Origin of the sequence: Polynucleobacter sp. UK-Mo-2m-Kol15, from assembly GCF_018881505.1 — a bacterium.
Lineage (GTDB): Bacteria > Pseudomonadota > Gammaproteobacteria > Burkholderiales > Burkholderiaceae > Polynucleobacter.
This window is the reverse complement of sequence record NZ_JACVQC010000001.1, coordinates 887,089-944,759: the sequence shown is the minus strand read 5'-3', so window position 1 is coordinate 944,759 and position 57,671 is coordinate 887,089. Positions and strand designations below refer to the sequence as shown.

General features: G+C 46.4%; 58 protein-coding genes and 1 pseudogene (2 of these 59 only partly in view). 18 read left to right on the top strand and 41 right to left on the bottom strand.

What is annotated here, in order from left to right; genetic code table 11:
• From lepA to ICN43_RS04930, 10 genes are all read right to left on the bottom strand, one after another.
• A protein-coding gene (lepA, locus tag ICN43_RS04975; RefSeq protein WP_216197496.1) for a translation elongation factor 4 crosses the window boundary here: on the bottom strand, positions 1-1,618 show its 5' portion. The gene continues 188 nt to the left of window position 1, outside the view; 1,618 of the gene's 1,806 nt are visible here — the first part of the coding sequence; its start codon is at positions 1,616-1,618; the stop codon falls past the left edge of the window.
• A gap of 143 nt (positions 1,619-1,761) precedes the next feature.
• Entirely contained in the window at positions 1,762-3,210 is a 1,449-nt protein-coding gene (locus ICN43_RS04970) for a DegQ family serine endoprotease (RefSeq protein ID WP_216197495.1), read from the bottom strand.
• Between the two features lie 70 nt (positions 3,211-3,280).
• A complete protein-coding gene (gene fabF, locus ICN43_RS04965; RefSeq protein ID WP_216197494.1) occupies positions 3,281-4,528 on the bottom strand; it encodes a beta-ketoacyl-ACP synthase II in 1,248 nt (415 codons plus the stop codon).
• A gap of 28 nt (positions 4,529-4,556) precedes the next feature.
• On the bottom strand, positions 4,557-4,796 hold the full coding sequence (acpP, locus tag ICN43_RS04960; protein ID WP_216197493.1) for an acyl carrier protein: 240 nt from the start codon (positions 4,794-4,796) through the stop codon (positions 4,557-4,559).
• Between the two features lie 102 nt (positions 4,797-4,898).
• Positions 4,899-5,642, bottom strand: coding sequence for a 3-oxoacyl-ACP reductase FabG (fabG, locus tag ICN43_RS04955; protein ID WP_216197492.1), 744 nt, complete (start codon positions 5,640-5,642; stop codon positions 4,899-4,901).
• A 52-nt stretch (positions 5,643-5,694) separates the two neighbouring features.
• Positions 5,695-6,630, bottom strand: coding sequence for an ACP S-malonyltransferase (gene fabD / locus ICN43_RS04950; protein WP_216197491.1), 936 nt, complete (start codon positions 6,628-6,630; stop codon positions 5,695-5,697).
• 44 nt (positions 6,631-6,674) lie between these two features.
• Positions 6,675-7,661, bottom strand: a complete 987-nt coding sequence (locus tag ICN43_RS04945; protein WP_216197490.1) for a beta-ketoacyl-ACP synthase III — start codon at positions 7,659-7,661, stop codon at positions 6,675-6,677.
• Between the two features lie 2 nt (positions 7,662-7,663).
• Complete coding sequence (gene plsX / locus ICN43_RS04940; protein ID WP_216197489.1) at positions 7,664-8,674, bottom strand: phosphate acyltransferase PlsX; 1,011 nt, start codon at positions 8,672-8,674, stop codon at positions 7,664-7,666.
• 84 nt (positions 8,675-8,758) lie between these two features.
• Positions 8,759-8,938, bottom strand: a complete 180-nt coding sequence (gene rpmF / locus ICN43_RS04935; protein WP_011902241.1) for a 50S ribosomal protein L32 — start codon at positions 8,936-8,938, stop codon at positions 8,759-8,761.
• 105 nt (positions 8,939-9,043) lie between these two features.
• Positions 9,044-9,622 (bottom strand): YceD family protein, encoded by a 579-nt coding sequence (locus ICN43_RS04930; RefSeq protein ID WP_216197488.1) that lies wholly within the window; start codon positions 9,620-9,622, stop codon positions 9,044-9,046.
• 13 nt (positions 9,623-9,635) lie between these two features.
• Between ICN43_RS04930 and ICN43_RS04925 the strand changes: the two genes are divergently transcribed.
• A complete protein-coding gene (locus tag ICN43_RS04925) occupies positions 9,636-10,268 on the top strand; it encodes a Maf family nucleotide pyrophosphatase (RefSeq protein WP_370623154.1) in 633 nt (210 codons plus the stop codon).
• A gap of 27 nt (positions 10,269-10,295) precedes the next feature.
• Positions 10,296-11,060, top strand: coding sequence for an SAM-dependent methyltransferase (locus tag ICN43_RS04920; RefSeq protein ID WP_216199904.1), 765 nt, complete (start codon positions 10,296-10,298; stop codon positions 11,058-11,060).
• A gap of 27 nt (positions 11,061-11,087) precedes the next feature.
• On the opposite strand, the gene ICN43_RS04915 is transcribed toward ICN43_RS04920, so the two are convergent.
• The 3 genes from ICN43_RS04915 to ICN43_RS04905 are packed head-to-tail and all read right to left on the bottom strand — an operon-like array spanning position 11,088 to position 13,768.
• Positions 11,088-12,047, bottom strand: coding sequence for a S49 family peptidase (locus tag ICN43_RS04915; RefSeq protein WP_216197487.1), 960 nt, complete (start codon positions 12,045-12,047; stop codon positions 11,088-11,090).
• Between the two features lie 4 nt (positions 12,048-12,051).
• The gene (locus tag ICN43_RS04910; protein ID WP_216197486.1) at positions 12,052-12,756 is read right to left on the bottom strand and encodes an HAD-IIIA family hydrolase; all 705 of its coding nucleotides are present in this window, start codon (positions 12,754-12,756) and stop codon (positions 12,052-12,054) included.
• Positions 12,749-13,768, bottom strand: coding sequence for an RluA family pseudouridine synthase (locus ICN43_RS04905; RefSeq protein ID WP_216197485.1), 1,020 nt, complete (start codon positions 13,766-13,768; stop codon positions 12,749-12,751). Before ICN43_RS04905 ends, ICN43_RS04910 begins: the two co-directional genes overlap by 8 nt.
• A gap of 460 nt (positions 13,769-14,228) precedes the next feature.
• Between ICN43_RS04905 and ICN43_RS04900 the strand changes: the two genes are divergently transcribed.
• The 5 genes from ICN43_RS04900 (at position 14,229) to ICN43_RS04880 (ending at position 20,292) form a co-directional block, all read left to right on the top strand.
• Positions 14,229-16,868: an Rne/Rng family ribonuclease gene (locus ICN43_RS04900; protein WP_216197484.1), complete on the top strand. Its 2,640-nt coding sequence runs from the start codon at positions 14,229-14,231 to the stop codon at positions 16,866-16,868.
• An 82-nt stretch (positions 16,869-16,950) separates the two neighbouring features.
• Positions 16,951-18,063, top strand: a complete 1,113-nt coding sequence (gene moaA, locus ICN43_RS04895; RefSeq protein ID WP_216197483.1) for a GTP 3',8-cyclase MoaA — start codon at positions 16,951-16,953, stop codon at positions 18,061-18,063.
• Positions 18,063-18,668, top strand: a complete 606-nt coding sequence (gene mobA / locus ICN43_RS04890; RefSeq protein WP_216197482.1) for a molybdenum cofactor guanylyltransferase MobA — start codon at positions 18,063-18,065, stop codon at positions 18,666-18,668. The genes moaA and mobA overlap by 1 nt, the downstream gene beginning before the upstream one ends.
• Positions 18,665-19,987: a gephyrin-like molybdotransferase Glp gene (gene glp, locus ICN43_RS04885; protein WP_216197481.1), complete on the top strand. Its 1,323-nt coding sequence runs from the start codon at positions 18,665-18,667 to the stop codon at positions 19,985-19,987. Before mobA ends, glp begins: the two co-directional genes overlap by 4 nt.
• 11 nt (positions 19,988-19,998) lie before the next feature.
• Entirely contained in the window at positions 19,999-20,292 is a 294-nt protein-coding gene (locus ICN43_RS04880; protein ID WP_216197480.1) for a hypothetical protein, read from the top strand.
• A 27-nt stretch (positions 20,293-20,319) separates the two neighbouring features.
• On the opposite strand, the gene ICN43_RS04875 is transcribed toward ICN43_RS04880, so the two are convergent.
• Positions 20,320-21,333: a D-glycerate dehydrogenase gene (locus tag ICN43_RS04875; RefSeq protein ID WP_216197479.1), complete on the bottom strand. Its 1,014-nt coding sequence runs from the start codon at positions 21,331-21,333 to the stop codon at positions 20,320-20,322.
• 118 nt (positions 21,334-21,451) lie between these two features.
• Between ICN43_RS04875 and fdxA the strand changes: the two genes are divergently transcribed.
• The 5 genes from fdxA to ICN43_RS04850 are packed head-to-tail and all read left to right on the top strand — an operon-like array spanning position 21,452 to position 25,924.
• On the top strand, positions 21,452-21,775 hold the full coding sequence (gene fdxA / locus ICN43_RS04870; protein ID WP_216197478.1) for a ferredoxin FdxA: 324 nt from the start codon (positions 21,452-21,454) through the stop codon (positions 21,773-21,775).
• Position 21,776: 1 nt separating this feature from the next.
• Entirely contained in the window at positions 21,777-22,820 is a 1,044-nt protein-coding gene (locus tag ICN43_RS04865) for an NAD(P)/FAD-dependent oxidoreductase (RefSeq protein ID WP_216197477.1), read from the top strand.
• 36 nt (positions 22,821-22,856) lie between these two features.
• Positions 22,857-23,651, top strand: a complete 795-nt coding sequence (locus tag ICN43_RS04860) for a thymidylate synthase (protein ID WP_216197476.1) — start codon at positions 22,857-22,859, stop codon at positions 23,649-23,651.
• Positions 23,652-23,666: 15 nt separating this feature from the next.
• Positions 23,667-24,164 (top strand): dihydrofolate reductase, encoded by a 498-nt coding sequence (locus ICN43_RS04855; protein ID WP_216197475.1) that lies wholly within the window; start codon positions 23,667-23,669, stop codon positions 24,162-24,164.
• 59 nt (positions 24,165-24,223) lie between these two features.
• Positions 24,224-25,924: an amidohydrolase gene (locus ICN43_RS04850; RefSeq protein ID WP_216197474.1), complete on the top strand. Its 1,701-nt coding sequence runs from the start codon at positions 24,224-24,226 to the stop codon at positions 25,922-25,924.
• 89 nt (positions 25,925-26,013) lie between these two features.
• Here ICN43_RS04850 and ICN43_RS04845 read toward each other — a convergent pair whose 3' ends face one another.
• Together ICN43_RS04845 and pmbA are read right to left on the bottom strand one after the other, a co-directional pair.
• The gene (locus ICN43_RS04845; RefSeq protein WP_216197473.1) at positions 26,014-27,096 is read right to left on the bottom strand and encodes a TRAP transporter substrate-binding protein; all 1,083 of its coding nucleotides are present in this window, start codon (positions 27,094-27,096) and stop codon (positions 26,014-26,016) included.
• A 42-nt stretch (positions 27,097-27,138) separates the two neighbouring features.
• Positions 27,139-28,485, bottom strand: coding sequence for a metalloprotease PmbA (pmbA, locus tag ICN43_RS04840; protein ID WP_216197472.1), 1,347 nt, complete (start codon positions 28,483-28,485; stop codon positions 27,139-27,141).
• Positions 28,486-28,511: 26 nt separating this feature from the next.
• On the opposite strand from pmbA, the gene mog reads away from it, so the two are divergent.
• The gene (gene mog, locus ICN43_RS04835) at positions 28,512-29,135 is read left to right on the top strand and encodes a molybdopterin adenylyltransferase (RefSeq protein ID WP_216197471.1); all 624 of its coding nucleotides are present in this window, start codon (positions 28,512-28,514) and stop codon (positions 29,133-29,135) included.
• Positions 29,136-29,207: 72 nt separating this feature from the next.
• On the opposite strand, the gene orn is transcribed toward mog, so the two are convergent.
• Positions 29,208-29,795 carry an oligoribonuclease gene (gene orn / locus ICN43_RS04830; RefSeq protein WP_216197470.1) on the bottom strand — a complete coding sequence of 196 codons (588 nt, stop codon included), beginning with the start codon at positions 29,793-29,795 and terminating at the stop codon, positions 29,208-29,210.
• Positions 29,796-29,810: 15 nt separating this feature from the next.
• On the opposite strand from orn, the gene ICN43_RS04825 reads away from it, so the two are divergent.
• Together ICN43_RS04825 and rsgA are read left to right on the top strand one after the other, a co-directional pair.
• On the top strand, positions 29,811-31,061 hold the full coding sequence (locus ICN43_RS04825) for a M48 family metallopeptidase (protein WP_216197469.1): 1,251 nt from the start codon (positions 29,811-29,813) through the stop codon (positions 31,059-31,061).
• A gap of 22 nt (positions 31,062-31,083) precedes the next feature.
• The gene (gene rsgA, locus ICN43_RS04820; RefSeq protein ID WP_216197468.1) at positions 31,084-32,097 is read left to right on the top strand and encodes a ribosome small subunit-dependent GTPase A; all 1,014 of its coding nucleotides are present in this window, start codon (positions 31,084-31,086) and stop codon (positions 32,095-32,097) included.
• Here rsgA and ICN43_RS04815 read toward each other — a convergent pair.
• The 6 genes from ICN43_RS04815 to rpsP all read right to left on the bottom strand — a co-directional run bounded on the left by ICN43_RS04815 (position 32,042) and on the right by rpsP (position 35,998).
• Positions 32,042-33,001 carry a CobD/CbiB family protein gene (locus ICN43_RS04815; protein ID WP_216197467.1) on the bottom strand — a complete coding sequence of 320 codons (960 nt, stop codon included), beginning with the start codon at positions 32,999-33,001 and terminating at the stop codon, positions 32,042-32,044. The two genes, rsgA and ICN43_RS04815, sit on opposite strands and share 56 nt — an antisense overlap.
• Positions 32,998-33,735: a CoA pyrophosphatase gene (locus ICN43_RS04810; RefSeq protein WP_216197466.1), complete on the bottom strand. Its 738-nt coding sequence runs from the start codon at positions 33,733-33,735 to the stop codon at positions 32,998-33,000. The genes ICN43_RS04815 and ICN43_RS04810 overlap by 4 nt, the downstream gene beginning before the upstream one ends.
• Before the next feature lie 64 nt (positions 33,736-33,799).
• Positions 33,800-34,198 (bottom strand): 50S ribosomal protein L19, encoded by a 399-nt coding sequence (rplS, locus tag ICN43_RS04805; RefSeq protein ID WP_216197465.1) that lies wholly within the window; start codon positions 34,196-34,198, stop codon positions 33,800-33,802.
• A gap of 126 nt (positions 34,199-34,324) precedes the next feature.
• Entirely contained in the window at positions 34,325-35,071 is a 747-nt protein-coding gene (gene trmD / locus ICN43_RS04800) for a tRNA (guanosine(37)-N1)-methyltransferase TrmD (protein ID WP_216197464.1), read from the bottom strand.
• Positions 35,072-35,095: 24 nt separating this feature from the next.
• The gene (gene rimM / locus ICN43_RS04795; RefSeq protein ID WP_216197463.1) at positions 35,096-35,659 is read right to left on the bottom strand and encodes a ribosome maturation factor RimM; all 564 of its coding nucleotides are present in this window, start codon (positions 35,657-35,659) and stop codon (positions 35,096-35,098) included.
• A 93-nt stretch (positions 35,660-35,752) separates the two neighbouring features.
• Entirely contained in the window at positions 35,753-35,998 is a 246-nt protein-coding gene (rpsP, locus tag ICN43_RS04790) for a 30S ribosomal protein S16 (protein WP_216197462.1), read from the bottom strand.
• Positions 35,999-36,331: 333 nt separating this feature from the next.
• Between rpsP and ICN43_RS04785 the strand changes: the two genes are divergently transcribed.
• Entirely contained in the window at positions 36,332-36,775 is a 444-nt protein-coding gene (locus ICN43_RS04785; protein WP_255533421.1) for an META domain-containing protein, read from the top strand.
• 25 nt (positions 36,776-36,800) lie between these two features.
• Entirely contained in the window at positions 36,801-37,247 is a 447-nt protein-coding gene (locus ICN43_RS04780; protein WP_216197460.1) for a hypothetical protein, read from the top strand.
• Between the two features lie 53 nt (positions 37,248-37,300).
• Here ICN43_RS04780 and ICN43_RS04775 read toward each other — a convergent pair whose 3' ends face one another.
• The 3 genes from ICN43_RS04775 to ICN43_RS04765 all read right to left on the bottom strand — a co-directional run bounded on the left by ICN43_RS04775 (position 37,301) and on the right by ICN43_RS04765 (position 40,040).
• The gene (locus ICN43_RS04775; protein ID WP_216197459.1) at positions 37,301-38,236 is read right to left on the bottom strand and encodes an electron transfer flavoprotein subunit alpha/FixB family protein; all 936 of its coding nucleotides are present in this window, start codon (positions 38,234-38,236) and stop codon (positions 37,301-37,303) included.
• A complete protein-coding gene (locus ICN43_RS04770) occupies positions 38,237-38,986 on the bottom strand; it encodes an electron transfer flavoprotein subunit beta/FixA family protein (RefSeq protein WP_216197458.1) in 750 nt (249 codons plus the stop codon).
• Between the two features lie 133 nt (positions 38,987-39,119).
• Positions 39,120-40,040: a histone deacetylase family protein gene (locus tag ICN43_RS04765; protein ID WP_216197457.1), complete on the bottom strand. Its 921-nt coding sequence runs from the start codon at positions 40,038-40,040 to the stop codon at positions 39,120-39,122.
• 84 nt (positions 40,041-40,124) lie between these two features.
• Here ICN43_RS04765 and ICN43_RS04760 point away from each other — a divergent pair, with 84 nt between their 5' ends.
• Entirely contained in the window at positions 40,125-41,390 is a 1,266-nt protein-coding gene (locus ICN43_RS04760) for a lytic transglycosylase domain-containing protein (RefSeq protein ID WP_216197456.1), read from the top strand.
• A gap of 26 nt (positions 41,391-41,416) precedes the next feature.
• On the opposite strand, the gene cysM is transcribed toward ICN43_RS04760, so the two are convergent.
• The 15 genes and pseudogenes from cysM to gyrA all read right to left on the bottom strand — a co-directional run.
• A complete protein-coding gene (gene cysM / locus ICN43_RS04755; RefSeq protein WP_216197455.1) occupies positions 41,417-42,328 on the bottom strand; it encodes a cysteine synthase CysM in 912 nt (303 codons plus the stop codon).
• A gap of 41 nt (positions 42,329-42,369) precedes the next feature.
• Positions 42,370-42,765 carry a helix-hairpin-helix domain-containing protein gene (locus tag ICN43_RS04750; protein ID WP_216197454.1) on the bottom strand — a complete coding sequence of 132 codons (396 nt, stop codon included), beginning with the start codon at positions 42,763-42,765 and terminating at the stop codon, positions 42,370-42,372.
• Positions 42,766-42,861: 96 nt separating this feature from the next.
• A complete protein-coding gene (rfaD, locus tag ICN43_RS04745) occupies positions 42,862-43,881 on the bottom strand; it encodes an ADP-glyceromanno-heptose 6-epimerase (RefSeq protein WP_216197453.1) in 1,020 nt (339 codons plus the stop codon).
• Positions 43,878-44,807 carry a D-glycero-beta-D-manno-heptose-7-phosphate kinase gene (gene rfaE1, locus ICN43_RS04740; protein ID WP_216197452.1) on the bottom strand — a complete coding sequence of 310 codons (930 nt, stop codon included), beginning with the start codon at positions 44,805-44,807 and terminating at the stop codon, positions 43,878-43,880. Before rfaE1 ends, rfaD begins: the two co-directional genes overlap by 4 nt.
• Before the next feature lie 41 nt (positions 44,808-44,848).
• Positions 44,849-46,213: a UDP-glucose/GDP-mannose dehydrogenase family protein gene (locus tag ICN43_RS04735; RefSeq protein ID WP_216197451.1), complete on the bottom strand. Its 1,365-nt coding sequence runs from the start codon at positions 46,211-46,213 to the stop codon at positions 44,849-44,851.
• Positions 46,214-46,285: 72 nt separating this feature from the next.
• The gene (lapB, locus tag ICN43_RS04730; RefSeq protein ID WP_216197450.1) at positions 46,286-47,497 is read right to left on the bottom strand and encodes a lipopolysaccharide assembly protein LapB; all 1,212 of its coding nucleotides are present in this window, start codon (positions 47,495-47,497) and stop codon (positions 46,286-46,288) included.
• Positions 47,498-47,605: 108 nt separating this feature from the next.
• Positions 47,606-47,902: pseudogene (locus ICN43_RS04725) on the bottom strand (integration host factor subunit beta); the annotation flags it as partial.
• 52 nt (positions 47,903-47,954) lie between these two features.
• The gene (rpsA, locus tag ICN43_RS04720) at positions 47,955-49,628 is read right to left on the bottom strand and encodes a 30S ribosomal protein S1 (RefSeq protein ID WP_216197448.1); all 1,674 of its coding nucleotides are present in this window, start codon (positions 49,626-49,628) and stop codon (positions 47,955-47,957) included.
• Between the two features lie 143 nt (positions 49,629-49,771).
• Positions 49,772-50,437, bottom strand: a complete 666-nt coding sequence (cmk, locus tag ICN43_RS04715) for a (d)CMP kinase (protein WP_216197447.1) — start codon at positions 50,435-50,437, stop codon at positions 49,772-49,774.
• Between the two features lie 9 nt (positions 50,438-50,446).
• A complete protein-coding gene (gene aroA / locus ICN43_RS04710) occupies positions 50,447-51,775 on the bottom strand; it encodes a 3-phosphoshikimate 1-carboxyvinyltransferase (protein ID WP_216197446.1) in 1,329 nt (442 codons plus the stop codon).
• Positions 51,775-52,656, bottom strand: a complete 882-nt coding sequence (locus tag ICN43_RS04705; protein ID WP_216197445.1) for a prephenate dehydrogenase/arogenate dehydrogenase family protein — start codon at positions 52,654-52,656, stop codon at positions 51,775-51,777. The genes aroA and ICN43_RS04705 overlap by 1 nt, the downstream gene beginning before the upstream one ends.
• Positions 52,657-52,688: 32 nt before the next feature.
• Positions 52,689-53,819 (bottom strand): histidinol-phosphate transaminase, encoded by a 1,131-nt coding sequence (gene hisC / locus ICN43_RS04700; protein WP_216197444.1) that lies wholly within the window; start codon positions 53,817-53,819, stop codon positions 52,689-52,691.
• Positions 53,816-54,910 carry a prephenate dehydratase gene (gene pheA / locus ICN43_RS04695; RefSeq protein WP_216197443.1) on the bottom strand — a complete coding sequence of 365 codons (1,095 nt, stop codon included), beginning with the start codon at positions 54,908-54,910 and terminating at the stop codon, positions 53,816-53,818. Before pheA ends, hisC begins: the two co-directional genes overlap by 4 nt.
• Entirely contained in the window at positions 54,910-56,007 is a 1,098-nt protein-coding gene (gene serC / locus ICN43_RS04690) for a 3-phosphoserine/phosphohydroxythreonine transaminase (protein WP_216197442.1), read from the bottom strand. The genes pheA and serC overlap by 1 nt, the downstream gene beginning before the upstream one ends.
• Before the next feature lie 31 nt (positions 56,008-56,038).
• Positions 56,039-57,671 carry the 3' portion of a DNA gyrase subunit A gene (gene gyrA, locus ICN43_RS04685; RefSeq protein ID WP_216197441.1) on the bottom strand. Its footprint extends 1,082 nt past the window's final position, so only the last 1,633 of its 2,715 coding nucleotides appear in the window; its start codon lies off the right edge, out of view — the gene reads right to left on this strand; the stop codon is at positions 56,039-56,041.

Here is a 57,671-nt window from a genome sequence, read left to right as displayed (position 1 = left end):
TGCTACCAATTGCCGCCTGAATAGCCACATCAAACATTTGGCGTGGAATGATGCCACGCATCTTAGCGACTACTTCACGTCCACGATGCTGACTATTGCTACGGTGAACAATCACGGATAGAGCGTCAACTCGCTCACTATTAATCAAGATATCAACCTTAACTACATCAGCTGGACGGTACTCTTTGAATTCGTAATCCATAGATGCATAGCCACGAGAAATAGATTTCATTTTGTCGAAGAAATCCAAAACAATCTCAGCCATTGGGAGTTCGTATGTCAGTTTTACTTGACGACCAAGGTAATTCATATCCATCTGAATACCCCGCTTACCAACGCACAGGGTAATGATCGAGCCCACATACTCTTGAGGCATATACAGATTAACTGTCACGATCGGCTCAAGAATCGTATTAATCTTGCTCGCCTCTGGCATTTTCGATGGATTATCTACCGACAAAATGGTTCCGTCAGATTGCTCCACCTGATACACAACGGTTGGCGCAGTAGTAATGAGGTTCATGCCGTACTGTCGCTCTAAGCGCTCCTGTACGATCTCCATGTGCAGAAGCCCCAAGAAGCCACAACGGAATCCAAAACCAAGCGCCTGTGAAACCTCAGGCTCGTACAGGAGTGAAGCATCATTTAACTGTAACTTCTCTAAAGACTCACGGAGTTGATCGTATTCACTAGACTCCACTGGATACAGACCAGCAAAGACCTGGGGCTTAACCTCTTTAAAACCAGGGAGTGGTGCTGTCGCAGGAGTTCGGCCTTGCTGTCCAGGGGTATGCGTAACTGTGTCACCCACTTTGGCAGCTTTGAGTTCCTTAATACCAGCAATCACAAAGCCTACTTGACCAGCAGACAACTCTGGGCGGTCTACAGACTTTGGACTAAAGACGCCAACATGCTCCACTAAATGACTTGAGCCATTCGCCATCAAGCTAATTTTTTCTTTTGGCTTAAGAGTGCCATTGACGACGCGCACTAGCATCACTACGCCAACATAGTTATCAAACCAAGAATCAATGATCAATGCTTGCAAAGGATCCGCCGCATTACCCTTTGGCGGCGGTACACGAGCAATCATTTCTTCAATGACCTCTTGCACTCCTAATCCAGTTTTAGCCGAACAGGTCACCGCTTCCGATGCATCAATACCAATGACATCTTCAATTTCTTTTTTGGCGCGCTCAGGATCAGCCTGCGGCAAATCAATCTTATTGAGTACCGGCACCACTTCAACCCCTAACTCCAGCGCCATGTAGCAGTTGGCGACTGTCTGGGCTTCAACCCCCTGACTGGCATCAACTACTAACAATGCGCCTTCACATGCCGATAAAGAACGGCTTACTTCATAGGAGAAGTCGACATGCCCTGGCGTATCAATCAAATTGATGTTGTAGGTTTTACCGTCTTTAGATTTATAAGTCAGCGCTGCTGTTTGCGCCTTAATAGTGATACCACGCTCACGTTCGATATCCATCGAATCCAGAACTTGAGCTTCCATTTCACGATCAGTGAGGCCACCACAGAGTTGAATAATGCGATCAGCAAGAGTTGATTTGCCGTGATCAATGTGGGCGATGATAGAGAAATTGCGGATTAAATCCATAGCGTAATATGTGGTCTTCAAAAAACGCCTTGTCAGAACGCACCACAATGATGCGCTGCAAAAAGTCGTCTTAAGGCAATTGTAATGGGTGGCGCTAAATTAGCGCCAAACCCGTTTATTTGACCAAAAACCCTAGTTTTGGCTTATTTTGGCCTTACTGGAATAATCAATGTGCTGTCAGCCCGACGAACAAAAATCGGAACTGCTTTATTCGTATCTAGGCCTTTAATCAGGCTCTCAAACTGCTTAACCCCAGTAATATCAACGTCTGCAATCCGAATAATGACATCCCCTTGACGCAGGCCAGCACGCGCCAAAGGACCATCTCCCAAACCAGTAACCTCTACTCCGCTGCGGATATTGAGCTCCTTCTTCTTGCCGTCTGAGAGCTCAGAAACCGCTACCCCAAGAGAATTCATATTTCCGCTCGATGAACCCGAGCTATCTGGCTTCTTCGCGGCAGCTTGACCCGCTTCGGTATCGACTACAGAAACCATCAAATCTCTAGTAGAGCCTTTACGCCAAACTTGTACGCTAGCACTAGTTCCTGGCTTAGTTTCCCCAACCACTCTTGGTAAATCGGTAGATTTGCCAATATCACGGCCATTAAAGCTGAGAATCACGTCCCCTGACTCAATTCCGCCTGCCGCTGCTGGACCGCCTGGCTCGACATTACGAACATAAGCGCCGCGAGGCCTACCTAAACCCAAGCTTTCAGCAACCTCTTTTGTCATTTCACCTAAAGCAACACCAATACGTCCGCGAGTCATTTTTCCATTTGTGCGCAATTGATCTGCAACACGCATCGCCTCATCAATCGGAATAGCAAAAGAGATGCCCATATACCCACCAGAGCGGCTAAAAATTTGGGAGTTAATTCCAATCACCTGTCCTGCAGTATTCAATAAAGGGCCGCCAGAATTACCAGGATTAACCGCTACATCTGTCTGAATGAAGGGTAGGTAGTCACCAGTATCACGACTCTTGGCAGACACAATACCTGCTGTGACTGTATTTTCCAGGCCGAATGGGGAGCCAATTGCTAATACCCATTCACCGACCCTCACTCGAGAAGAGTCGCCCAGTGGCAACCTAGGCAAATCACGTGCATCGATTTTGACAACCGCCATATCAGTACGCTTATCCATACCCAATAACTTAGCCTTGTACTCACGCTTATCAGTCAAAGTAACGTAAATCGTATTGGCGCCCTCAACCACGTGAGCATTAGTCAAAATTAGGCCGTTAGATTCAATAATGAAGCCAGAGCCTACGCCACGATCAGCCTCTTGAGGCTTGCCAGAGTTAGGTTGAGCTTGCTTGGGTCCGCCCGGCAATCCTGGAACAGGCACACCAAAGAAGCGGCGAAAGAACTCAGCCTGATCCTCTGGCATACCAGGAAAGCCGCCTTGGGCTTGTTGTTGCATCACTTTTTCGGTAGTGCGAATGTTCACAACGGCAGGACTTGCTCGCTCAACTAAATCAGCAAAGTCAGGAATAGAGACACGTGGGGTCTGAGCACACGCCTGCGGAATAAATGCAATCTGCCCCAAGCTAAAGACAGCTAAGAGCGCAATAAGGTACTTTTTCATAATGCTATAGACCTGCTTGGTAAAAACCAATGATTAAAAAACGAAGAAAGGAAATAACCTGATATGAATATTAGGTCAGTTTGCCAAAAATCAAGGTACCGTTAGTACCCCCAAAGCCAAAGTTGTTTTTGATGGCATGGTCAATCTTCACATCCCGAGCAGTATTGGCGCAGTAGTCCAAATCACACTCTGGATCTTGATTGAAAATATTGATTGTTGGTGGAGACTTCTGGTTATGTAAGGCCAGAATAGTAAAGACAGACTCCAGGCCGCCAGCGCCGCCTAAAAGGTGGCCTGTCATCGATTTAGTAGAGTTAATCAAAGTCTTCTTAGCGTGATCGCCTAGAGCAGCCTTGATGGCGCCAGTTTCATTCTTATCACCCAAAGGTGTAGAAGTGCCGTGCGCATTAATATATTGAATCTGGTCAGTATTTAAGCCTGCATCGCGCATTGCATTGACCATGCAACGACGTGGACCATCCATATTTGGAGCTGTCATATGGTAGGCATCACCACTCATACCAAAGCCTAAGAGCTCACAATAGATTTTTGCACCACGCGCTTTAGCATGCTCATACTCTTCAAGCACTACAACACCAGCACCCTCTCCAAGCACGAAGCCATCTCGGTCTTTATCCCATGGGCGTGAAGCAGTGGCTGGATCATCATTGCGAGTAGACAGTGCACGAGCTGATGCAAAACCACCAACACCTAGGGCTGAAATCGTAGATTCAGCACCACCAGCAACCATCACATCGGCATCACCATACTGAATTAAGCGTGCTGCCAATCCAATGCTGTGCAAGCCAGTAGTACAAGCTGTCACAGCAGCAACGTTTGGACCCTTGAGGCCAAACAAGATGCTGAGGTGACCAGAAATCATATTAATGATTGATCCTGGCACAAAGAACGGGGAGATGCGACGAGGGCCGCGAGCCAACAACTCAGCTCCGGTCTCTTCAATCATTGGCAAACCGCCAATACCTGAGCCAACCATAACGCCAATGCGCTCGGCATTCTCTTCGGTTACCTGTAAACCGCTGTCGCGAATAGCTTGCGTACCAGCAGCAATGCCGTAATGGATAAAAGTATCCATATGTCGCGCCTCTTTGGCGGAGACATATTCTTCGACATTAAAGTCCTTCACCTCGCCAGCGAAATGGACACTTAGCGGAGTATGGTCAAACTTCGTGATGGTAGCAATGCCTGATTTACCCTCGAGTAAATTAGACCAAGCTACATCAACCGTGTTACCAACTGGTGAAATAAGGCCTAGGCCAGTTACGACAACCCGGCGACGGCCATTTGTTACTGACACAGTAATCGCTTTTGACTAAGCTAGGGAATTAACCCTGAGCTTTAGACTGAGCAAAATCGATAGCGAGCTGAACAGTAGTGATTTTTTCAGCTTCCTCATCCGGAATTTCAATCCCGAATTCGTCTTCCAAAGCCATTACTAACTCAACAGTGTCAAGAGAGTCTGCGCCTAAGTCGTTCACAAAAGAAGATTCATTTTTGATATCTGCTTCTGAGACGCCTAATTGCTCAGCGACGATCTTCTTAACGCGTTGTTCGATGTTATCCATTAATTCCCCCAAGGGTTGTAAAAAAACGATGAAAAAGATTTTATCAGCTTGGCGGGCTAAATTAGTAAATCCGCCAAAAAATGATCAATTCCTGCTTTGTTATTAGGCTAAATAGAGCCCGCCATTGACATGTAAGGTATTTCCAGTGATATATCCGGCCGCTGGAGAGGCTAAAAATGCTACCGCCTGCGCCACATCTTCCGGACTGCCTAGGCGAGCCAAAGGAATATTCGCTTTCAGAGCATTTTGTTGCTCATCGCTTAAAGCACGGGTCATATCGGTATCAATAAATCCAGGCGCTACACAGTTCACGGTGATATTACGGCTGCCGATTTCACGGGCCAAGGCGCGAGTCATGCCAGATACCCCTGATTTAGCAGCAGCGTAATTTGCCTGTCCAGCATTGCCCATATGTCCAACAATCGACGTGATATTGATAATGCGACCAGCACGCGCCTTCATCATTGGGCGCATCACAGCCTGCGAAAGACGAAAAACTGCACTCAAATTAGTATCGATCACATCAGACCACTCATCTGTTTTCATGCGCATCGCTAGGTTATCGCGGGTAATGCCGGCGTTATTCACCAAAATATTGATCCCACCAAAATCTTTAACAATCAGATCAATGATGTCTTCGCAAGCCTTTGGATCGGTGACATTTAACACCTCGCCACGACCACCGCTAGCTTGTAAACGTGCATTGATGGACTTTGCACCATCCTCAGATGTAGCAGTACCAATCACCTTGGCACCACATTTCACAAGCTCATCCGCAATTGCTTGACCAATACCCCGCGATGCGCCAGTGACTAATGCAATTTGTCCACTTAAGTCGAGATTCATATTTGTCTTCCGTCTTTTCTTTTTGTTTCTTTGATATTTCTTGTTCGTATTTTTACTTTACCGCAGCCAATGCCTCGTTCAGGCTGACCTCATCAAATATAGGTAGTCCAACGACATGCTCATTAATACGCTTAGTCAGCCCAGCCAAAACCTTACCGGGACCGCACTCTACAACCTGAGTAATGCCATGCTGCGCCATTGCATTAATAGTCTCTTGCCAACGAACTGGCTTGGCAGCTTGACGCACTAAGGCATCCTTAATCGCCGCCGGATCATTCAGCACATTGACATCAACGTTATTGACTACAGAAATAGTGGGCACCTTAAATTCAATATCAGCCAAATAGCCTTTGAGTTTTTCAGAGGCAGGCTGGAGTAATGAGGAGTGGAATGGTGCTGAAACTGGCAACGGTAAAGCGCGTTTCGCGCCAGCTGCCTTAAGCAATTCACAGGCCTTAGTTACTGCATCGCTACCACCAGCAATCACCACTTGTCCTGGCGCATTGAAGTTCACCGCCTCCACTACGCCACCAGATGCAGCAGCAGCTTCGGCGCAAACGGTTTTCACAAGCGCATCATCTAAACCCAAGATTGCAGCCATTCCACCAGTACCTACTGGCACTGCTGTCTGCATCGCCTCAGCACGAAAACGCACCAAGGGCACAGCATCTTTAAATGAGATCACGCCAGCAGCAACTAAGGCGGAGTACTCCCCCAAACTATGCCCAGCCATCATCTGAGGAACGGCGCCTCCAGAGGCCAACCAAGCGCGGTAGAACGAGATCGCCGCAGTCAACATCACAGGCTGCGTATTGGTTGTTAAAGATAAGGCTTCAGAAGGGCCTTCTGCAATCAGTTTTGCAACATCCTCACCCAAAGCTTCCGAAGCTTCCTGTAAGGTCGCGCGGACTTCAGGGCGATTGGCAATAGTGTTGAGCATCCCAACAGATTGGGAACCTTGGCCGGGGAATACGAATGCAAATGTCATAGAAATAATCGTTGAGTGATGGTTATTAATGTATTGCTTATGACTTAGTACTTGATTGCTGCCGCACCCCAAGCAAAGCCACCGCCTACACCCTCTAGCAAAAGGTATTGGCCGCGTTGAATTTGACCAGAGCGAACACCGACATCTAAAGCAAGTGGGATAGATGCAGCAGAGGTATTGCCATGCTCATGGACGGTCACAATGACTTTATCCATTGACATACCCATCTTGCGAGCCGTGCTTTCCATAATGCGGATATTGGCTTGATGTGGCACCAACCAATCGATTTGTTCTGGTTTTAGGTTGGCCTTCTCTAAAGCCTCGTGCGCAACTTGCTCAAGCACTTTGACGGCCAACTTAAATACTGCGGGACCATCCATGGTTAAGTAAGCAGATCCTTCAACACCACCCTGCTTGGCCCGACCCGGAACACACAGAATGTCGCGTTGACTTCCGTCAGCATGCAAAGCTGTTGCCAGAATGCCTGGATCTGTGGAAGCCTCTAAGACTACTGCTCCAGCACCATCACCAAACAAAACGGACGTGGTGCGATCTTGGAAATCCAAAATACGGGAGAAAGTTTCTGCACCGAGAACCAATACTTTTTTATGGGTACCCGTACGAATAAATGCATCCGCAATTGCGAGAGCATAAGTAAAGCCAGCACATACCGCCTGAACATCAAATGCTGCGCAATTGGTATGGGCGCCCAACTTATCCTGAACTACGCATGCGGTACTTGGAAAACCGCCCAAATGATCTGGTGTTGATGTCGCCAAGATAATTAAATCAAGATCTTCAGAAGTACAACCGGCCGCCTCTAATGCTGCTAGGGCTGCATTGACTGCCAAGTCACTAGTGAGTTGATTTTCTGAGGCAAAGTGACGAGCAGAAATTCCGCTACGAGTCACAATCCACTCATCACTAGTTTCAAGACCAATCTTCGCCAAACGCTCAACGAGGTCTTGATTGCTTAAACGCTGCTCCGGAAGATAACTTCCAGTCCCCGCTATCCGTGAATAGGTACCCATGATTATGTTGTCTCCGCCACAAAAGCCTGAGCGATGCGCTCTACCATGCGATTTTTTGCTGCTTCATATGCACGATCGAGCGCAAAACCAAATGCAAAGCGATCCGCTGATCCATGACTCTTAATTACGCAACCGCGCAAACCCAAGAGTACTGCACCGTTATAACGACGATGGTCAACACGTTTTCGGACACGTAATAATGGCACCATAGCGCAGATTGCCATTAGCTTAGTAAGCCATGATCGATTGAATTCTTCTTTAATTAAGCCACTCATCATCTTGGCCAAGCCTTCGCTTGCCTTAAGAACGACGTTACCCACAAAACCATCGCACACCACGATATCCGTAGTGCCCTTAAAAATATCATTACCCTCTACGTTGCCGTAAAAGTTAAGGTTTGTTTGACGTAGCAACTCACCCGTCTGCTTCACCACTTCATTACCCTTAATCACCTCCTCCCCAATATTGAGAAGTCCGATTGAGGGGTTTTGCGTGCCATCAACAACCTGCACCATCACGTTAGCCATTTGTGCAAACTGTACTAAATGCATAGGCTCACAATCTGCGTTAGCGCCAAGATCGAGCATAGTTGTACCGCGCCCTTTTTCATTGGGGATCGCAGTAGCAATTGCAGGACGATCAACACCTTCCAGGGTTTTAAGAATATAGCGCGAGATTGCCATCAAGGCGCCAGTATTACCCGAGGAAATAATTGCATCAGCCAAGCCTTCTTTGACCTGCTCAATAGCAACTCGCATAGAGGAGTCTTTTTTACGACGCAACGCCACCTCAATAGGGTCATCCATGAGGACAACTTCACTAGCAGGAATAATTTGAATGCGCTCGATTGGCGCTTTTGGAAATTGACTCAAGGCTTGCTTGAGCGCTTCTGGATTGCCAACTAAGGCAATGTTCACATCTGCATGTTTTTCGAGGAAATCGCAACAAGCAGGGACAGTGACAGTTACCCCGTGATCTCCGCCCATAGCATCGATAGCAAGAGTGACACTCATAAAATCATGTATTGCTGCAAGTAGTTTTTTTCAAAGAAAAAAGCGGCTTTTATTGGAGCCGCTTCTATCTTTTAGACTAAAGAATCAGTCGTTTTTTGTTTTAACAACTTTACGACCACGGTAGTAGCCGTTTGGTGAAATGTGGTGGCGCAAGTGTGCCTCACCAGTTGTGGCTTCAACAGCCGTAGCAGGTGCGGTCAAAAAGTCGTGCGCACGATGCATGCCACGTTTGGATGGGGATTTTTTATTCTGTTGGACGGCCATATTGAACTCCTAAGCAAGGCGATATTCTAACATGTAAATTGAGCTAAATGCTTGATTAATTGATAAAACGACTTTGAAATACAAGCTTCTTAATGCGGGATAGAATCAATTTTTCTTCATATTTTTCAATATGTTAAAGGGATTTTGAGGTTTTTCAGAGGCATCTTCGGCACTCTTACCACCCCCAAATGAGGCGGTACGTGCCTGACAAGCGCCTTCTAGATGCTTTGGAATTAAGGGTAGGGAAAGGAGGATTTCATCCTCAATTAGCCCCAAGAGATCAAAATGTTGACTTGCCACCAACGGCTCTAGTTGATCGTCCTCCATTGGAAAGGCGTCTGCCTCGTCCTCGGTAGCAACCATGACAAATCGACTTTCTTGGGCCAAATCCAGGCCACAATCCTGCAGGCAGCCCTGACAAACTAGGTGAAGACGCCCTTTTATAACCAATTCTAAAATTTGTTGGGGCTGAGTGCCCGGAGAATCCGCAAAATGGGTCATTACCTGCCAATGAAAGCCATCACCTGGTTCGATAATAGAGACTTCGTCAGCTACCCTTGGCAAGACTGAAATCTCCAAAAATCCAGCCCCTTGATAGGACTGAGGAGCGCAAAAATCGATCCGACTCAGGGCCTTGGGATCACTGGATAACTCAACTTGAGGTAAAACTTGATTACGATTCATGACATCAGTCTAAATGAAGGCTTCAACGAAAGTACAAGTTGCGATGAGTAATTCTGCAAAAAAACTAATCCTGGCATCCACATCGGTCTATCGCAGGGAGCTCTTAGATCGCTTACGCATCCCTTTTGAAGTCATCTCACCTCAGGTTGATGAAGCGCCACTCCCCGGTGAAAGCACCCTAGACTTAGCTTTGCGCTTAGCCAAAGCAAAAGCTGCAGCTGTTGCCAAAGATCACCCCGAAGCCTGGGTTATTGGCTCGGATCAAGTAGCTGACCTGTGTGGTGCCGCTATTGGTAAGCCAGGAAATTTTGAGCGTGCGATGGCGCAACTACAACTCATGCGTGGTGCCACTGTGACTTTTCAAACGGCACTATGTCTGATGCATGGCGATGTCGAGACAACCGTCAATACTCCTACAGAAGTTACCTTCCGAAAACTATCTGACGATGTTCTAGAGGCATATCTCCATGCCGAAGAACCCTACGACTGTGCTGGTAGCGCCAAGTCTGAAGGCCTGGGAATTTCACTCCTAGAATCCATCAAAAGTGATGACCCCACTGCATTGATAGGCCTACCTTTAATTGCATTGAGCGGCCTCTTGCGTGAAGCCGGCTTTCTCATTCCAAATAAAACATCAATTAACTGAATGAAAAAGAATTAAATCATGAGTTCAATACTAGGCACCCTCTTTTTGGTTCCCAATACCTTGGGAGATGATTCGCGTGCTGAGCAATTGCCTTGGGTTTTACCAAGCGAAACCATGACCCAAACTGCCAAGCTTACCCACTGGATTGTGGAAGATGCAAAAACTGCACGCGCCTTTTTAAAAACAGTCGATAGTGTTTCGCCCTTGGCCTGTACCATTCAAGAAATGCAAATGAGTGAATGGCGTGGCCTTGCACGCAATGCTAAGTATGGTGATGCGGTCAAACCAATGGATTTACTCAAGCCGCTGATCGCCGGAAAAGATATGGGCCTCATGTCAGAGGCGGGCGTTCCAGGTGTTGCAGATCCCGGCGCAGAGCTGGTACTAGCAGCTCACAAACTAGGCGCCAAAGTAAAACCACTGGTCGGGCCAAGCTCTATTTTATTGGGTCTGATGGCCAGCGGTTTAAATGGTCAACGCTTTGCATTTCAGGGTTATATTCCGCATGATGTACAAGATCGCATCTCACGACTGAAACAGCTAGAAGTAGAGTCTAGAAAATTACAGCAGACACAAATCTGGATTGAGACGCCATATCGCAATACTGCAATGTTGATGGCTTGTCTTAATACACTATCACCGCAATCATTATTATGTCTTGGTATGGATCTCAGCCTGCCAAGTGAAGCTATTACTACCTTATCTATTGCAGACTGGCGTAAGCGCTTCCCAAATGAAGCCGCCTGCTCGTCATTACAAAATAGGCCAGCAGTATTTCTATTGCTGGCCTAAGTGTTTTTCACCTTGTGAAGCTATGATTTACTTTAAATCAGGTGCCTTAATTAAGGCTTTACCTGCCGCAGCGCCAACCTCAGCACCAAAGCGTTTGGCAACACGCTCTGCGAAATTCTCTTTCATGGTGTAGTCCAAAATATCCGGCGCTTTAAAGATATCGCGTGCAACAGACTCTACCGATCCATAGCCGTCTACTAAGCCAATTTTGATTGCTTGTTCACCATTCCAAACACGACCCGAGAACATCTCCGGAGTTTCTTTTAGGCGATCACCACGACCTGCCTTTACTACCGTTATAAATTGTTGATGGATCTCATCGATCATGGTTTTAATCATCTCCACTTGCTGTGGATTTTCTTTGGAGAATGGATCCATCATCCCCTTATTGGAACCTGCAGCAATCATGCGACGAGTTACGCCCAACTTATCCATCAAGCCAGTGAAACCAAAGCCTTCCATGATTACACCAATAGATCCCACCAAACTGGCCTTATCAACCAAAATTTGGTCACCAGCAACAGCCACATAGTAACCACCTGAGGCGCAAATATCTTCTACAACAACATAAAATGGCTTGCTTGGATAAAGCTTGCGTAAGCGATGAATTTCGTCATTCATCATGCCAGCCTGAACTGGTGAACCGCCAGGACTATTAATACGCAAAACTACGCCAGCACTATTTTCATTTTCAAATGCAGCGCTCAGCGATGAATTAATATCTAACGCGTTAGCCATTGAGCTCGAGGAAATCTCCCCCTCCAGAGTAACTAAGGCGGTATGCTTCTCCATTCCCATGCCCCGCCCTGGTAGATGAAAATCAAATACCGCGAGCACTACGCCAACAAAGACAATGAGCGTAAGAATACGAAATACCGCTCTCCAGCGGCGCGCCTTTCGAGTCTCTTTTAAATTCTCTAGTAATAAATGCTCCAGAGCTTGACGCTCCCAATTTTGATTTGCGTTCTCGGATTGATTCTGATCCATCTTGTTAATCCTTAATTACTAACTCGTTTTTAATAGTGAGATTGTCGCTAAACCATTTACCTAACTGCGAGACATCATCCACATGCGCAAGTGACGGCGCCTCTTTTAAAGTACTTGGGGGATGTGCGCCATACGTTACCGCTACTGCATCCACACCTGCATTTGCTGCCATATCCAAATCATGGGTGGTATCCCCAATCATCAACATACGGCGCATCGGTACTTGCATGACATCTGACAACTCTAAGAGCATTCCAGGATGGGGCTTAGAGAAGGACTCATCTGCAGTGCGGGTTTCATGGAACATCTGCTCTAACTGATGATGCCTTAAGGATCGATCCAATCCAACGCGTGACTTACCTGTCGCAACGCCTAATAAGTAACCCTCTTCACGCAAGCTGTGTAGCAATTCACGAATACCCGGAAACAAATCAAGCTCGTGATCTTTAGCTAGGTAGTGATAACGAAAACGCTCTGTTAACTTGGGGAAATGGACTGGCTCAATCCACGGTACCGCTCTTCTGAGTGAATCGTGAATGCCTAAGCCAATAACCGAGCTGGCTAAAGCATCATCCGGCACCTTAAAATCCAAATCACGGCAAGCTTGCTGAATGCAGTGCACGATCGTTGGCGTGGAATCCATGATAGTTCCATCCCAGTCCCACACGATCAGGTCGTAACGTCTATCGGGTTTTTGCTCTTCAGGCATTTTTAGTCACTTCAAAAGTGTTCATCATCGCGGTAAATTCAGCTGGAAGTGGTGATTCAATACGCATTTTCTCGCCAGAACGGGGATGAGTAAAGCCAGCCAAGTGGGCATGCAGATACAAACGCTTGGACTTCACTATCTTATCTTGATCTTCAAAGCCATATTTATCGTCACCCAAAATCGAGTGGCCTAATTTTTGGAGATGCACACGAATTTGGTGAGTACGCCCGGTTTTTAATTGGGCTTCGGCGAGGGTAATAGCCACTTCGCCACGCTTCATTATTTTGGTAACACGCAAAGCGGTATGGCTTGGTAGGCCATCCGGGTCAACACGAACACGACGCTCACCATTAGCCAATAGGTATTTATGTAATGCAAACTTCAACTGCATCGTGCCAGCACCTTGCGCAACTTCACCATGAGCTAGCAAGTAATAGCGCTTATCTGTCTGCCCTTCGCGGATCTGCCGATGCAGTTCTACTAAAGCACTACGCTTTTTAGCCAAGAGCAAGACACCGGAAGTATCTCGATCTAAACGATGGACCAATTCTAGAAATTTGAGTTCCGGACGTGTAATACGGAGAGTCTCAATAACACCTAGGGCAATGCCTGAGCCTCCATGAACTGCCAAACCTGCGGGCTTATTCACGATTAGTAGAGCCTCATCCTCGAACAAAATGGGCATTTTGTCGGAATATCCCTGAGCCCGAGACTTGGTTTGAGCAGTATTGACTGCCGCCATTTGGGCGGGCTCGGCAATACGAACCGGCGGAACCCTGACTATATCCCCCTCAACCAAACGGGTAGTCGGCTCAGCCCTTTTCTTATTTACTCGGACCTCTCCGGAACGAATAATTCGATAAACGTGACTTTTGGGAACCCCTTTAGCCCAGCGCAAAAGGTAATTATCTAGGCGCTGACCAGCCTCCTCTGAGCCAATGGTCTGAAGATGAACGGCAGCCGGAGCGCTAGTTTTTACCTGTAAAGGCTTAGATATGGGTTCGGATTTCATGATTTATCTCTCTTGCCACCCCGACGAGGGTCGACAAGGGACTTAACAATACCCCATTGTCGTTCAACATGTGCCGTATAATCAACGCTCTAGCCAATTTATTGGCCCGAGAATGACCTGGTTTAGGTTTGAATCGTGGAGCTTGGAGTCGCCCTTAATAGACTCCCGGGGTTGCCCCTCCCCCGTTGTAATGAGGCGCAGGGTTGGTGTGCCGTATGCCGCGACCCGCGATTAGAAGACAGTTTTCAGGCGCGCGCCTGCATAGATGACCTAAAGGAGGTCTCTGCGGCGATCGTCAAGTGTGGCGCCGGTTTAACAATATTGAACCTGGTGTTCTAGGCAATAAATGCCTAGATTGGTTTGACCCACACTACAAAGCCGCCAATGGGCTATGCCCCTAGCGGTATCTAACTTGTCCCTAACGCAGCGCGCAACGACGCACTCCCAATAGGAGAGTGTTATGAAACGCATGTTATTTAATGCAACTCAACAAGAAGAGTTGCGAGTTGCCATCGTCGATGGTCAAAAACTCATCGATATCGATATCGAAGCTGCCGGTCGTGAACAACGCAAAGGCAATATTTACAAAGGCGTTATTACCCGCATTGAGCCTTCGCTCGAAGCTTGCTTTGTAAATTACGGTGAAGAACGCCATGGCTTCTTGCCATTCAAAGAAGTTGCCCGCACCTACTTTAAAGAAGGTATTGATGTCCGAAATGCTTCTATTAAAGATGCCTTACGCGAAGGCCAAGAAATCATTGTTCAGGTAGAAAAAGAAGAGCGCGGCCAAAAAGGCGCCGCCCTGACCTCTTTTATCTCCCTGGCGGGTCGCTATTTAGTATTGATGCCAAACAATCCTCGTGGAGGTGGTGTTTCTCGTCGTATTGAAGGTGAAGACCGTCAAGAGCTCCGTGAAGCAATGTCCCAGTTAGAAGTGCCAGATGGGATGAGCATCATTGCTCGTACAGCAGGTATTGGTCGTGACGCTACCGAATTGCAATGGGATTTAAGCTATCTCATGCAGTTGTGGACAGCGATTGATGAAGCGGCCAAGGGCAATTCAGCGCCACTATTGATCTATCTCGAATCTAGCTTAGTAATTCGTGCGATTCGTGATTATTTCCAGCCAGATATTGGTGAGATCCTCATCGATACGGATGACATTTATGAGCAAGCTGCGGCATTTATGTCAGTAGTGATGCCAGATAACCTGCCGAGAGTGAAACGTTACCAGGACGATGTTCCATTGTTCTCCCGCTTCCAAATCGAGCATCAAATTGAAACTGCTTACTCACGAACAGTGCCATTGCCTTCAGGTGGTGCGATTGTGATTGACCATACTGAAGCCCTAGTTTCAGTAGACGTCAACTCTGCACGCGCAACCCGCGGCTCTGACATTGAAGAGACTGCCACTCGCACAAACTTAGAAGCAGCTGATGAAATCGCTCGTCAAGCACGTTTACGTGACTTAGGTGGCTTGATCGTGATTGACTTCATTGATATGGAATCAAGCAAAGCACAAAAAGATGTAGAGAATCGCTTACGCGATGCTCTACGCCATGACCGTGCTCGCGTTCAGATGGGTAAGATCTCTAAGTTTGGTTTGATGGAAATGTCACGCCAGCGTTTACGCCCTGCCCTTTCTGAAGGTAGCCACGTAACCTGCCCACGTTGTAATGGTACTGGTCATATTCGCGATACCGAATCTTCTGCATTGCAAGTCTTGCGCATCATTCAAGAAGAAGCAATGAAAGAAAACACAGCCGCTATTCACTCCCAAGTTCCAGTCGAAGTGGCTGCATTCTTACTCAATGAGAAGCGCGCTGAAGTCATCAAGATTGAGACTCGTTTCAAAGTGAACGTCTTGATGATTCCAAATAAGCATTTAGAAACACCGCATTACAAGCTCGAGCGTTTACGCCATGACGATCCCCGTCTTGATGACCAAAAAGCCAGCTACGTGATGGCTGAAGAAGCTGCAGCTGAACTTGAAACTGATACTGCAGTAAGTCGAAAGGATGCAGACGTTAAAGTTCGCCCTGAAGCTGCTGTCAAAGGGATTACACCAAATGCACCAGCACCAGTAAGTCAGCCGCGTCCTGCGCGCACTGAAAAAGTCAACTTGGAAACAGCTAGTACTGGTGGATTCTTCGGATTCATTAAGAGTTTATTCTCTTCTGCGCCTGCACCAGAAGCAAAGCCTACCCCTAGTGCACCACGAGGCCGTAATCAAAATAATCGTAACGGTAGCAATCGTAATCGTGGTCGTCGTGGCGAGCGTAATGATCGTGCTGAGCGTCCAGCTGATGGTGCAGTAAGTGCTGAAGGTACAAATGCTCCACGCGAAGCGGGTTCAGGTAGAGGTCGTCAAGATGGTCGCGGTCGCAACGGTAATCGCAACCAGAACAGTCAAAATCCAAAGCCAGAAAATCAAGCTGCAGTGACTCCAGCTACTGAGGCAGCCCCTGGCACTGATGCAGCACCGAGTGCTGATGGTGAAGAGCGTCGTGGTCGTGGTCGCAACCGTCGCAGTCGCAGTCGAGGTCAACGAAGTGAACGCACTGAGTCCGCTGGTGATGAGGCTATTGCCTCTATTGTTGCAGTGGCAACTTCTTTCTCTGGCCCCCCAGTAGGAATGGCCGGAGCATCTGCCTCAATGCCAATTCAGAATATTACTCAAAGCTTTGGAAATACGGTCACACCTATAGCTTCAAACGAAGTGAAAGCACGTGCACCACGCGCGCCTAGAGAGCCAAGAGAGCAACGTGCTCCGCGTCAAAGCAATCGCACTGATCACACTGCTACTGTAGTCACTCCAGTAGCCACAGTAGCTCCAGCAATTGAAATAATCGTTAAACCGATGCCTGAGCTACCTAAGGTTGCATTCCAAGCACTCGAAGAAACGCCATTGCATAGCGTAGTTCAGTCTGCTGGCATGGTCTGGGTTGCAACAGATGCTAGTAAACATCAAGAAGTGCAATCGCAAATCAAAGCAGAGCCAGAAATTTTGCCAATAGGCAGAACTCCAAAGGCACCTGTTAGCTTGCAAAATGGTCCAATGGTTTTAGTTGAAACCGGCGGCCAAGAAAAAACGGTTTAATCCAATTTCTCCAGACTGCTATTTATCTCACAAGGATATTTGGCAGTTTGGCAGAAACACCGTTTCACAGCCATAATTAGGCATGGTTGAAAAAGTAATTCCTATACGTTTAGATGAGGGTAAAGGTCTCAAGCCGTCCATTCCTGGACAGCTCATGGCTATGAATACCTCAACTCAAGATACTCGTGGGCGTCCGCTTCGTGATTTACGTATCTCTGTCACAGATCGATGTAACTTCCGCTGCACCTATTGCATGCCTAAGGAAATCTTCGACAAAGATTATCCTTATCTATCTCATGATGAATTACTCAGCTTTGAAGAAATCACCCGTTTAACGACTATCTTTGCTTCATTGGGTGTAGAAAAAATTCGCCTCACTGGTGGCGAGCCTTTACTACGCAAAAACCTCGAAGTGCTGATTGAGATGCTAGCGAAGATTCGCACCACAGCAGATCAGCCTCTTGACCTGACCTTGACTACGAATGGCAGTATTTTGCGTAAGAAGGCAGTTTCGTTAAAAGCCGCAGGCTTGCATCGCCTCACCATTAGCCTTGATGGTCTGAATGATGACATCTTCAAAAAAATGAATGATGTCGACTTTCCAGTTGCGGATGTACTAGATGGGATCGCCGCAGCGAAAGAAGCAGGCTTTGCTAATCTCAAGGTGAATATGGTTGTAAAAAAGGGTACCAATGATCAAGAGATTATTGGTATGGCTAAGCACTTCAAAGGCAGTGGTGTCACGTTGCGCTTTATTGAATTTATGGATGTGGGTAGCTCTAATGGCTGGGATATGACTCAAGTACTTCCCTCACAAGAGGTTGCCGATCGCATTAATGCCATCTTCCCAATAGAACCTATGGAGGCTAACTATCCTGGTGAGGTAGCTCAGCGCTGGCGCTATCTTGATGGCTCTGGTGAAATTGGTTTTATATCTAGCGTCACACAAACTTTCTGTCATGAGTGCACACGCGCGCGTATCTCTACAGATGGTCAACTCTATCTTTGCCTGTTTGCAAACGAAGGTTTTGATTTCAAAACACTATTGCGTTCTGGTAGATCTGATTTAGAAATTGCCAATGCCATTATGTCTACATGGGCTGGACGCAGTGATCACTATTCAGAGATTCGGGGATCTAATACCATTGGCTCGAATTCTTCTCGAAAAGTAGAGATGTCTTACATCGGCGGCTAATGATTACCTCAGAACACATAACCGGACTTATTTTGGCCGGTGGCCGCGCGCAGAGAATGGGCGGCATTGATAAGGGCTTAATCCCCTTTCACGGTAAAGCTATGATTGAATCTGCAATCAGCCGACTCAGGCCACAAGTCAGTACGATTCTAATTAATGCTAACCGCAGTATTACGAAGTATTCACACTATGGGTATCCAGTACTCATGGATTCAACCCCAGATTTCTCCGGCCCATTAGCGGGATTCTCAGTCGGACTGCAGCATTGCAAAACACCCTACTTACTAACGTCACCTTGCGACTCACCTTTATTGCCAGTTGATCTTGCCAAAGAGATGGCATCTCAACTGGAAAATAACGATTTAGAGCTCGTCTTTGCCTCCTCAAAAGAAGATGATGGCAAAGTTTGGTCTCAGCCTGTTTTCTGTTTAATGAAAAGTGATTTACAAGATTCTTTGGATACCTTTTTAAGTAAAGGAGATCTGAAGATTGATCACTGGTTTAAAGAATTGCGATCTGGCACAGTAGTTTTTGAAAACCCACTAGCATTTGCTAATGTAAATACACCAGAAGAGTTGGCCGCCCTAGAAAAAGTATCGTTATGACAGATTCAATCAAGCACTCGCCAAATAGCCCTATTCTCCTAACCGCATCTCTTCATGTGGATGACGCACGCAAGGCTATCTCAGGTCTAGTTAATGAATTACTTCAAGAGTCTCGTAAGCTCAATAAGGCAAGTGATATTGAGTCAGTCACTTTAGATCAAGCGATCAACCGCATTCTAGCGAAAGACTTACTCTCCCCGATCGACGTCCCTGCCGCCGATAACTCCGCTATGGATGGTTTTGCCTTTCATGGTGATTGCCTGGGAAATAGCGAAACGATAGTCACCTTAAAGATTGTTGGCACAGCCTATGCTGGCAAACCTTATGAAGGCGCTATTGGTTCGGGTGAATGCCTCAAGATCATGACTGGTGCACTCATGCCCAATGACTGCGATACCGTCATCCCACAAGAATTTACTGAATCTGCAAATGAATCTGTTGTCGAGTTCAAACAAAACCAAGTGAGGCGTGGAGATAACCGTCGCTTACGTGGCGAGGATTTACAAAGTGGCAAAGCCGCTATTACGGCTGGTCGCTTATTACGACCATCTGATCTTGGTCTAGCCGCATCTCTGGGCATTGCCAACCTCACAGTACATCGCAAACTGAAGGTGGCCATCCTTTCTTCCGGAGATGAGTTACGACCCTTAGAACAAGCCCTTGATGCGGGTAGCATTTATGACAGCAATCGCTATAGCCTGACCGGCCTACTCAATCGTCTGAATGTAGAGATCGTTGACTGTGGGATTGTCCGCGACGATCCCACTTCACTTAAAGCCGCCTTCGTGGATGCCGCCTCAAAAGCGGATGTTTTGATTTCCTCTGGTGGAGTCTCTGTCGGCGAAGCAGACTTTACTAAGCAAATCATGCAAGAGCTTGGCGATGTGGGATTTTGGAAAATTGCCATGCGGCCGGGTCGCCCCATGGCCTTTGGCATGCTCAAGCAAGTTGAGGGGTCTAGCCATAAAACCCTCTTCTTTGGCCTGCCTGGCAATCCGGTTGCGGTGATGGTGACCTTCTACCAATTTGTACGCTCCGCTTTATTGCAATTGAATGGTGCAAGCCAAACTGAGCCACCAATGACTCAAGCGATTGCCAAGGCACCAATTCGGAAAAAACCTGGTAGAACAGAATTTCAGCGTGCAATTGTGGGCCGCGGCCCAGATGGAAAGCCTACGGTGAAACTTACCGGCAGCCAAGGAGCGGGAATTTTGCGATCGATGAGTGAGGCAAATTGCTTTGTCATCCTGTCTCACGACCATGGAAATGTAGCTGCTGGTGAGTGGGTTGATGTGGCGCTTTTCGACGGACTGCTTTAAAATTGCATCTCATGAAACTCACCAAAAAAGAAATTGCCTTCGTAGACCCAATGCATACCGCTAAAACCTTAGTTTTAGTTTATCTCTGCTTCTCCGTGCCAATCGTGTTACTAGCCCTGTTTGTAGCCTTCATTCGTGATGGTGCCATTCCTGGATTTACGGTTCTCTCTGCATTGATCCTCAATGCTTTACTTGGCTTTGCTTTGCTATGGATTGCCTGCAAGGTCTACAACTGGGTAGCAGGCAAGTTTGGTGGAATTGAACTTGCGCTGAGAGATCTTCCGGAAGAAGTTGAAGCGGATTAATTTATCAGTCAACTTCGTATCATTCCATTAGCCACCAAATACTTCAGCGTTAATTAAGCTTGGCGGTTTTTTTCCATCAAGTGCTGCTCGTAGATTTTCTACTGCAAGATCCACCATTGCTCTACGTGTTTTTTCTGTAGCACTCGCAATGTGCGGAGCCAACACAATATTGCTACACTTGAGCAACTCTGGATGCACTTGAGGCTCACCTTCAAAAACATCTAAGCCAGCCGCAAAGATCTTGCCACTTTGCAACGCTTGCGCCAAAGCAAGATCATCCACAATGCCGCCGCGAGCAATATTGACTAGGGTTGCAGTCGGTTTCATCATCGCAATTTCTGCGGCAGCAATCATGTGGTGATTTTGAGTGGTGTAAGGTAGCACCAATACCACATGATCGGCAGTACGTAGCAACTCCTCTTTAGAAGCATAAGTAGCTCCACAGGCTTTTTCATCTGCGCTAGAGAGACGACTGCGGTTGTGATAAATCACTTTCATACCGAAACCTAAGGCACGCTTAGCAATGCCTTGGCCAATGCGACCCATACCAATAATACCAATGGTACTGTGATGCAAATCCATACCCAAGGGGTTATTCACGATTGACCATTGATCCCACTGACCCGCCCTCACCCAATGTTCAGACTCGGTAATCCGTCGTGCAGTTGCCATTAACAAAGCAAAGCCAAAATCAGCGGTTGTATCCGTAAGCACATCAGGGGTATTGGTGGCCATAACACCAGCAGCAGTAATCGCCGGAACATCAAAGTTGTTATAGCCAACCGAAATATTGGCCACTACTTTCAAATTTTTTGCCTGAGAAAGGGCAGCAGCATCAATCCTCTCACTACCAGCAACCAAAGCCCCTGCCACCTCTGAAAGTGCATTTTTCAGCTCCGCTGGGCTCAATATTTTGTCGGACTGGTTCGAGCGAACCTCGTAGGATTCCTCTAATTTGGCTAGTGCCTCTGGAAATATGGCCCTTGCGACCAAAATCTTCGGTTTAAGGGGGTGTTTGGAGGTATTGGCTGGGATGTTCATACCGAGACTTTACCTCAAGTAAATTGAGGCTTTTGTCTGAAAAAAAGCTGATTCGGCTAAAATCAAGTTTCTTTAACCTGACGGTTCATTAACCTGAACTCCTTACCTGTAAAACATCATGACTTACGTTGTTACTGAAGCCTGTATCCGCTGCAAATATACTGATTGCGTTGATGTCTGCCCAGTCGATTGTTTTCGTGAAGGCCCTAACTTTTTAGTTATCGATCCAGATGAATGTATTGATTGCGCAGTGTGTGTCCCTGAATGCCCTGTCAATGCAATTTATGCAGAAGATGATGTACCAGGAGATCAACAAGCGTTCATTAAACTAAATGCTGACTTATCGCCATCATGGACATCCATCACTAAATCTAAAGCCCCCCTTCCCGACGCGGAAGAATGGAAAGACGTTAAAAATAAACTTGACCAACTGGTAAAGTAAATTGCATCACCCCATTGAAACCGATGCAGTCATTATTGGCGCCGGTCCAGTGGGGCTCTTCCAAGTCTTCGAGCTTGGACTCCTAGAAATTAAAGCTCACGTCATTGATTCTCTGCCCGAAGTGGGCGGTCAATGTATCGAGCTCTATCCAGATAAACCGATTTATGACATTCCGGCAATTCCGGTTTGCACTGGTCGAGAGCTGGTTAGTAGTCTCCTGAAACAAATTGAGCCATTTGCACCGGAGTTTCATTTAAATCAAGAGGTCTCGACCATTGAGAAGCAAGCCGATGGTCGCTTTCTTATTCGCACATCCCAAGATCAGTATTTTTTGAGTAAGTCGATTTTTGTTGCCGCTGGCGTTGGCGCATTTCAGCCGCGCACACTCAATCTAGAAGGTATCGAAGCTTTTATCGATAAGCAAGTTTTCTATCGCGTCAGAAATCCCCAGCAATTTGCAGGTAAACGTATGGTGATTTGCGGTGGCGGAGACTCCGCACTAGATTGGGTGCTATATTTTGCTGATCAAGCAGCAAGCGTGACACTCATTCATCGCCGAGATGAATTTAAGGCCGCGCCTCAATCCGTTGCGAAGATGCGCGCCCTTTGTACCGCCGGCAAGATGCAACTCATCATCGGGCAAATAACAGGTCTTGAATCCTCAAATGGCAAACTCACAGAAATTGCCGTCACCAATATTGATGGCGAAGTTCAACATCTTGCCTTAGATGCGCTCTTATTGTTTTATGGACTCTCCCCTAAATTGGGACCCATAGCTGACTGGGGTCTAGACATTGATCGCAAGCAAATTGCTGTAGACACCGCATGCTTTCAGACTAGTACGCCTGGTATTTATGCCGTTGGGGATATTAATATCTACCCAGGCAAGAAAAAACTGATTTTGTCAGGTTTTCATGAGGCAGCCTTGGCAGCCTTTGCTGCTGCCGCTTATCTAGCCCCTGAAAAACAGATTCAGCTCCAATACACCACCACCTCCCCCAAGCTTCATAAGGCGCTTGGGGTAAGTCCACCAACATTCGAGTAAGCTCTTAATATCACCAGTCACCTAGCTGAAAAAAATATGCATCAATATCACAATCTCATGAAGGAAGTCCTTGAAAAAGGCGTCCAAAAATCCGATAGAACCGGCACTGGAACCATCTCTATCTTTGGCCATCAGATGCGCTTTAATTTGGCCGAAGGCTTTCCGATGGTCACCACTAAGAAACTCCACCTCAAGTCCATCATTCTGGAATTGCTCTGGTTTCTCAAAGGCAGTACCGATAACAATTGGCTTAAAGAGCGTGGTGTCTCCATTTGGAACGAGTGGGCGGCTCCAGATGGCGACCTAGGGCCGATTTATGGCTACCAGTGGCGTTCATGGCCCGCACCCAATGGTCAGCATATTGACCAGATTGCAGAAGTTGTAGAGACTCTGAAAAAGAATCCTGATTCACGCCGCATTATTGTTTCAGCATGGAATGTGGCTGACATTCCTCGCATGGCTTTGGCACCTTGCCATGCTTTCTTCCAGTTTTATGTTGCCGATGGGAAATTATCTTGCCAGCTCTATCAACGTAGCGCGGATATTTTCTTGGGCGTACCATTTAACATTGCCAGCTATGCCCTTCTCACCCACATGATGGCGCAACAATGCAATTTAGAGGTAGGCGACTTTGTGTGGACCGGTGGCGATTGCCATCTTTATAGCAATCATTTAGAGCAGGTTGATCTTCAACTCTCGCGAGACTTCCTCCCATTACCCAAACTCAATATTTTGCGTAAGCCTGATTCCATCTTTGATTATGAATTCGAGGATTTTGAAATCGCTGGCTATGAATCCCATCCCGCCATTAAAGCTCCTGTAGCAGTTTAAGAAGTTAAATCCCCCATGACCACAAATCAGCATCCCGCCATCTCAATGATTGTTGCCCGCTCTCGTAATCATGTCATTGGCCGCGATAATCAAATGCCTTGGAAAATTTCTGCTGATTTGCAGTTCTTCAAAAAAGTAACTATGGGTCACCCCGTCATCATGGGTCGCAAGACTTGGGAATCGATTGGTCGCCCGCTTCCTGGGCGGCGTAATATTGTGGTGAGTCGCAATACTGAGCTACAACTCACAGGTGCAGAGGTAGTTAACTCCCTCGATGCAGCACTAACTACTTTGAGTGAATTCCCGCGCGTATTTGTGATTGGTGGAGAACAGCTTTTTACGCAAGCTTTTTCAAAAGCAGATCGCCTTTATATCACCGAGATTGATATCGATGTAGATGGTGGGGACACCTTCTTTAGAGTACCCAATCCATCCGAATGGAAAGAAGTAGAGCGCACTCCAGCTTCTGAGGGTGATATCACTTTTAACTTTATTACCTTAGAGCGAAATTAGAGATACCGCTACCATCCGCTATTTGTTTGTATAGAAATGTTTTTACAAAGGAAGTATCCATGAAATTCTCATCAAAATTACTTTCCACCCTGCTCATAGCGCAATGTACATTTGTCTTTGCTAAAGGGAATGCAGACATGATTTTTTATGGTGGCGATATTGTCACGATGAATAAATCCCAGCCTACCGCTGAAGCCGTAGCAGTTCAAGACGGAAAAATCATTCAGGTTGGCTCATTGGCTAAGCTCAAAGCTTTGCAAGGGCAAGATACGAAACTCGTTAACCTGAACGGTCAAACCTTGATGCCTGGCTTAGTTGAGCCACATGTGCATATTATGGGAACGGCATTTTCAGAGGAGATCTTCCTCGATCTCTCCAACTTTACTATGCCCCATGACACCTTAGATAGTTTGGTGGCAAAACTGACTGCTTATGCCAAAACTCTCAAAGATGGTCAATGGATAACTGCATTTGGTGTTGATCCATCAAGAACCGATCCATTCATGTCTGAGTTAACTGCAGATGTCTTAGATAAGGTCTCGACAACTAAGCCTGTATTTGTCATGAACCAGAGTATGCATATTGCGTATGTGAATCACAAGGCGCTAGAGATTGCTGGCTTAAATGACTCAAGCCCCAACCCCAAAGGGGGCACGTTTGTGAAAGACAGCAAAGGACGCCTAACTGGGGTGATCTACGAGGTACCCGCTTTTGAATTATTTCTAAGCAAAATGCCCATACCTAGCCAAGAAATCATTGAGAAGGCTGTCGCCAAGGTTGGCCAAAAACTAATCAGCAAGGGCGTAACTACTTCAGCAGAAATTACTGTTGGCGGATACCTTGGGGTTGATAAAGAATATGCTCTTTTCAACACTATGACCCGTAATGGCAAGTTACCTGTCAGGGTTAGAGGATATATGTATTCGAATGCATACCCAACTACAAATAAGAACTACAAACCAGGTCAAGGCGATGACACCTTTAAATTAATCGGCGTCAAAATTGTGGCTGATGGCTCCAATCAAGGCTTGACAGGTGCAATGAGTAAGCCTTACGACTATCCAGTCGGTACAAGCAATACGGGCACCCTTAACTTCACAGAGCAAGAGCTATATGCTCTTGCTAAGCCCAGATTTGATGAGGGATGGCAAATCTCAATTCACTCAAATGGTGATAAGTCAATTGAGCAAACTCTGAATGTTTATGAAAAGCTAGTTACAAAGCCAAGCGATGCTAAGACTCGACTCAGAATTGAACATTTCACAGTGCCAACCGAAAAACAGATTAGTAGGGCAGCGAAGTTAGGCGTTGTTCCTGGCTTTACGATTGGGCACACCGATTATTGGGGTGAGGCCTTTCATAATCACCTCATAGGAGCAGAGAGGGGGGATCGAATTGATCCTAGCGCAAGCTTAATAAAAAAAGGTATGCGTTTTGCATACCATAGCGACTCCCCTGTTTCACCAATTCATCCGCTCAAGTATGCGTCCGAAGGTGCATCCCGCCTTTGGCAGGTTTCACCCCAAAAAGTATTGAATCCAAGCCAGAAGATATCAATCAATCATGCCTTAAAAGCAATCACGATTGATGCAGCCTATCAGTTAAAGATGGAAGACAAAATTGGATCGATTCAAGAGGGCAAATATGCTGACTTCGCTATCGTTAATCAAAATCCCATGAAAACAGATGCCTACAAAATTAGAGATATTGAAGTGAATGAAACCTGGGTTAACGGTCAACAGGTATTTAAGAGGAAGTAAAAATTTTTAGGCCTTTTTTCGCAAGCAAAGCCACTCTAGAGTGGCTTTGCTTTACCCGCTACTGATAGACTAGCCATAGCATCTTAGCCTCATAATTTCTTCGAAAAACTATATTGCGCAAATCCCTGTTCTGCTACATTGAACCACTGGGCCTCCATGTTTCTAAATACGCGATAGTCTTCAAAGATTTTCTTGAACTGAGGGTTCTTGGCAGACTCTTCAGCGTAGGTTTCTTGAGTCGCTTTAAAGCAAGCATCTAAGACTGAGGCATTGAACTTACGTAGGACTGCGCCATTTTGTATGAGGCGCTGCAATGCTGGTGGGTTCACAGCATCGTACTTGGCACACATATCGATATGAGCCTGAAGACAAGCCGCTTCCCATGCTGCTTGGTATGAAGGAGGCAATGAATCCCACTGCTTCTTATTTACTAAGAATGAAAGGCCGGCGGCTCCCTCCCAGAATGCTGGATAGTAGTAGTTTTTGGCTACCTTGGCTAAACCTAACTTCTCATCATCATAGGGACCCACAAATTCTGCAGCATCAATCGTGCCTTTTTCTAATGCCGAATAAATTTCGCCAGCAGGTAACTGTTGCGGAACTACACCTAACTTCGCAAGTACCTGCCCTGCAAAGCCAGCAATACGGAATTTAAGACCCTTGAGATCTTCTGGGGATTTAATTTCTTTACGAAACCAGCCACCCATTTGAGTGCCAGTTTGCCCCCCTAAGAAGTTCACAATGTTGTAGCTGGCGTAGAGCTCACGCATCAACTTCGTACCATTGCCGTGTAACATCCAAGCGGATTGCTGACGAGCTGTCATGCCAAAGGGTGCTGCTGTATCAAAAATAAATGCGCTGTTCTTACCCAGGTAGTAATAGCTGGCAGTATGACCACACTCTACCGTACCATTTTGAACGGCATCCAATACTTGGAGAGCTGGAACCACTTCACCGGCTGCAAACACCTTAACATTGAACTTGCCATCAGTGGCTTTGCGTAAAGCGCTTGCAAACACTTCCGATGTACCCAACAAAGTGTCTAAAGATTTAGGAAAACTAGAAACCAAACGCCAATTGAGGGTTGGCAAATTCTGCGCTACAGATGGCGCTGCCAATGTAGCTGCGCCTACACCGATAGTAGCTTTCTTTAAAAAGGAACGTCTTTGCATTTCTATCCCCTAAACAATATAGTTTTTCTTTTTTCTTATATTTTATTTACCGCCAACAGTCATTGATCCAATCAAGATGGAGCCAGTTTCTTTGGTTCCACGAGTCAATGAATCACTACCAATCATTTGGATATCCATCAGCATATCGCGTAGGTTACTAGCAATCGTAATTCCCTCTACTGGATATTGGATCTCACCGTTCTCTACCCAGTAGCCGAAGGCGCCACGAGAGTAATCTCCAGTAACATAATTAACGCCCTGCCCCATCAACTCAGTCACCAATAGGCCTGTACCCATTGCCTTTAAGAGTGCAGGCAATCCGCCCTTAGGCGTCTTGCGGCTTTGTAATGTCAGATGATGCGATCCGCCAGCATTGCCGGTAGTTTTCATCCCGAGTTTTCTGGCGGAGTAAGTGGATAAAAAATAACCTTGTAATATGCCTTTATCTACAACTGTTCTTGCTGCCGTCTTCACACCCTCCTCATCAAAGGGCGCACTTCCAGTCATCGACTTCAAATGCGGATTTTCAAAGAGACTGACATGCTTTGGCAAAACTTGCTTACCCAAGCTATCTAACAAAAAACTTGATCGGCGATATAGTGAACCACCAGATACTGCCTGTACCAATCCACCTAAAAGACCGGAAGCCAAAGGTGCCTCGAAGATGACAGGACAACGGCGAGTAGTTAGCGATCTTGCTTTAAGGCGTGAAAGTGCACGCTCTGCTGCATATTTACCAATTGCAGCTGGATCGGCCAACTTCTCAGGAATGCGTGAACTGGAATACCAATCATCTCGCTGCATTAGTGACTTTTTGCCGCCTTCATTTGCAATTGGTGCGCAAGAAATATAGTGGCGTGAGAATGGATAGCCGCCCATAAAGCCGTGACTGGTCCCCATCATAAAATGCGCATGATGCGCCGATACTGAAGCGCCATCGCTATTTTGAATTTGCTTGCTGACTGCAAAAGCAGCGCCTTCAGCAGCTCGCGCAATATCGATTGCCCTTGCCGAATCTAAATCCCAGGGATGAAACAAATCAAGATCAAGGGGATGCTTTTCAAGAAGCTCTCTTTCAGCAGGGCCAGCACACAGATCTTCGGCTGTATGTTGGGCAATATGGTATGCAGCCTCCACCGTAGCCTTTAAAGAATCCTTGGAAAAGTCACTGGTACTGGCATTACCCCGACGATGACCTAAAAAGACGGTTACCCCAACTTGCTTATCGAGGCTTTGCTCAATAGTCTCGACCTCACCCTTGCGAACGGTGACTGAGAGGCCCTGGCCTTCAGAAATCTCGGCCACAGCATCCGAGGCGCCCCTTCTTTTAGCCTCTGTGAGCATGAAATCAATGATTTCTTGAAACTGATCTGATGAATATGTAAACATAACCTAATAATAGCTAGAATAGAAACATGAAGCATACCGAAGCCTGGAAAAGATCATCTCCCAATGAAATCAGAATCGGCTTAATCTCGATCTCTGATAGAGCCAGTAAGGGCGTTTATACCGACGAGGGCATCCCCGCTCTGCAATTATGGCTACAAAATGCCATTACCACCCCATGCGTCTTTCATGAGCGCCTCATTGCAGATGAGCAGGAAGTCATCACCGAAACGATCTTAGAGCTGGCCGATGACCTAGGCTGCGACTTAGTGCTCACCACAGGCGGCACAGGCCCTTCTCGCAGAGATGTAACGCCTGAGGCCACAATGGATGCAGGAACCCGTGAAATGCCCGGATTTGGCGAGCAAATGCGGCAAATTAGCCTGCGCTTTGTACCTACAGCGATTTTGTCACGCCAGACTGCAGTTTTACGAGAAATCGAGGGGCACACTGCCCTTATTATCAACCTACCTGGGCAACCCAAATCCATCAAAGAAACTCTTGAGGGTTTGAAGGATGCTGAGGGAAAATCCATTGTTCCGGGCATCTTCGCTGCCGTTCCTTACTGTATTGAACTTATCGGCGGGCCTTATATCGAGACGAATGAAACCATTGTCAAAGCCTTCAGACCCAAGAGCGCTATCAAGAAATAAGGTGGGCAATAGTTTTAAAGAGTAAAAAAGGGTCTAGTTTTAGACCCTTTTTCTTGTCATGGATTCCAGAATTTATTCCGGCAAGGGCACAATAAACTTTTCTCGGTAGTACTTGAGCTCTTCAATAGATTCTTCAATGTCCGCCAAAGCGGTGTGAGCTTGTTTTTTGGTAAAACCCTTTACTAACTCAGGATGCCAGCGCTTGCAGAGCTCCTTCAGGGTGGAAACATCGATATTTCGATAATGAAAGAATGCCTCTAGTTTTGGCATGTACTTCGCCATAAAGCGACGATCCTGACCTATGGTATTGCCACACATAGGCGCAATTCCAGGCTTGATATATTTCTTTAGAAAAGCAATACATTCAGCTTCAGCAGTAGCCTCATCAGTTGTTGAGGCCTTAACCTTATCAATCAGACCAGAACGGCCATGGGTACCCTTATTCCAAGCATCCATCGCATCCAATACAGCGTCATCCTGGTGAACCACCCAAACAGGGGCGATAGCGATGGTATTGAGATGCGCATCAGTCACGATGACAGCTATTTCCAAAATACGCTCTTTTTCAGGGTCTAGGCCTGACATTTCCATATCCACCCATATCAGGTGTTCACTGGCCATAGCTGCCTTTGATGTTGGGGTACTTATTTTTTCACTCATATCTATAATCATCTCATGACATTCACAATTGTTTTTCTAATCGCCTTCATCGCCAGCTTTGGTCTACGCCACTGGTTATCCCAACGCCAAATTCGTCACGTTGCCATCAACCGCGATACAGTGCCGGCCGAGTTTGCCAATCAGATCTCTTTAGCCGAACATCAAAAGGCTGCTGACTACACGATTGCAAAACTACGTCTTGGTATTTTAGAGAATGGTGTCAGCGCACTGATTTTGATTGGCTTCACGCTCTTGGGCGGCCTACAGATTTTGAACCTCTCGCTCTTGCAGCTTTTAGGTGAAGGTATTGCACAGCAAATGGCCCTACTCATTTCCATTGTCTTGATTTCTGGAATTCTTGACCTGCCCTTCTCTTGGTACAAGCAGTTTTACCTAGAAGAGCGCTTTGGTTTTAATCGTATGAATGCCAAACTCTTTTTTAGCGATATGTTCAAAGGCTTAGGTATTGGTGGTGCAATTGGCGTCCCCCTACTATGGGTCATCCTCAGTCTAATGGCTCAAGCAGGTGACTTTTGGTGGCTATGGGCTTGGGGCGTGCTTACCGTCTTCAGCTTATTAATGCAGTGGATATTTCCGACCTTTATCGCGCCGATTTTTAATAAGTTCCAAGCTCTAGAAGAGGGTCCACTCAAAACACAAATTGAGGCCTTACTAAAACGTTGTGATTTTGCAAGCCAAGGTCTATTTGTGATGGATGGCAGTAAACGTAGTGCACACGGTAATGCATTTTTTGCTGGCATGGGCAAGGCGAAACGTATTGTGTTTTTTGATACCTTGATTGAGAAGTTGAATCCTGGTGAGGTGGAAGCTGTCCTTGCTCATGAACTCGGGCACTACAAGTGCAATCATATCCGCAAGCGTTTACTAGTTTCCTTTGCGATGAGCTTTGTTACGTTTGCACTACTAGGCTGGATCAGCACCCAGCCCTGGTTCTACTCCGATCTTGGTGTGATGCCCAACCCGAATGGCTATAACGGCGGCTTAGCATTAGCACTCTTCATGCTCGTTGCACCAGTATTTAGCTTCTTCCTAACACCGCTGTCCAGCTTGGCATCACGTAAACATGAATATGAAGCAGATGGTTTTGCTGCGGATAAATCTTCTGCAAGTGATTTAATTTCTGCCTTAGTGAAGCTCTATCAAGACAATGCATCGACCCTAACACCAGATCCAATCTATACCGCTTTTTATAGCTCGCATCCACCTGCTCCACTTCGCATTGCCAACCTCAAGCGATTTAACTAAGTAATCTGGAATTGTTTAATTAATGGAACAATTTCATGCGCTACTTACTGCCTCCTATGGAAGGCATTATTTAGCGCAGCGCTTAGTAAAAGATGGATGTGGAAATGAATCCCCTATTGGCGAACTAATCCAAGTAAGCACTCCAGCAAAACAGCATATTGGTGCCGTGGGAGATCGGATGTTGATAGAGATGACCTCAGCAGATCAGGCTCGCATCATTCATATCGAGCCACGAGTCAATTTACTTTACCGATCCGACGCCTTTAAAAGTAAATTGATCGCCTCAAATGTGGATCAAATATTAGTAGTGCTGGCTACGCAACCTGCATTCTCGCCCGATCTTTTAGGAAGAGCTGTTGTTGCCGCGGAGACCAATCAAATTGGTTTGCACATTCTCCTAAATAAGTGTGACTTGAAAGATAACTTAGAGCACGCCCGCAAAATTATTGCCCCCTATGCACGTATGGGCTACCCCGTTACCGAGGTTTCAGCTAAATTTGACGAAGCATCTATTGAATCATTACGCCCTGCTATTTGTGGCAAGGTGTCAGTATTTGTAGGTCAGTCCGGCATGGGCAAGTCTAGCCTTCTCAATGCTTGGGTCCCCAATGCAGCAGCTATCACTCAAGAGTATTCGGTGCGCTTAGACACCGGAAAACACACCACTACCGCGTGCCGCTACTTTGAGCTACCTGAGGCTTGGGGACGCGATGCCGGCGGCAAATTAGGCGCCCTAATTGACTCTCCGGGCTTTCAAGAGTTTGGTTTGGCCCACATGTCAGTAAGTGAGCTAGAGCATGCTTTTAGAGAGTTTCATGACCTGTTGGGCAAGTGTCGTTTTCATAACTGTGCTCACCAAACAGAGCCTGATTGCGCAATCCGAGAAGCCGTAGAAAGAAATGAAATAGCGTCAGAAAGATTGGCGCTATTTAGGCAATTGCGTTCCGACTCAAAAACAGCAGATACGCAAATTCAGGGAATTAGCCAAGCCAAAGAGCGATGGTCAGCATTAGCAATAAAGCCATCCAAGCGATGACCAAGCGCCAAACTAAACCAACGGCAGAGCGCATCGTACGCTCATTTGGTTCTAGACCTACTTCATAAAAAACAGGCTCACCTGCTTCAGCCATACGCAAAGCTTCATCACTGTCAGGTTCGCTCATGGGCTCACCCAAACGAACACCTAAGGCGCCACTGCCTGAAGCCAGGATTACTGCAGACAAAGAGTCGGACCATTTACTAGTCAAGTGACGCCATGAATATACTGCGCCTTCAAAGTTACCAACAATTGCAAAGCCCATTGCCGTAATGCGTGCAGGCACCCAATCCAATACAGAGAAGAAATGACGAGCTGCTTCACTTAAATTGAAATCACCCTTTTCTGACCAACGCTGAGCGGCTGTATCTGCAAGGCGGTACAAGACCACGCCTGCAGGGCCCATTGGCATTAAGAACCAGAACAATACCCCAAATACATGATGATGTGAGCCAATGATCGCGCGCTCAAGTGCAAGTGCAATTACCTCAGTCTCGGTCAAATTAGAGGTATCTAATTCAGGGCCATACCATTCAGCCAGTGCTAAGCGAGCCCCTGGTAAATCATGATTCGTAATCGCCTCGTGAACTAGCGTGAAGGAGTGGCTAAATTGCCGAAAGCCAAAAAATAGATAGGCAATCAATACATTCCATAAAAATCCCAAAATCGGGAAGGTCAACATGCAGGCGACGTAAATTACAAAGACCAAAAATGTTGGCAGAATAAAAGCTACTAGGCAGGCCATACGAGCACCAACAGGACTCGCACCTCCTTCGGTCTTGCCACCGAATTCACCAGCAACCCAATCCAACCAACGAGCGCTCATACGAGCAATCCAATGGTTTGAAGTTACTGGGCGATATTGCTCAGCAATAAGGGCGAAGAGAATGGAAAAGAAAGTCATACTTTTAATAGATGATAAAGGTTACGCAACATACCCGCAGTAGCACCCCAGATAAAACGATTCTCATAGGGCATTGAATAAAAACGACGACTACCCAGATCACTCTCCCAGGCCCGCACTTGATGATTTGCAGGGTTCATTAAAAAATGTAAAGGCACTTCAAAAACATCTGCCACTTCAAATGAATCTAAGACATATTCTGCCTGAGGTTTTACCAATCCCACAACTGGCGTTACGCTATAGCCAGAAACTGTCAAATACTGAGGCAAATGGCCAATAATTTCGACACCCTCACGATCCAAGCCAATCTCCTCCTCGCTTTCTCGCAAGGCGGTGTCATTTGGGCTTGAATCTCCAGGATCCATACGCCCACCAGGAAAACTAATTTGGCCAGCATGATCATGCAAATGATCGGTTCTTTGGGTTAATAACACAGTGAGGCCATCGCTCTTCAATAACAAAGGAATTAATACTGCAGCCCGAGTCACTTTTCCAGCGGCCTGGCGCTTTGAAATAATGTCACTAGCAATAACATGTCTACTCTCATCCGTTATCTCAGGATGCCAAACCTGGGGATTCTGAAACCGATGTCGCAAGCTCAGTGGATCCAAAGCATAGTCAGCTACTTTTGGCTGTGCGTCACACACCTCTTCAATCGGTACTGCTTGCGCATCAAAACCCACTGGCGCAGCAATATTCAATTTCTGATCTTGAGGGCTTAATTTCTGTGTCATAGGCTTATTTTAGGGCAATAAAAAAGGCAGCCAAGGCCGCCTCTTTTTTGGATTAAAGCACGCCTTATTCCGCTACAGTCTCAGCAACTGCTTTAACTTTACGAGCAGGCAGTTTTTCTTTAATACGTGCAGATTTACCTGAACGATCGCGCAAGTAGTACAACTTCGCACGACGAACATCACCGCGACGCTTCACTTCAATGCTAGCGATCAATGGTGAGTAAGTTTGGAATGTACGCTCTACACCTTCGCCAGATGAAATCTTGCGAACGATAAAGCTGGAATTCAGTCCGCGATTGCGCTTAGCAATCACAACGCCTTCAAAGGCCTGGGTACGCTTACGTGTACCCTCAACTACGTTTACACCAACAACCACTGTGTCGCCTGGAGCGAAAGCAGGGAGTACTTTGTTGGCGCTTAAGCGAGCAATTTCTTCTTGCTCAATTTTTTCGATCAAATTCATTATTAATCCTTAAACATCTTGTCAGCGTTTAATCCCGAGACTTTCATCAACGGACCAGACAGAGGATGTAGTTAAAACTATTTCACTAAATCAAAACACAAACACTTCGTTCAAAACCATAATCACTTATAGCGTTCGAAGAAATTGCTCATCTTCTTTACTTAGCAACCCATTGGCTCTTGCTGATTTAATTAAATCAGGCCTGAGCCTTAGCGTCAGCTCTAAAGACTTCTGCCGACGCCAATCCGCTATTTTAGCGTGATGTCCGCCTAAAAGCACGTCTGGGACAGATAAATTTTCATATATTTCAGGGCGGGTGTAGTGTGGATAGTCCAAAAGGCCATTAATAAAGCTGTCCTGGACAGCAGATTCACCATCGCCTAAGGCTCCTGGAATCAGGCGAATGGCCGCATCCATCATGGTCATAGCGGGTAATTCTCCACCTGAGACCACAAAATCGCCTATGGAAAGCTGTAAATCGACGGTTCGATCTATAAAGCGCTGATCAATAGCCTCATACCGACCGCAAATCAAGGTTAAATTACCGTAATTGAGGATATCCGTCGCTATCTTCTGAGAAAAGACCTCCCCTTGAGGTGCCAAGAGACAAATTGGCCCCGAGGCGACATTTTGAGTTTGATGGGCTAATTTAACAGCAGATATGGTGTCTTCCAATGGTTTTGCCATCATGACCATGCCGGGACCACCACCATAGGCTCGATCATCAACAGTTTTGCGAGGGTCGGAGCAATAATCTCGCGGATTCCAGAGATTGATACTAGCGAGACCATGCTCACAGGCGCGCCCAGTAATGCCCCACTGCATTAATGCAGAGAACATTTCAGGAAATAAGGTGACTACATCAAAGCGCATATTGAAGATAAGGAACTTTTCTAATTACCAGTCAGGTTGCCAGTCAAGGGTAATCAGTCTATTTGGCAAGTCAACATTTTGCACCGCCTCTTTTACGAAAGGCACTAACTGTTTTACCGTTTTAGTTTCTGAATCACCAAGAACTATGATTCCGTGAGCGCCGTTATCGTTGACGTCAATCACCTCACCCAAATTATCGCCCTGAATATTGACCGCTTTACAGCCAATCAGATCAACCCAGTAGTAACTATCCTCATCCGTGCCAGGAAATACATCACGCGCGACTAAGATGCGAGCACCTTTTAAAGCCTCAGCTTGATCACGATCAGTAATACCATCTAAAGCAATCACTACAGTGCCACTATGCATCTTGGCTTGCTTAACCTTGTAAAGCTTTAGTGAAGCTTGCTCAGGGGACGTGGCAACAACCGCATTCCGACGAGGAATGAGAGATAGCCAAAGTTCTTTGCTGGATAAGAGCGCTACAGGATCGGAAGAATGAGGACGAACCTTAATCTGACCCTGCAAGCCTTGAGCGTCCTGCACTGCGCCGAGCTCAATCAAATCATCTAAGGAAGGTGTATTCATACTGAAGCCACCTCAACTCCCCAAATATCACTACAAGTAAATTCTGCTTCCAAAGACCTTATTACTAAGAACAAGTCTTTGGATTTGAAGTCTTTAAACTGCAGGATTATTTTTGATCAAACGAACTACAGTCGGAGAGATCTGCGCACCAACACCAGTCCAATAAGTCAAACGGTCTTGAGCGATACGCATTGCTTGCTCATTTGCAGCCGCCTGCGGATTGAAGTAACCAATACGCTCAATAAAATTCGAGTCGCGACGATTGCGCTTGTCTGTAGCCACGATGCTATAAAAAGGGCGCTTCTTTGAACCGCCGCGTGCCAGTCGAATGACGACCATACTTATTCCTTAAAATCTAAAATGAAAACAGGTTGATTACAACCCAATGAAATTACTACAAAATCTTGGGCCCCAACTAACTGGGCAATTTAATAAACAAATGCACGGTATAGCGGAAAACCTCATATTCTAGACGAAAACCCCTACTTGATCCACCTATTTAACTCAGCGCCTTTTTGGCATCAACAGTAGAATAGAGCCCAGTAAATCATAAAATAATTATTAAAAACAATCACTTACAGAAATATTCCCATGAAAAATGCCATTTTTAGACCCTCCAGAGGCCCTATAAAGCATTTTTTTCTGGTTTTTTCGTGCCTAGGCTTGGGTTTTTTGACTGCTTGTGCCAACATTATTCCCCCCTGTACGGCCAAAACCAGCCCACCAAGTAGCGAATTCCGAAATACTAAATGGGAGTTGGTCCGTTGGAATCTCCCACCCAATGCCAAAGGTGAGGTACGAGCCCGACAAATACCTCAAGGTGACAATGGCAACCCCATCCAAATTATCTTTGATGCCAATGGGGAACGCCTCAGTGGATCCACAGGCTGCAATCGCTTTACTGCACGTATCACCGAAGATGCCAGAGGCTTTACGCTCGATCAAATTACCAGCACGAAGATGGCTTGCTCGCCCCAACGAATGGAATTAGAGAATGATTTTCTCTACGAATTAAACGATTATCGCTCGATTGTGCGCAATGGCGATCAACTCCTCATGATTGGTGCGGATCGCGAAGTCTTAAGTTTCATGCAGAAAAGCAATGCGTCGAAATAAAAATAGTTCATCACTGAAAGTTTGAATGAAAAAATATAAACTCCTTTTCTGCTCTCTCGGATTATTTTTCCCTGGGACCGGCTTGAACTGTTTCTATTTGCACGGACTCAGATCTTTTTGGGGTTGGGCACAATTATTTGCATTTGTCGGCGGTATCGCTGGTTGGTTAATTCTCAAAGAAGCACGCTTCAACTCTGCGCCTGGTTGGGTACTGATTACTTTTGGCTTCATCGCCTTAGAGGCAAGTTGGTTAACCACTATTGCCTATGGCTTACGTGCTGATGAAAAATGGGATGCCCAATTTAACCCAGGTATTGAGTCCAGTAGAGCAACTCAATCAGGTTGGCTAGTTGTACTGACTGTGATTTTTTCTTTAGTATTTGGCGCCGGCGTGATGATGACCTTCTTAGCAATCGCATTTGAACAATTCTTTATCTCACAACTTCAAGAAGCAAGAAAGCTATCCCAATAATGCGGATAGCTTTTGATATATTGGGCACACCCCGTTAATAAACGGGGTGTACTCTATGAGAGTGCTTTAGTTAATTCAGGAACAGCCTCATTCAAATCAGCTACCAGACCATAATCAGCAACGCTAAAGATTGGTGCCTCTGGATCTTTATTAATGGCAACGATTACTTTAGAGTCTTTCATGCCGGCTAAATGCTGGATCGCGCCAGAGATACCTACGGCTATGTAAAGCTGTGGTGCCACAATCTTGCCCGTCTGACCCACTTGGTAATCATTGGGAACATATCCTGCATCAACCGCGGCACGTGAAGCACCCAATGCAGCACCGAGCTTATCCGCCAGAGGTGCGACAATCTCCTGATACTTCTCGCCAGAACCCAAACCACGACCACCGGACACGATGATTCTAGCGGCAGTCAATTCTGGACGATCAGACTTAGTCAATTCACGACCAAGGAAAGAAGACTTGCTTTCGGAGTTCGTTGCCACAACTTTCTCAATGGCAGCAGACCCACCAGTAGCGGTCGCCGGATCAAAACCGGTAGTACGAACAGTAATGACTTTAACCGGGTCAGTTGATTGCACAGTTGCAATCGCATTACCTGCATAAATCGGGCGCTCAAAGGTATCTGGTGAGACCACCTTAGTGATATCTGATAACTGCGCTACATCTAATTTCGCAGCAACGCGTGGCAATACATTCTTACCATTGGCTGTAGCTGGCGCCAAAATATGGCCATAACCGGCTGCAATCGCTACTATTTCAACTGATAAAGGTTCAGCGAGTTGATCGACCAAAGATGCTGCATCGACCTGAATCACTTTGCGCACCCCAGCAATTTGACTAGCTGCTGCTGCCGCAGCATCAGCACCGCTACCGGCAACTAATATATCTACATCAGGAGAGCATTGCAAAGCAGCGGCAACGGCATTGAGCGTAGCAGTTTTTAAGCTTAGATTATCGTGTTCAGCAATAACGAGTGCGGCCATTTAAATCACCTTCGCTTCATTTTTTAGTTTATCGACTAAGGCAGCTACATCAGCCACCATCACACCTGCGGAGCGCTTGGGTGGCTCCTCCACTTTGAGAGTTTTAAGGCGTGGGGCAATGTCAACGCCAAGCTCTTCAGGCTTCATAATTTCCAAGACCTTCTTCTTTGCCTTCATGATGTTTGGCAGAGTGACGTAACGTGGCTCATTCAAACGTAAGTCAGTAGTAATAACTGCAGGTAGGGTAATAGCAATGGTCTCCAGACCCCCATCGACCTCACGGGTGACACTTGCCTTACCATCAGCAACCACCACTTTGGAAGCAAATGTTGCCTGAGGAATATCCATTAAGCTGGCCAACATCTGGCCGGTCTGATTGCTATCATCATCAATCGCCTGTTTACCCAAGATAATGATCTGGGCCTGCTCTTTCTCAGAGAGTGCTTTGAGAATTTTTGCAACAGCCAAAGGCTGCAACTCAGCGTCTGTCTCAACCAAAATGGCACGATCTGCGCCAATCGCTAAAGCAGTACGGAGTGTTTCTTGACATTGAGTTGGACCAGCAGAAATCACGACTACCTCAGTAACAACACCAGCCTCTTTTAGCCGAACTGCTTCTTCGACTGCAATCTCATCAAAAGGATTCATGCTCATCTTGACGTTTGCCAAATCGACGCCAGAATGGTCTGACTTCACCCGAATTTTGACGTTGTAATCTACGACACGTTTCACTGCTACTAAGACTTTCATGATGATCTTCTCAATCCTTAAAAACAATACTTATTTACAAACGTATGCACAATGCCTATTTTATCTGGATCACAGCACAAGGGGCTGATTAATTCTACAGAGCAGAATCAGGGTATCTCGAAATGTAGCCCCCTTAAATATCGGCGAGCGCTTTAACGTGTGCAACCACGCTGCGTCCCAAAGCGGAAAGGTTATAGCCGCCCTCCAGGCAACTGACAATGCGGCCTTGGGCATATTGATTTGCAATAACCTTGAGTTGCTTTGTAATCCAAGCGTAATCTTCTTCAACTAAGCCCATCTGCCCCAAATCATCTTCACGATGAGCATCAAAGCCCGCAGAAATAATGATGAGCTCAGGCTCAAAATCCCGCAAACGCGGCAACCACTGCTCCTCTACTATCGAGCGCACCACATCCCCACGTGTAGATGCAGGAAGCGGAACATTCACCATATTATTTGCCCCATCTAAACCGCTGTAGGGGTAAAACGGATGCTGAAAGAAGCTGCACATGAGCACATTGGGATCATTAAAAAATGCTGCTTCGGTACCATTACCATGGTGCACATCAAAATCAATAATGGCTACGCGCTCAATACCGTATGTCTCCATCGCATATCGTGCCGCTACAGCAACGTTATCAAAGACGCAAAAACCCATTGAGCGGGTTGGCTCCGCATGATGGCCTGGTGGGCGGACCGCACAAAATACATTTTCAACCTCACCCTTCATCACAGCATCAACACCCGCAATGGCAGCACCAGCTGCACGAAGAGCGGCGCTCCAAGTGTAGGGGTTCATAATGGTGTCCCCATCAAGCATGAAGTAGCCGCTGGCTGGTGAGCGCTCTTTAACAAAGGCGACATGATCTGGGCTATGGACTAGCTCTAGTTGATCTTCAGTTGCTAAGGGTGCATCTAGGTGGCGTAGAAAGTGGTCGATGCCACTCCGAATGAGTTGATCATTAATTGCCTGGATCCGCTCAGGGCACTCGGGATGATGGCTACCCATCTCATGTTTTAGAAAATCGGGATGAGTTATGTATCCTGTTGTCATTACTAGAAATCCTCATTAGTAAAACTTATTATTTTTATAATCCAATAAAACCTGTCAACTCTTGAAAAATCCATCTTCTTATCCATGAATTTTCGCGTCTCCCACCTGGCCTCAATACTTGTAATCATGCTACTGCTGGGCGCTTGCTCTACCACTCAGCTTCAGCAGGCTAGCCAGGCTAGCCCTACAGAGACTATCGTAAACCAGTCTGAGGATACCGCGACAGAAGTCCGTTCCAGCCAAAATTTCAATCAGTTAATCAGCCAGATTGCCCAAGCCCAGGAAATCCCTCAGGCAAGCATTGAATTAGGCTTCGCAGATGTTAAAACGATTCCCTCGATACGCAAATTGGTATTACCGCCATCGGGTAGTTTTAAAAAGAATTGGGTAGCCTATCGCAAGCGCTTTATTGAACCAGTTCGCCTTAAGGCTGGTAAGGCCTTTTGGCTACAAAATCAGGCATTCCTGAGTAAAACTGAGCAGGAGTCAGGGGTTCCGGCCGAGGTGATTGTGTCCATCATTGGCATTGAAACTATCTACGGCCGTCAAACTGGAAATTTCCGAGCAAAGGATGTCCTTTTTACACTAGCCTTCAGCTATCCGGAGACACCCAATAAAGCCAGCAGAGAGCAGTTATTTAAAGATCAACTTCAAGAACTCATCCTAATGTGTTGGGCCGAGGGAGGCGGAACTTTGCCTGCGAAAAACAGCACCGAAGGACTGAACATAACGCGCTTTAATACCTGCCTCAATCAAAATAGCTCTTATGCAGGCGCCATTGGCCTTCCCCAGTTCATGCCCAGCAGTATTCGTAGCTTTGCGGTGGATGGTGATGGGAATGGGCACATCGATCTGAGGCAAAGTCCGAAAGATGCCATTGCTAGCGTGGCTAATTTTATGAGAAAGCATGGCTGGCAGCCTGGAATGCCGATTTACTTCCCCGTGCAGGAAGGAGCCATGAGTGAGGCTAGAGCTTTAGCTGATGGTGAGCCACAACTCAAATACTCCATTCAAGAGCTCATTGCAAAAGGGATTTTGAGCAAAGAGCAAGGTGATCTCCAGTCAGGTGGCGTTGAGCCGCAAAGTAGAGCCCTGATTGTTGATCTTCCCTATCCTGATAAAGATGGCAATGATCAAGTTCGTTACGTCGTAGGATTAAATAATTTCCTGTCGATTGTGCAGTACAACCGTAGTTACTTTTACGCACAAAGCGTTGCTGAGTTTGCAGAAGCGCTAGGATACAAAAACCAAAGCGCAGTGCCTACCACCGTAAGCAAACCAAAGTCAGAAGTAAAGCCAGGTGAAGTGTCTAAACCAAAGAAGCTTGCTAGCAAGAAAAAGCAAAAGTAGACCTAATACACCTCAGACGGAATACCTTACGCTGGAAAAACGCCAGTAGAGAGATAGCGATCGCCACGGTCACAGACAATAAAGACGATCGTTGCATTTTCAACTTGGCGAGCGATTCGCAATGCAACCACTAAAGCACCTCCAGCAGAAATTCCGCAAAAGATCCCTTCTTGAGCAGCAAGTCGTCGCGCCATTTCTTCAGCATCTGCTTGGCTCACGTATTCAATTTGATCAACTCTATCGCCTTGGTAAATCTTCGGCAGGTACTCTGGGGCCCACTTACGAATACCCGGAATCTGCGAACCTTCCTCTGGTTGCGCGCCAATAATTTGGATATTCGGATTCATCGATTTCAAATAGGTGGAGACCCCGGTAATTGTTCCGGTAGTGCCCATTGAAGAAACAAAGTGCGTAACTTGACCATCAGTATCACGCCAGATTTCTGGTCCCGTAGTCTCTATATGAGCACGCGGATTATCCAGATTTGCAAATTGGTCTAATAATCTACCACGACCCTCCTTCTGTAATTGCAAGGCATAGTCACGTGCAAACTCCATGCCACCGGAAGCTGCCGTCAAAATGAGCTCGGCACCATAAGCAGCCATACTTTGACGACGTTCGATGCTTTGGTTTTCAGGCATCACTAAAACCATCTTGTAACCCAACATCGCAGCAGTCATCGCTAAAGCAATACCAGTATTACCACTGGTAGCTTCAATCAGAGTATCCCCAGGTTTGATTTCGCCACGCTCTTGTGCACGCAGGATCATCGATAAAGCAGGCCGGTCTTTCACCGACCCTGCCGGGTTATTACCCTCTAACTTCCCTAAGATCAGATTATTTCTAGAGTCGTTTTCTATGCCGGGAATGCGTTGCAAACGAACCAGGGGTGTATTACCCACGGTCTGCGAAATAGTTAAGTAAGAAGGTGTGCTCATGAAACCATTTTAGCCATAAGCTAGGCTAGACGTAAAAGGGGTTAATTTCGGCGACTTGGCTCTGCACGATCCGAATGATGGCGCGAACCACTTTGACCACGCGAACCACGTCTGCTAGCTTTGGAAGCCTCTTTATTAGTCCTGCCGTGGGGCTCACGAAAAGAGCTGGGTGCCTCAATGGTTAAGCCGTTATCCACCATCTTTTCTACGGATTTCATACCAATGCCGCGAACGCGCTTTTGTAGATCATTAGCATCCTGAAAATGCCCGCCATCCAAACGCTCAGCAATAATTGTTTTCGCTTTAGACGGTCCAATACCCTTAATACTTTCTAACTCAGACTGGGTTGCAGTATTAACATTGACTGGTGAAGCTGCAGCTACAGCAGAGATAGCTACTAATGCTGAAAATACAAAAGACTTTAATAATTGATTCATTTAATCTCCATCGGTTAATAAAAAATCCACCTACACAAGTGCAAGTGGATCAATTACAACGAATAGAAGTTCAGTTGGTTGACTGCTTTTGAAAGTCTAGAGAGGACTTGCCAAGAAATCTGTATTGGCTGATAGCCATGCAATATAACGGCTGACACCCTGCTCCACATTGAGAAAGGGCTCTGAATATCCAGCGGCACGCAGCTTAGTTAAATCCGCTTGTGTAAAGCACTGATATTTACCTTTAAGTGCATCCGGAAAGGGGATGTACTCGATGGCTTTTTCTTTAACTAATTCCTCTAAGCTAGCAGGATTGGCTTGATCGATTTGGCGCATAGCGTTTGCTACCGCATGAGCAACATCATTAAACGGTTGCGCACGACCACTACCGAGATTAAAAATGCCACTGATTTCTGGGTGATCTAAAAAATAAAGATTTACTTTAACTACATCCTCAACTGAGACAAAGTCACGACTTTGCTCACCAGCACCATAACCACCATACTCGCCAAAGAGCTTTACTTTGCCACTTGATTTGTATTGGTGATATTGGTGAAAAGCTACAGAAGCCATGCGACCTTTATGCGACTCCCGTGGGCCGTAGACATTGAAATACCTAAAGCCCACAACTTGTGCAGTATTGGCTTTTTCAGCAAAGCGCTTACGCATCACTTGATCAAATAGAAACTTAGAGTAACCATAAATATTCAATGGCTTCTCATGCTCACGACTCTCTACAAATACATTAGAACCACCATAGGTTGCCGCTGAAGACGCATAGAGCAACTGTACTTTTTGTTCAGTACAAATATCCAGCAAGTCCATGGTGTAACGGAAATTATTCGCCATCATGAAGATGCCATCAGTTTCCATCGTATCGGAGCAAGCCCCCTCATGAAACACTGCCCTCACCTTGCCAAAGCGACCACTTCTAAATGCGCCTAAGAACTCATCTTTATCAAGGTAGTCAATGATATCTAAGTCGGCTAAATTACGATACTTATCAGCGGGGCGCAAATCGTCCACTGCAATAATATGTTTTTCTCCACGCGCATTGAGCGCCTGAACAATATTGGCACCAATAAAGCCTGCAGCGCCGGTCACGATAATGGTCATTGCAATTCCTCAGAAGTTACGGTGGCTGTTCCTAGCTTACCAACCACAATACCACCAGCCCGATTAGCTAAGGCCATCGCTCTTTCAAGCGGCCAACCAGCAGCCAATGCCACTGCAAGCGTGCCAATCACAGTGTCACCTGCACCAGATACATCAAATACTTCGCGTGCCTGAGCCTTAACGTGACTGACGCCTGCCTCAGTGAATAAACTCATACCCTCCTCAGATCGAGTCAGAAGAAGCGCCTCGAGATGAAGGGATTTTCTGAGGTCTTGCGCTCTTCTCGTGAGATCCTCTTCACTACTCCACTGACCAACCACTTGACGTAGCTCGCTGCGGTTTGGGGTAAGTACAGTGGCACCACGATATTTAGCATAGTCGTCACCCTTAGGGTCAACCAAAATCATTTTCTTTTGAGCGCGCGCTTGCTCAATCATCAAAGCAACTTGACCCAATGCACCTTTACCATAGTCAGACAAAATCACTACATCAGCTTTACCCACAAGCCTTTCATAACGCTCCAACTTATGGGCTAATGCAGCTTCACTGGGTGCCTCTTCAAAATCCAAGCGAATCAATTGTTGTTGCCTAGCAATCACACGCAATTTCACGGTAGTCGGAACCTTGCTATCGATTTCTAGTTGGCTATCGACGCCACTTGACTTCAACAACTCGGTAACGCGACGGCCCGACTCATCATCACCAATCACACCTAAGATTGTTGTCTTTGCACCGAGAGCTGCTACATTGCGTGCCACGTTAGCGGCGCCCCCTAAACGCTCATCAATCTTACCCACCTGCACGACTGGTACAGGAGCCTCAGGAGAAATCCGATTTGTATCACCAAACCAATAGCGATCGAGCATGACATCGCCTACCACTAATAAGCGGGCTTTAGAAAATTGTTCTCGGTTAGCTTTTTCCACTATGTAACTAATCTCTCTAATAGATTCTTTTTTACTTCCAATTAATTATGACGTCCAATACCCTGGTACTCAATACCCAATTCTTGCATAGACTGTGGCTCATAAAGATTTCGGCCATCAAAGATAATGGGGTTCTTGAGTTTGGCCTTCAGGAGGTCAAAATCAGGACTGCGGAAGGCTTTCCACTCAGTCACAATGACTAAGGCATCCGCATTTTGAGTAGCGACCATCGGATCATCTACTAGGGTCACTTGCTTGAGACCTGCTGGATTACCTTTGAAATCCACATCTAAGCAATGCTGGGCCTCAGGCATGGCTACTGGGTCATAAGCCACTATCTGGGCGCCACGCTTGACTAGCTCCTGAATAATTACTCGACTGGGTGCTTCGCGCATGTCGTCCGTGTTCGGTTTAAAGGCTAAGCCCCACAAAGCAAACTTCATGCCCTTCAAGTCAGCACCAAAGCGCTTTTCAATCTTTTCTACCAAGATATATTTTTGAGCTTCATTCACAGCCTCAACTGCATCCAAAATTTTAAGGTCGCGACCATGCTCAATGGCGGTTTTAGATAAAGCAGAAACATCCTTTGGAAAGCAAGAGCCTCCATACCCCGTACCAGAGTATAAAAAGCCATAGCCAATACGGGAGTCTGATCCAATTCCTTGGCGCACTGCCTCAATGTCAGCACCAACTAAGTCGGCTAAATTAGCTAACTCATTCATAAAAGAGATCCGGGTAGCCAACATCGCATTAGCCGCGTATTTAGTCAGTTCAGCACTTTTGACATCCATGTAATAGGTACGCTCATGGTGACGATTAAAGGGGGCGTAGAGTTTGCGCATTTGCTCTTTAGCTCGAAGACCGGCTGGAGTACTTTGCGTACCAATCACAATACGATCGGGGCGCATAAAGTCTTCTACGGCTGCGCCTTCTTTAAGGAACTCGGGGTTGGAGACTACAGAACAGAGTTCAGGAGAGAGACTTCTTTTATTTAATTCTTCAGTAATTGCGGCCCCCACTTTATCCGCAGTACCGACTGGCACAGTCGATTTATCGACGATCACCTTAGGTGTTGTCATATGACGACCAATGTTACGAGCGGCTGCTACAACATACTGAAGATCAGCAGAACCATCTTCGTCTGGTGGAGTGCCTACAGCAATAAATTGAATATCGCCATGAGCAACAGAAGCGGCAATATCAGTCGAGAACTGCAAACGGCCCGCCATGCGATTACGCTCGATCATCTCTTTTAGACCTGGCTCATAGATCGGCACACCGCCAGAATTGAGAATCTCAATTTTTTTAGAATCAAGGTCTAGGCAAAAGACATTATTACCCTGCTCTGCCAAGCAAGCGCCGGTAACAAGTCCAACATATCCACTTCCAATGATGGTGACTTTCAAAGTGACTCCAATTTCATATTCATTTCAATATCGACATTAAACACACTTTTATTGACGATTTAATTAATTCAATTACATCGAAGGGCCACTCGGGACTGCTCCCTCGCTACGCCTTGGGGAATAAGCCTCCCAGTGATTACAGCCCGGGCACTGCCAGTAAAAACGTCTCGCTCGGAAACCACAATTACCACAGGTATAGCGAGCCAAACTTATAGTGCGCTGCTTTAATAAGCTGAATGTTGCCTGTAAATCAGATATTCGCTCTGGTGTACCGTTACTCTCAGCCAAAGCCAAACGGGTCTCTGCCAGCTTCGAGAGAGCACTTAAACTGGGCGATTGCTGCATGACCTCGACCAACATGACTTCAGCAGCTTGCGGGCCACGAATTTTGCTCATGTGCTTTTGAACAATATCTAGTAATTCACCAGAAGCTTGGGTTTTTAATAAATCACAAAGCGCACTTAAACCTGCATCCGCCTTATTTAAAGCAGTGTGCGCCGCCATCCAGCGATCTGCAAGAAGATGCATATAAGCAGGGTGGGTTTGCGCAATTACAGCCCATACCTCGATTGCCTGAGCCGGTCGATCCATGGCAATTAAATAATCGCCCTGCAAAATTAGCGCACGCGCATGATGCGGAACCACCTGCAATGCCAATTGAACTGATTGCTCGACCTCTGGTAAATCCTTACGACGTAATGCTTCTTGGCCAATCTCACAATGAAACTGCGCAATCTCCGTATGATGCGATTTTCCTTGTAAGCCCTCGAGTTCACTAGCTGCAATAATGGCCTTCTTCCAGTCTCGCTCTATCTGATACATCTCAAGCAAACTCTCTTTTGCCGGGGCTGCAAACTTACCTTCACCAACACGATTTAATGATGCTTCGGCACGATCTAATAAACCTGCACGTAAAAAGTCACGGCCTAATTCATAAGCAGCATGATCGCGATCACGCGGCTTTAAGTCATCACGATTAGCCAGATGCTGGTGAACTCGAATTGCACGCTCAGTTTCACCGCGCCGACGGAATAAGTTACCTAAGGCAAAATGTAGTTCAATTGTTTCGGGATCAAGCTGCGCAATCTTGACCAAGGTTTCAATGGCTTGATCTGGTTGCTCATTTAATAGAAGGCTTAATCCTTTGAATGTTGAACGCTGCTGACGCATACGCTCACGCTCATCCATACGATTCTCAAGGCGCAGATCCCAGCGCGAAGCCAACCAACCAATACCAAACATAGCTGGTAGTAATAGTAGCCACGAGGTTGCAATCTGAATCATGAGATCCAGAACTTAAATAAAAAAATGGTCCGAATGGACCGCTGGATATGCGCTAGCTTACTAGGCACCAGAACCCTCTTTGGGGTTCACCTGCTTCAGAGGCTTGTAATCAACGCGCTCACGCAACTCTTTGCCAGGCTTGAAATGGGGTACCCGTTTTTCTGGGATCAATACCTTCTCACCAGATTTAGGGTTACGACCAGTGCGCGCAGGACGGTGATGCAAAACAAAGCTACCAACACCGCGCAACTCAATCCGCTTGCCTTCAGCTAAAGCATGAGTCATGGTGTCTAACAATGTTTTTACCGCCAACTCCACATCCCTAGGTAAAAGTTGGGGGAACTGTTCCGCCAAGCTCTCAACGAGTTCGGAGCGAGTAATTGCTTGTTGCTCTTGATCTGACATGATCTATCAATAAAAAACCGCCACCCCCCTAATGGAAGGCGGCGATATTGATTTAGCCTTGATTGTCCATTTTTGCTTTTAACAAAGCACCCAAATTGGTTGTGCCAGACTGCGCATCCCCTTGGAGCTTGCTCATCGCATCTTGTTGGTCAGAGCTATCTTTAGCTTTGATTGAAAGATTGATGGCACGTGACTTACGATCAATGTTGATGATCATTGCAGTCACAGTGTCGCCCTCTTTCAATACGTTACGTGCATCTTCAACGCGATCTGTTGAGATCTCAGAAGCACGTAAGTAAGCCTCAACTTCATCAGCCAAGTGAATGGTTGCACCCTTAGCATCAACCGCTTTCACAGTGCCAGTAACAAGGCTGCCCTTGTCGCTTACAGATGTGTAGTTGTTGAATGGGTCACCAGACAATTGCTTGATACCGAGAGAGATGCGCTCTTTCTCAACATCAATGGCCAATACAGTAGCTTCAACTTCATCGCCCTTTTTGTATTTCTTAACAGCCTCTTCTCCTGGCTCATTCCAAGAAATGTCTGAGAGGTGAACCAAACCATCGATACCGCCAGGCAAACCAATGAACACACCAAAATCAGTAATAGACTTAATTGCGCCAGTCAGCTTGTCACCTTTTTGTTGGCCACGTGAGAACTCTTCCCATGGATTAGCTTTGCACTGCTTAATACCCAGGCTGATACGACGCTTGTCTTCATCAATATCCAAAACCATTACTTCAACTTCAGTGCCTAATGCAGTAGCTTTACTTGGAGCAACGTTCTTGTTAGTCCAGTCCATTTCAGAAACGTGTACCAAACCTTCGATACCAGATTCAATTTCTACGAATGCGCCGTAGTCAGTCAGATTAGTTACCTTACCGAATAAACGGGTGTTTGGGGGGTAACGACGTGCGATACCAACCCATGGATCATCGCCAAGCTGTTTAACGCCAAGTGAAACACGATTCTTCTCTTGATCGAACTTCAAAATCTTCGCGGTCACTTCTTGACCAACAGTCAACATCTCACTTGGGTGACGCACACGACGCCATGCTAAGTCAGTAATATGCAAGAGGCCATCGATACCACCGAGATCCACGAATGCGCCGTAGTCAGTGATGTTCTTAACGATACCTTGAACAACGCTACCTTCTTTAAGGTTAGACATCAACTTCGCGCGCTCTTCACCTTGGCTAGCTTCAACAACAGCACGACGTGACAACACTACGTTGTTACGCTTACGGTCAAGCTTGATAACCTTAAACTCCATCGTCTTACCTTCGTAAGGGCTGGTGTCTTTAATTGGGCGTGTGTCAACGAGCGATCCAGGCAAGAATGCGCGGATACCGTTCACCATGACAGTCAAGCCGCCTTTAACCTTACCAGTAACAGTACCGGTAACGATTTCAGCTTGCTCGAGGGCTTTTTCTAAGTTCATCCATGATGCCAAGCGCTTCGCTTTATCACGGGAAAGGATTGTGTCGCCATAACCGTTCTCAAGAGCGTCAATAGCAACAGAAACGAAATCGCCAGGAGCTACCTCAATCTCGCCAGCGTCGTTATGGAATTCTTCAACAGGAATAAACGCTTCAGATTTCAATCCAGCGTTAACAACGACGAAGTTATGGTCGATGCGAAGGACTTCAGCCGAAATAACTTGGCCAGTCTTCATATTCGATCGGGTTAATGATTCTTCAAATAGTTCTGCAAATGATTCAGACATTTATGTATTCACTTTGTGCCGCCAGTAGACCTGACGGGTTAGGTTAAAAAAGCCCTAAGAAACACGCTAAATTAGATAATCGCGTTGTAGAGTTTCTTAAGACGCCAAAACAACTTCTACTACTTTTTACTGCCCACCCAAAACTAAGCTGCTTTTGATTGATACCAATCCAAAACCGTCTTAACCGCTTGATCTATCGATAATTCCGATGTTTCTAGCACTTTGGCGCCGTCTGCGACCAGCAAAGGAGCTGCGCCTCGACTACTGTCTCTGGCATCGCGCTCTTGCAAATCATGCAGCAAGTTTTCTAGTTTAGCAGAAATTCCCTTAGCTATCAATTGCTTATACCTGCGTTCGGCCCTAGCTTCAGCTGTCGCGGTAAGGAAAACCTTTAAAACTGCCTCTGGAAATATCACGCTTGCCATATCCCGGCCATCAGCAACCAAGCCGGGGGCAACCCGAAAACTATGCTGAACACTCATTAAAGCCTCTCTGACCTCTGGATGCAATGCAATTACAGAAGCTCGCAAACCAATATTTTCTTTACGAATAGCCTCAGTCACATCTTCAGAATTGAGCAAAATTTGGCCATTTTTGAAGGAAATAGCCAGTTTTTTAGCCAAAATACCTAGTTCTGGGCCATTTTGTGGATCAACAGATGCATTTTGGCTAGCCAAGGCAACGAGTCGATATAGCGCACCGCTATCGAGATAATGAAAACCCAGCTTTTCTGCGACTAAGGAGGCAACCGTCCCTTTACCAGAGGCGGTAGGACCATCAATCGCAATGACTGGAGGCAAGTTCTTCAAAAGTAGCTTCTAAGTGGCAATCTTTGCAAACTCAGCAAAGTAGGTGGGAAAGGTTTTAGCAACGCAATTTGGATCATTGATCAGCAGTGCGTTCGGGCCATATGCAGCCAATGAAAAACACATCGCCATGCGATGGTCATCATAAGTATCAATACCTTCACTTGGTGACTTCCAGTCTGATAGTGACTGAGGAGCGTGAACTACGATGTAATCAGTACCCTCCTCAACCATGGCGCCAACTTTTTTTAACTCTTTTGCCATTGCTGCAATACGATCAGTTTCTTTTACTCGCCAACTAGCAATATTGTTTAAGCGCGTAGGACCTTCCGCAAATAAAGCAGCAAGCGCCAAAGTCATTGCTGCATCTGGAATTTCTGTGCAGTCAATCGTAATGCCATTGAGCTTGCCATTTGGATTCTTCACGCCAGTAACCTCGATCCAATCCTCGCCCGAAGAAATCCTTGCCCCCATTAATGCCAGCGCATCTGCAAAAGCTACGTCACCCTGAATACTTTCGCTACCAACACCTAACACTCGCAGCGGTCCACCACCAATCGCGCCCAGCGCTAAGAAGTAGGAAGCAGAAGATGCATCACCCTCAACCAACAAGACGCCAGGGCTCTGATATACCGCATCCCTGGTTTTAGCAGGAATCACAAACGACTGCGCATCAGGACAAGCTACGTTGACACCAAAGCGTGCCATGAGCTTTAGTGTGATATCGATATAAGGACGAGAAATAAGTTCACCGATGACTTCAATCTTGACAGGATCCTTCGCTACTAATGGCAATGCCATCAATAAAGAGGTCAGGAACTGACTAGAAACATCACCACGCACTTTCACGACATCTTTGATTGCAATATCAGCTGCAATAATCTGGATCGGGGGATAACCCTCCTGTAATTCGTAATCAATCTGTGCGCCAACTTGACGAAGACCATCGACCAAATCCCGAATAGGCCTCTCATGCATGCGGGGTACGCCAGATAAACGATAGTTCCCACCTTGCATTGCAAGGGCTGCAGTCAGCGGACGAATAGCCGTGCCCGCATTACCCATAAAGAGATCTGCGTTTTGTACTGGGAACTTACCACCGCAACCTTCAACTACACAAATGTTGTCTGCTTGATCGCTTACCGATAAACCCAAATCACGAAGCGCCTTACGCATCACCTGAGTGTCATCCGCATCTAGTAAATTTTTAAGCGTTGTTGTGCCTGAAGATAAGGCAGCTAGCAATAAAGCGCGATTAGAAATACTTTTAGATCCTGGCAAGACAATCGAGCCTTGCGCTCTCTTGAATGGTCCAATCTTGATGTCGGGTAAGCCACTCATCAAAGCGCATCCAAGTCTTGACGTGCCTTACTTGCTTTATTGAATAATTTTTCTAAGCCGGCACCATCATTATCAGAAATTAATTGACGCATATGATTAACGATAAGCAGATATTGATCGAGCTCTTTCAGAACCGCAGTGCGATTACCCAAGCAAATGTCGCGCCACATCTCGGGGCTAGAAGCAGCAATACGCGTGAAATCTTTAAAACCTGCACCCACATGTCTGAGTTTCTGGTCGGCATCTTCTGAGTTCACAACACTCGCCATTAATGCATAAGACAGAATATGCGGCAAATGAGAAACTGCTGCGTAAATCGCATCATGCTGCACACAAGAGATCTTTTTGACGACAGAGCCTACAGATTGCCAAAAGCCTTCAATGAGATCCGTATCTTGGGATGAATTTTCTTGCAGTGGACAAAGAATCGTTTGCCGACCCTCAAACAAGTCCGACTTTGCAGCGCTAGCGCCATGTTGTGCGCCACCCGCGATAGGATGGGCTGGCACAAACTGGCAGGCTTTTTTACCCAATACTTCCTTTGCAGCCAAAATCACATCACCCTTAGTGCTACCAGCATCAGTCAACATAGTAGTAGGCTCTAAGTGCGGCTCAATGATTTCAAAGGCGGTACGCATCTGGGCCACAGGTACACAAAAAACAATCACATCAGATTGTTTTGCTGCCTCGACTAAATCGACTACGACATCAATCGCACCCATCCTGAGTGCTTGATCTAAGTTTGCTGCACTCCGACCAACACCCAATACTCTAGTTACCACACCTGCTTTTTTTAACGCCAAGCCTAGCGAAGCGCCAATCAAGCCGACACCAACAATAGTGACAGTGCCGTAATTACTGGATGGGTTAATGATGGCCATTGGCTTATTGAGTTTACCTATGTACTGATCGATTACTGCTGCGCCAAAATATCTTTAAGCGCACTGATAAAAGCAGCATTCTCTTCAGGTAGACCAATTGAAATACGCAACCATTGTGGCAAGCCATAATTTCCAACAGGGCGAACAATAATGCCTCGCTTGAGTAGGGCTAAATTAATTCGAGCCCCAGCGCCATCATCATCACCCACCTTCACCAGCACAAAGTTTCCAGCTGAAGGCAAATAAGTCAGCCCAAGCGAATCAAAGGCTTGAGTTAATTGAGCATAGCCAGCAAGATTTACTTCAAAACCCTGTTGTAAGAACGCAGAGTCCTGAAAAGCTGCAACAGCCGCAGCCTGAGCAAGGCTGTTGACATTAAATGGTTGACGAATGCGATTCAGCAAATCGGTTAAGGCGGGCTGAGCCACGCCATAACCAATCCGTAAGCCCGCTAAGCCGTAGGCCTTTGAAAAACTGCGAGACAAAATCATATTCGGGAAACGCTTTACCCAAGCAATTGCGTCATAGCGTTGCTCTGGAGTGAGATACTCGTTATAAGCCTCATCCAATACCACCACTACATGGGTAGGCACAGCCATCAAGAAATCTTCAATCTCTTTAGCGCTTAGGTAACTCCCAGTAGGGTTATTAGGATTAGCTACAAATACGAGCTTAGCTAGATCACCTCCAGCCTTCACAGCTTGCAACATCGCAGGTAAGTCGTGACCATATACGTCAGTAGCAGTCACTTCAATTGCTTTAGCGCCAACTGCTTGAGTAGCTAGTGGATAAACAGCAAACGCATGTTTAGAAAAAATGATTTCATCGCCAGCTTGTGCTACAGCACGAGCAGCCAACTCCAAAATATCATTACTACCGTTGCCTAAAGTAATCCAGTCAGATGGAACATCTAAGCGTGCTGACAATACATTCTTTAATTCAAAACCATTGGAGTCTGGGTAACGACCTAAGTCTGTTGCCGCCTTTAACATCGCATCTTGCGCTGACTTTGGCATACCTAATGGATTTTCATTGGAAGCGAGTTTCACAATCTTGCTCTCATCCAACCCATATTCACGAGCAACCTCACTGATAGGTCGCCCACCAACATATGGCGCTATGGCATGAATATGCTTTAAACCGATATTAGATTGAGATGTCATATTGAATGGGGATATGAGCCGAGATTTTTATAAAAGGCAGCAGTCGTTTTTAATTCAGCTAAAGCTTTAGCCACCTCCGTATCTTCAGAATGACCAGCAACGTCGATATAGAAGTGATACTCCCAAGTTCCCTTACGGGCTGGACGAGACTCAAAGCGATTCATAGAAACGCCATGCCTAGCCAAGGGTTCCAATAAGCGATGTACAGCCCCTGGTTGGTTATCAACAGATAGCACCAAAGATGTTTGATCTTTACCAGTTGGTTGGCACTCGTAAGTACCGACCACCACAAAGCGCGTACGGTTATGGGGATCATCCTGAATCTGTGCAGCAACTGCCTGAAGGCCATAAGCCTCTTGCGCAGGGTCGCCCGCAATAGCAACTAAGCTTGGATCAAGGGATGCCATCCGAGCAGCCTCAGCATTACTACTGACTGCCTGACGCTTTAAATGCGGTGCATTCATACTCAACCATTGCTGGCATTGAGCTAATGCTTGGGCGTGAGCGCAAACCGTAGTCACACCATCTAAGTTGCCGCTCTTGCTTAGCAGGTGATGGCGAATTGGCAGAACTACTTCGCCACTAATGCGCATTGGAGAATCCAAGAGCAAATCTAAGGTTCTTGAAATGGCACCCTCACTAGAGTTTTCTACAGGGACAACGCCAAACTGTGCCGCGCCCTTCTCTACTGCATTAAATACTTCGTCAAGACTATTACAAGGTAAGCCAGCAATCGAGTGACCAAAATAGGTTTGGGCTGCTTGCTCTGAAAATGTTCCTGCCGGCCCAAGATAAGCTATCGTCTGACGAGCTTCTAAAGCGCGGCAAGCGGACATCACCTCACGCCAAATTGCCGCGATACCGTCAGGCAGTAGCGGGCCTTTGCTGAGATCTTGCAGACGCGCAACGACTTGACGCTCACGCTCTGGCCTAAATACCGGCGATGAAAAACCACCTTTGATATGGCCAACTTCTTGAGCTGCTTTTGCGCGCTGGCTCAGTAAATCTAAGATCTGTGCATCAAGCGCGTCAATCTTCTCGCGTATTGGCGCTAGGCGCTCTTCTTCAGTACTCTGGTCTTTGGAGCTCATTAGGCACGCCTTTCAAAGTCACGCATAAATTCCACCAAGGCCTTGACACCTTCGAGTGGCATTGCGTTGTAAATACTGGCGCGCATACCGCCAGCCGCCTTATGACCACGCAAGGCGACTAAGCCAGCTGCATTGGATTGCTCAAGAAACTGGGCGTTTAAATTCTCATCCTTCAAGAAAAAGGTGACATTCATTCTGGAACGATATTCTTTGGTGACGCGATTCTCATACAAGCTGCTTTGATCCAAGAAGTTATAGAGCAAATCGGATTTTTCTTGATTACACCTCTCAATAGCCTTAACACCACCCTGCTTTAGCAACCACTTAAAGCCAAGACCAGCCATATAAATGGAAAATGTTGGGGGCGTATTAATCATCGATTGATTGGCAGCTTGCTTAGCCCAATCCCAAATTGACGGGGTGATCTTCATGCTGTGACCCATCAGATCCTTTCGTACGATCACAATCGTTACACCAGACGGGGCAATATTTTTTTGTGCGCCACCAAACCAAACGCCGCACTTACTTACATCAATCTCTTTAGAAAGAATATTGCTAGAGATATCGGCAACCAAGGGAATATTTCCAACATCCGGAACATCTGGAAACTCTACGCCACCAATCGTTTCATTGGCGCAGTAATGTACATAAGCGGCATCACCTGATAGTTGCCAAGTTGATCTTGCTGGAATCGTATTAAATTTTTCTGCTGCGGAGGATGCTGCTAGATGCACAACACCATATTTATCAGCTTCCTTAAAGGACTTTTCTGACCAAATACCCGTAACCAAGAAATCTGCTTTAGGTCCGTTCTTAGCAAGGCCCATTAAATTCATTGGAATAGCCGCATTCTGACCAAGGCCGCCGCCTTGCAGCAAAAGAATCTCGTAAGACTCAGGGATATTCATCAAGGTGCGCAAATCGTGCAACACCTCTTCGTAAACCGCCATAAACTCTTTACTGCGGTGACTAATTTCCATCACACTAGTGCCGAGCCCCTGCCAATTCAACATCTCTGCAGCAGCCTGCTTGAGTACCTCCTCAGGAACTGCGGCAGGACCCGCAGCGAAATTGAAAATGCGGCGGTCAAACGTCATGATGGATTAATTAACCTTGTAAAAATGCCAATTAGGCATCGCCAGCTTCATCAGAATTGGAATCAAGTGCTGGATCAGCAGAAACATCTCCCGCTTCACCATCATCGAACTCGCCTTCATCATCTGAATCGCCTTCAGCGATCCGCTGTAAGCCAGATAAACGAGTGCCTTCGTCAACATTGATCAAAGTAACACCTTGCGTTGCGCGCCCCATCTCGCGAATCTCAGAAACACGAGTGCGCACCAAGATACCGCCAGTAGTAATCAACATGATTTGATCTTCAGGAGATACTAGTGCTGCAGCAACAACTTTACCGTTACGCTCAGTCGTCTGAATTGCAATCATGCCTTTCGTACCACGACCATGGCGAGTGTATTCACCAATTGGAGTGCGCTTACCAAAACCATTTTCTGTAGCAGTTAACACACTATTTGGAATAGTCTGACCATTTGCGTCAACAATAACCGCTTGAGCACCTTCAGCAGCCTCCGCTGGAGCAACTAACATCGCGATGACTTGATGACCTTCACCTAAGTTCATACCACGCACACCGCGTGCTGTACGACCCATTGGACGAACGTCATTTTCATCAAAACGCACTGCTTTACCAGCATCAGAAAACAACATCACATCATGCTGACCATCAGTGATCGCTGCGCCAACTAAGAAGTCATTCTCATTCAAATCAACAGCGATAATTCCGGCTTTGCGTGGATTAGAGAAATCAGACAAACGCGTCTTCTTGACGGTGCCCAAGCTGGTTGCCATAAAGACATAATGATCATCCTGATAGCCCTTAATGGGAAGAATCACAGTGATCTTTTCGCCTTCAATCAGCGGGAACATATTAACAATTGGCTTGCCGCGTGAGTTACGACTTCCTTGCGGAACCTCCCACACCTTAAGCCAGTACATACGACCACGATCAGAGAAACACAGAATGATGTCATGCGTATTGGCAACGAAGAGTGTTTCGATCCAATCCTCATTCTTTGTTGCTGTAGCCTGTTTGCCGCGACCACCACGTTTCTGCGCACGGTATTCACTCAGAGGCTGACTCTTCATGTAACCAGTATTAGAAAGCGTGACCACCATATCTTGCGGAGTGATCAAATCTTCCGTGAATAACTCGGTCGCATTCATCTCAATGAATGAACGACGGCCAGAGTCACCACCAGCAATACCAAACTCTGCTTGAACTTCTTTTAATTCAGATTCAATGACCTGAGTGACCCGCTCTGGCTTAGCAAGTAAGTCAAGCAAATCAGAAATCTCCGCCATCACATCTTTGTACTCATTCACAATCTTATCTTGCTCAAGACCAGTCAAGCGTTGCAAACGCATCTGCAAAATTTCTTGCGCTTGGCTATCAGATAGGCGATAGAGCCCAGTTGTTTGCATGCCGTATTCAGGCAACAAACCTTCAGGGCGATAAGCGTTTCGACCACCCGGGGTATCCGTCTCAGCACGCGCTAACATCTCGCGCACCATCGAAGAGTCCCATGCCTTGCTCATTAATTCTTGCTTAGCAACGACTGGGTTTGCTGCTGCTTTAATGATGGCAATAAAATCATCGATATTTGCCAAAGCAACCGCTAAACCTTCTAAGACATGACCTCGTTCACGCGCCTTGCGTAATTCAAAAATCGTTCGACGCGTAACT

Coding starts and splice junctions, on each gene's coding strand:
- ICN43_RS04970 (WP_216197495.1), bottom strand. CDS start 3,210: ATGAAAAAGTACCTTATTGCGCTCTTAGCTGTCTTTAGCTTGGGGCAG.
- acpP (WP_216197493.1), bottom strand. CDS start 4,796: ATGGATAACATCGAACAACGCGTTAAGAAGATCGTCGCTGAGCAATTA.
- fabG (WP_216197492.1), bottom strand. CDS start 5,642: ATGAATCTCGACTTAAGTGGACAAATTGCATTAGTCACTGGCGCATCG.
- fabD (WP_216197491.1), bottom strand. CDS start 6,630: ATGACATTTGCATTCGTATTCCCCGGCCAAGGTTCCCAATCTGTTGGG.
- ICN43_RS04945 (WP_216197490.1), bottom strand. CDS start 7,661: ATGGGTACCTATTCACGGATAGCGGGGACTGGAAGTTATCTTCCGGAG.
- plsX (WP_216197489.1), bottom strand. CDS start 8,674: ATGAGTGTCACTCTTGCTATCGATGCTATGGGCGGAGATCACGGGGTA.
- rpmF (WP_011902241.1), bottom strand. CDS start 8,938: ATGGCCGTCCAACAGAATAAAAAATCCCCATCCAAACGTGGCATGCAT.
- ICN43_RS04930 (WP_216197488.1), bottom strand. CDS start 9,622: ATGAATCGTAATCAAGTTTTACCTCAAGTTGAGTTATCCAGTGATCCC.
- ICN43_RS04925 (WP_370623154.1), top strand. CDS start 9,636: ATGAAGGCTTCAACGAAAGTACAAGTTGCGATGAGTAATTCTGCAAAA.
- ICN43_RS04915 (WP_216197487.1), bottom strand. CDS start 12,047: ATGGATCAGAATCAATCCGAGAACGCAAATCAAAATTGGGAGCGTCAA.
- ICN43_RS04910 (WP_216197486.1), bottom strand. CDS start 12,756: ATGCCTGAAGAGCAAAAACCCGATAGACGTTACGACCTGATCGTGTGG.
- ICN43_RS04905 (WP_216197485.1), bottom strand. CDS start 13,768: ATGAAATCCGAACCCATATCTAAGCCTTTACAGGTAAAAACTAGCGCT.
- ICN43_RS04900 (WP_216197484.1), top strand. CDS start 14,229: ATGAAACGCATGTTATTTAATGCAACTCAACAAGAAGAGTTGCGAGTT.
- moaA (WP_216197483.1), top strand. CDS start 16,951: ATGGTTGAAAAAGTAATTCCTATACGTTTAGATGAGGGTAAAGGTCTC.
- mobA (WP_216197482.1), top strand. CDS start 18,063: ATGATTACCTCAGAACACATAACCGGACTTATTTTGGCCGGTGGCCGC.
- glp (WP_216197481.1), top strand. CDS start 18,665: ATGACAGATTCAATCAAGCACTCGCCAAATAGCCCTATTCTCCTAACC.
- ICN43_RS04880 (WP_216197480.1), top strand. CDS start 19,999: ATGAAACTCACCAAAAAAGAAATTGCCTTCGTAGACCCAATGCATACC.
- ICN43_RS04875 (WP_216197479.1), bottom strand. CDS start 21,333: ATGAACATCCCAGCCAATACCTCCAAACACCCCCTTAAACCGAAGATT.
- fdxA (WP_216197478.1), top strand. CDS start 21,452: ATGACTTACGTTGTTACTGAAGCCTGTATCCGCTGCAAATATACTGAT.
- ICN43_RS04860 (WP_216197476.1), top strand. CDS start 22,857: ATGCATCAATATCACAATCTCATGAAGGAAGTCCTTGAAAAAGGCGTC.
- ICN43_RS04855 (WP_216197475.1), top strand. CDS start 23,667: ATGACCACAAATCAGCATCCCGCCATCTCAATGATTGTTGCCCGCTCT.
- ICN43_RS04850 (WP_216197474.1), top strand. CDS start 24,224: ATGAAATTCTCATCAAAATTACTTTCCACCCTGCTCATAGCGCAATGT.
- ICN43_RS04845 (WP_216197473.1), bottom strand. CDS start 27,096: ATGCAAAGACGTTCCTTTTTAAAGAAAGCTACTATCGGTGTAGGCGCA.
- pmbA (WP_216197472.1), bottom strand. CDS start 28,485: ATGTTTACATATTCATCAGATCAGTTTCAAGAAATCATTGATTTCATG.
- mog (WP_216197471.1), top strand. CDS start 28,512: ATGAAGCATACCGAAGCCTGGAAAAGATCATCTCCCAATGAAATCAGA.
- orn (WP_216197470.1), bottom strand. CDS start 29,795: ATGAGTGAAAAAATAAGTACCCCAACATCAAAGGCAGCTATGGCCAGT.
- ICN43_RS04825 (WP_216197469.1), top strand. CDS start 29,811: ATGACATTCACAATTGTTTTTCTAATCGCCTTCATCGCCAGCTTTGGT.
- rsgA (WP_216197468.1), top strand. CDS start 31,084: ATGGAACAATTTCATGCGCTACTTACTGCCTCCTATGGAAGGCATTAT.
- ICN43_RS04815 (WP_216197467.1), bottom strand. CDS start 33,001: ATGACTTTCTTTTCCATTCTCTTCGCCCTTATTGCTGAGCAATATCGC.
- ICN43_RS04810 (WP_216197466.1), bottom strand. CDS start 33,735: ATGACACAGAAATTAAGCCCTCAAGATCAGAAATTGAATATTGCTGCG.
- rplS (WP_216197465.1), bottom strand. CDS start 34,198: ATGAATTTGATCGAAAAAATTGAGCAAGAAGAAATTGCTCGCTTAAGC.
- trmD (WP_216197464.1), bottom strand. CDS start 35,071: ATGCGCTTTGATGTAGTCACCTTATTTCCTGAAATGTTCTCTGCATTA.
- rimM (WP_216197463.1), bottom strand. CDS start 35,659: ATGAATACACCTTCCTTAGATGATTTGATTGAGCTCGGCGCAGTGCAG.
- rpsP (WP_216197462.1), bottom strand. CDS start 35,998: ATGGTCGTCATTCGACTGGCACGCGGCGGTTCAAAGAAGCGCCCTTTT.
- ICN43_RS04780 (WP_216197460.1), top strand. CDS start 36,801: ATGAAAAAATATAAACTCCTTTTCTGCTCTCTCGGATTATTTTTCCCT.
- ICN43_RS04775 (WP_216197459.1), bottom strand. CDS start 38,236: ATGGCCGCACTCGTTATTGCTGAACACGATAATCTAAGCTTAAAAACT.
- ICN43_RS04770 (WP_216197458.1), bottom strand. CDS start 38,986: ATGAAAGTCTTAGTAGCAGTGAAACGTGTCGTAGATTACAACGTCAAA.
- ICN43_RS04765 (WP_216197457.1), bottom strand. CDS start 40,040: ATGACAACAGGATACATAACTCATCCCGATTTTCTAAAACATGAGATG.
- ICN43_RS04760 (WP_216197456.1), top strand. CDS start 40,125: ATGAATTTTCGCGTCTCCCACCTGGCCTCAATACTTGTAATCATGCTA.
- cysM (WP_216197455.1), bottom strand. CDS start 42,328: ATGAGCACACCTTCTTACTTAACTATTTCGCAGACCGTGGGTAATACA.
- ICN43_RS04750 (WP_216197454.1), bottom strand. CDS start 42,765: ATGAATCAATTATTAAAGTCTTTTGTATTTTCAGCATTAGTAGCTATC.
- rfaD (WP_216197453.1), bottom strand. CDS start 43,881: ATGACCATTATCGTGACCGGCGCTGCAGGCTTTATTGGTGCCAATATT.
- lapB (WP_216197450.1), bottom strand. CDS start 47,497: ATGATTCAGATTGCAACCTCGTGGCTACTATTACTACCAGCTATGTTT.
- rpsA (WP_216197448.1), bottom strand. CDS start 49,628: ATGTCTGAATCATTTGCAGAACTATTTGAAGAATCATTAACCCGATCG.
- aroA (WP_216197446.1), bottom strand. CDS start 51,775: ATGAGTGGCTTACCCGACATCAAGATTGGACCATTCAAGAGAGCGCAA.
- ICN43_RS04705 (WP_216197445.1), bottom strand. CDS start 52,656: ATGGCCATCATTAACCCATCCAGTAATTACGGCACTGTCACTATTGTT.
- hisC (WP_216197444.1), bottom strand. CDS start 53,819: ATGACATCTCAATCTAATATCGGTTTAAAGCATATTCATGCCATAGCG.
- pheA (WP_216197443.1), bottom strand. CDS start 54,910: ATGAGCTCCAAAGACCAGAGTACTGAAGAAGAGCGCCTAGCGCCAATA.
- serC (WP_216197442.1), bottom strand. CDS start 56,007: ATGACGTTTGACCGCCGCATTTTCAATTTCGCTGCGGGTCCTGCCGCA.